52 protein-coding genes, 1 pseudogene, 1 riboswitch and 1 other annotated feature are annotated in these 56,002 nt (G+C 30.1%); of the genes and pseudogenes, 35 read left to right on the top strand and 18 right to left on the bottom strand.

What is annotated here, in order from left to right:
* The 3 genes and pseudogenes from JHL18_RS13550 to guaC form a co-directional block, all read right to left on the bottom strand.
* Nucleotides 1-335, bottom strand: a pseudogene (locus JHL18_RS13550) (hypothetical protein); the annotation flags it as partial.
* Nucleotides 336-584: 249 nt separating this feature from the next.
* A complete protein-coding gene (locus JHL18_RS13545; protein WP_207753022.1) occupies nucleotides 585-1,934 on the bottom strand; it encodes an FAD-binding oxidoreductase in 1,350 nt (449 codons plus the stop codon).
* A 216-nt stretch (nucleotides 1,935-2,150) separates the two neighbouring features.
* A complete protein-coding gene (guaC, locus tag JHL18_RS13540) occupies nucleotides 2,151-3,134 on the bottom strand; it encodes a GMP reductase (RefSeq protein WP_200270039.1) in 984 nt (327 codons plus the stop codon).
* 424 nt (nucleotides 3,135-3,558) lie between these two features.
* On the opposite strand from guaC, the gene JHL18_RS13535 reads away from it, so the two are divergent.
* Nucleotides 3,559-4,110 carry a GNAT family N-acetyltransferase gene (locus JHL18_RS13535; protein ID WP_200270049.1) on the top strand — a complete coding sequence of 184 codons (552 nt, stop codon included), beginning with the start codon at nucleotides 3,559-3,561 and terminating at the stop codon, nucleotides 4,108-4,110.
* A gap of 327 nt (nucleotides 4,111-4,437) precedes the next feature.
* On the opposite strand, the gene hflX is transcribed toward JHL18_RS13535, so the two are convergent.
* From hflX to JHL18_RS13520, 3 genes are all read right to left on the bottom strand, one after another.
* The gene (gene hflX / locus JHL18_RS13530; protein WP_200270037.1) at nucleotides 4,438-6,234 is read right to left on the bottom strand and encodes a GTPase HflX; all 1,797 of its coding nucleotides are present in this window, start codon (nucleotides 6,232-6,234) and stop codon (nucleotides 4,438-4,440) included.
* 733 nt (nucleotides 6,235-6,967) lie between these two features.
* Entirely contained in the window at nucleotides 6,968-7,396 is a 429-nt protein-coding gene (locus JHL18_RS13525) for a hypothetical protein (RefSeq protein WP_200270035.1), read from the bottom strand.
* Nucleotides 7,397-7,579: 183 nt separating this feature from the next.
* Nucleotides 7,580-8,506, bottom strand: a complete 927-nt coding sequence (locus JHL18_RS13520) for an AEC family transporter (protein ID WP_200270034.1) — start codon at nucleotides 8,504-8,506, stop codon at nucleotides 7,580-7,582.
* Between the two features lie 542 nt (nucleotides 8,507-9,048).
* On the opposite strand from JHL18_RS13520, the gene JHL18_RS13515 reads away from it, so the two are divergent.
* From JHL18_RS13515 to JHL18_RS13500, 4 genes are all read left to right on the top strand, one after another.
* The gene (locus tag JHL18_RS13515) at nucleotides 9,049-9,489 is read left to right on the top strand and encodes a YiiD C-terminal domain-containing protein (protein WP_200270032.1); all 441 of its coding nucleotides are present in this window, start codon (nucleotides 9,049-9,051) and stop codon (nucleotides 9,487-9,489) included.
* 337 nt (nucleotides 9,490-9,826) lie between these two features.
* Nucleotides 9,827-10,078, top strand: a binding site (T-box leader).
* Nucleotides 10,079-10,218: 140 nt separating this feature from the next.
* Nucleotides 10,219-11,739, top strand: coding sequence for a lysine--tRNA ligase (gene lysS / locus JHL18_RS13510; protein ID WP_200270030.1), 1,521 nt, complete (start codon nucleotides 10,219-10,221; stop codon nucleotides 11,737-11,739).
* 80 nt (nucleotides 11,740-11,819) lie between these two features.
* Nucleotides 11,820-12,377: a beta-class carbonic anhydrase gene (locus JHL18_RS13505; protein ID WP_200270029.1), complete on the top strand. Its 558-nt coding sequence runs from the start codon at nucleotides 11,820-11,822 to the stop codon at nucleotides 12,375-12,377.
* 174 nt (nucleotides 12,378-12,551) lie between these two features.
* Nucleotides 12,552-13,055: a hypothetical protein gene (locus JHL18_RS13500; RefSeq protein WP_200270027.1), complete on the top strand. Its 504-nt coding sequence runs from the start codon at nucleotides 12,552-12,554 to the stop codon at nucleotides 13,053-13,055.
* A gap of 118 nt (nucleotides 13,056-13,173) precedes the next feature.
* On the opposite strand, the gene JHL18_RS13495 is transcribed toward JHL18_RS13500, so the two are convergent.
* Entirely contained in the window at nucleotides 13,174-13,863 is a 690-nt protein-coding gene (locus JHL18_RS13495; protein WP_200270025.1) for a GntR family transcriptional regulator, read from the bottom strand.
* Nucleotides 13,864-14,107: 244 nt separating this feature from the next.
* Here JHL18_RS13495 and JHL18_RS13490 point away from each other — a divergent pair, with 244 nt between their 5' ends.
* A complete protein-coding gene (locus JHL18_RS13490) occupies nucleotides 14,108-15,508 on the top strand; it encodes a glycoside hydrolase family 1 protein (protein WP_200270023.1) in 1,401 nt (466 codons plus the stop codon).
* Between the two features lie 122 nt (nucleotides 15,509-15,630).
* Here the strand turns inward: JHL18_RS13490 and mtlA are convergent, their stop codons facing one another.
* Nucleotides 15,631-17,772, bottom strand: coding sequence for a mannitol-specific PTS transporter subunit IIC (gene mtlA, locus JHL18_RS13485; protein ID WP_200270021.1), 2,142 nt, complete (start codon nucleotides 17,770-17,772; stop codon nucleotides 15,631-15,633).
* Between the two features lie 326 nt (nucleotides 17,773-18,098).
* Between mtlA and JHL18_RS25955 the strand changes: the two genes are divergently transcribed.
* The 6 genes from JHL18_RS25955 to JHL18_RS13460 all read left to right on the top strand — a co-directional run bounded on the left by JHL18_RS25955 (nucleotide 18,099) and on the right by JHL18_RS13460 (nucleotide 21,655).
* Complete coding sequence (locus JHL18_RS25955) at nucleotides 18,099-18,398, top strand: GNAT family N-acetyltransferase (RefSeq protein ID WP_243277882.1); 300 nt, start codon at nucleotides 18,099-18,101, stop codon at nucleotides 18,396-18,398.
* A 21-nt stretch (nucleotides 18,399-18,419) separates the two neighbouring features.
* Nucleotides 18,420-18,593 (top strand): GNAT family N-acetyltransferase, encoded by a 174-nt coding sequence (locus JHL18_RS25950; protein WP_243277881.1) that lies wholly within the window; start codon nucleotides 18,420-18,422, stop codon nucleotides 18,591-18,593.
* 159 nt (nucleotides 18,594-18,752) lie between these two features.
* Nucleotides 18,753-19,325 (top strand): NUDIX hydrolase, encoded by a 573-nt coding sequence (locus JHL18_RS13475; protein WP_200270019.1) that lies wholly within the window; start codon nucleotides 18,753-18,755, stop codon nucleotides 19,323-19,325.
* 128 nt (nucleotides 19,326-19,453) lie between these two features.
* A complete protein-coding gene (locus JHL18_RS13470) occupies nucleotides 19,454-20,041 on the top strand; it encodes a hypothetical protein (protein WP_200270017.1) in 588 nt (195 codons plus the stop codon).
* Between the two features lie 174 nt (nucleotides 20,042-20,215).
* Nucleotides 20,216-21,157, top strand: a complete 942-nt coding sequence (locus JHL18_RS13465; RefSeq protein ID WP_200270015.1) for a hypothetical protein — start codon at nucleotides 20,216-20,218, stop codon at nucleotides 21,155-21,157.
* Nucleotides 21,158-21,283: 126 nt separating this feature from the next.
* Nucleotides 21,284-21,655, top strand: coding sequence for a four-helix bundle copper-binding protein (locus JHL18_RS13460; RefSeq protein WP_200270013.1), 372 nt, complete (start codon nucleotides 21,284-21,286; stop codon nucleotides 21,653-21,655).
* A gap of 148 nt (nucleotides 21,656-21,803) precedes the next feature.
* Here JHL18_RS13460 and JHL18_RS13455 read toward each other — a convergent pair whose 3' ends face one another.
* Nucleotides 21,804-22,652: a class I SAM-dependent methyltransferase gene (locus JHL18_RS13455; RefSeq protein WP_200270011.1), complete on the bottom strand. Its 849-nt coding sequence runs from the start codon at nucleotides 22,650-22,652 to the stop codon at nucleotides 21,804-21,806.
* Between the two features lie 443 nt (nucleotides 22,653-23,095).
* Between JHL18_RS13455 and JHL18_RS13450 the strand changes: the two genes are divergently transcribed.
* Nucleotides 23,096-24,175 (top strand): acyltransferase family protein, encoded by a 1,080-nt coding sequence (locus JHL18_RS13450; protein WP_200270009.1) that lies wholly within the window; start codon nucleotides 23,096-23,098, stop codon nucleotides 24,173-24,175.
* A 142-nt stretch (nucleotides 24,176-24,317) separates the two neighbouring features.
* On the opposite strand, the gene JHL18_RS13445 is transcribed toward JHL18_RS13450, so the two are convergent.
* A complete protein-coding gene (locus JHL18_RS13445) occupies nucleotides 24,318-24,662 on the bottom strand; it encodes a hypothetical protein (RefSeq protein ID WP_200270007.1) in 345 nt (114 codons plus the stop codon).
* Nucleotides 24,663-24,857: 195 nt separating this feature from the next.
* Between JHL18_RS13445 and JHL18_RS13440 the strand changes: the two genes are divergently transcribed.
* The 3 genes from JHL18_RS13440 (at nucleotide 24,858) to JHL18_RS13430 (ending at nucleotide 26,287) form a co-directional block, all read left to right on the top strand.
* Nucleotides 24,858-25,097, top strand: a complete 240-nt coding sequence (locus JHL18_RS13440) for a GNAT family N-acetyltransferase (RefSeq protein ID WP_200270004.1) — start codon at nucleotides 24,858-24,860, stop codon at nucleotides 25,095-25,097.
* Between the two features lie 59 nt (nucleotides 25,098-25,156).
* On the top strand, nucleotides 25,157-25,675 hold the full coding sequence (locus tag JHL18_RS13435; RefSeq protein WP_200270002.1) for an NUDIX hydrolase: 519 nt from the start codon (nucleotides 25,157-25,159) through the stop codon (nucleotides 25,673-25,675).
* 183 nt (nucleotides 25,676-25,858) lie between these two features.
* Nucleotides 25,859-26,287, top strand: coding sequence for a GNAT family N-acetyltransferase (locus JHL18_RS13430; protein WP_200270047.1), 429 nt, complete (start codon nucleotides 25,859-25,861; stop codon nucleotides 26,285-26,287).
* A gap of 54 nt (nucleotides 26,288-26,341) precedes the next feature.
* Here JHL18_RS13430 and JHL18_RS13425 read toward each other — a convergent pair whose 3' ends face one another.
* Nucleotides 26,342-26,938, bottom strand: a complete 597-nt coding sequence (locus tag JHL18_RS13425) for a sigma-70 family RNA polymerase sigma factor (RefSeq protein WP_200270000.1) — start codon at nucleotides 26,936-26,938, stop codon at nucleotides 26,342-26,344.
* Nucleotides 26,939-27,515: 577 nt separating this feature from the next.
* Here JHL18_RS13425 and JHL18_RS13420 point away from each other — a divergent pair.
* Nucleotides 27,516-28,145: a 4'-phosphopantetheinyl transferase superfamily protein gene (locus tag JHL18_RS13420; protein WP_200269998.1), complete on the top strand. Its 630-nt coding sequence runs from the start codon at nucleotides 27,516-27,518 to the stop codon at nucleotides 28,143-28,145.
* Nucleotides 28,146-28,444: 299 nt separating this feature from the next.
* Complete coding sequence (locus tag JHL18_RS13415) at nucleotides 28,445-28,891, top strand: RlpA-like double-psi beta-barrel domain-containing protein (protein WP_207753021.1); 447 nt, start codon at nucleotides 28,445-28,447, stop codon at nucleotides 28,889-28,891.
* A gap of 72 nt (nucleotides 28,892-28,963) precedes the next feature.
* On the opposite strand, the gene JHL18_RS13410 is transcribed toward JHL18_RS13415, so the two are convergent.
* The gene (locus tag JHL18_RS13410) at nucleotides 28,964-30,631 is read right to left on the bottom strand and encodes an MFS transporter (RefSeq protein ID WP_200269994.1); all 1,668 of its coding nucleotides are present in this window, start codon (nucleotides 30,629-30,631) and stop codon (nucleotides 28,964-28,966) included.
* Nucleotides 30,632-30,774: 143 nt separating this feature from the next.
* Between JHL18_RS13410 and JHL18_RS13405 the strand changes: the two genes are divergently transcribed.
* Both JHL18_RS13405 and JHL18_RS13400 read left to right on the top strand, forming a co-directional pair.
* The gene (locus JHL18_RS13405; protein WP_200269992.1) at nucleotides 30,775-31,416 is read left to right on the top strand and encodes a TetR/AcrR family transcriptional regulator; all 642 of its coding nucleotides are present in this window, start codon (nucleotides 30,775-30,777) and stop codon (nucleotides 31,414-31,416) included.
* A gap of 265 nt (nucleotides 31,417-31,681) precedes the next feature.
* Nucleotides 31,682-31,897: a hypothetical protein gene (locus JHL18_RS13400; RefSeq protein WP_200269990.1), complete on the top strand. Its 216-nt coding sequence runs from the start codon at nucleotides 31,682-31,684 to the stop codon at nucleotides 31,895-31,897.
* A 166-nt stretch (nucleotides 31,898-32,063) separates the two neighbouring features.
* On the opposite strand, the gene JHL18_RS13395 is transcribed toward JHL18_RS13400, so the two are convergent.
* Nucleotides 32,064-33,326 carry a hypothetical protein gene (locus tag JHL18_RS13395; RefSeq protein ID WP_243277879.1) on the bottom strand — a complete coding sequence of 421 codons (1,263 nt, stop codon included), beginning with the start codon at nucleotides 33,324-33,326 and terminating at the stop codon, nucleotides 32,064-32,066.
* Between the two features lie 665 nt (nucleotides 33,327-33,991).
* Between JHL18_RS13395 and rsgA the strand changes: the two genes are divergently transcribed.
* Together rsgA and JHL18_RS13385 are read left to right on the top strand one after the other, a co-directional pair.
* The gene (gene rsgA, locus JHL18_RS13390; RefSeq protein WP_200269988.1) at nucleotides 33,992-35,038 is read left to right on the top strand and encodes a ribosome small subunit-dependent GTPase A; all 1,047 of its coding nucleotides are present in this window, start codon (nucleotides 33,992-33,994) and stop codon (nucleotides 35,036-35,038) included.
* Between the two features lie 337 nt (nucleotides 35,039-35,375).
* Nucleotides 35,376-36,299: an aldo/keto reductase gene (locus JHL18_RS13385; protein ID WP_200269986.1), complete on the top strand. Its 924-nt coding sequence runs from the start codon at nucleotides 35,376-35,378 to the stop codon at nucleotides 36,297-36,299.
* 75 nt (nucleotides 36,300-36,374) lie between these two features.
* On the opposite strand, the gene JHL18_RS13380 is transcribed toward JHL18_RS13385, so the two are convergent.
* The 4 genes from JHL18_RS13380 to JHL18_RS13365 form a co-directional block, all read right to left on the bottom strand.
* Nucleotides 36,375-36,911 (bottom strand): hypothetical protein, encoded by a 537-nt coding sequence (locus tag JHL18_RS13380; RefSeq protein ID WP_200269984.1) that lies wholly within the window; start codon nucleotides 36,909-36,911, stop codon nucleotides 36,375-36,377.
* 225 nt (nucleotides 36,912-37,136) lie between these two features.
* Nucleotides 37,137-37,937, bottom strand: a complete 801-nt coding sequence (locus JHL18_RS13375; protein ID WP_200269982.1) for a hypothetical protein — start codon at nucleotides 37,935-37,937, stop codon at nucleotides 37,137-37,139.
* Nucleotides 37,931-38,626: an ABC transporter ATP-binding protein gene (locus JHL18_RS13370; protein WP_200269980.1), complete on the bottom strand. Its 696-nt coding sequence runs from the start codon at nucleotides 38,624-38,626 to the stop codon at nucleotides 37,931-37,933. The genes JHL18_RS13375 and JHL18_RS13370 overlap by 7 nt, the downstream gene beginning before the upstream one ends.
* Complete coding sequence (locus JHL18_RS13365; protein ID WP_200269978.1) at nucleotides 38,607-38,990, bottom strand: GntR family transcriptional regulator; 384 nt, start codon at nucleotides 38,988-38,990, stop codon at nucleotides 38,607-38,609. The genes JHL18_RS13370 and JHL18_RS13365 overlap by 20 nt, the downstream gene beginning before the upstream one ends.
* A gap of 609 nt (nucleotides 38,991-39,599) precedes the next feature.
* Here JHL18_RS13365 and JHL18_RS13360 point away from each other — a divergent pair.
* On the top strand, nucleotides 39,600-39,836 hold the full coding sequence (locus tag JHL18_RS13360) for a hypothetical protein (RefSeq protein ID WP_200269976.1): 237 nt from the start codon (nucleotides 39,600-39,602) through the stop codon (nucleotides 39,834-39,836).
* A 122-nt stretch (nucleotides 39,837-39,958) separates the two neighbouring features.
* Here JHL18_RS13360 and JHL18_RS13355 read toward each other — a convergent pair whose 3' ends face one another.
* Nucleotides 39,959-40,096 (bottom strand): hypothetical protein, encoded by a 138-nt coding sequence (locus tag JHL18_RS13355; protein ID WP_243277878.1) that lies wholly within the window; start codon nucleotides 40,094-40,096, stop codon nucleotides 39,959-39,961.
* 504 nt (nucleotides 40,097-40,600) lie between these two features.
* Between JHL18_RS13355 and JHL18_RS13350 the strand changes: the two genes are divergently transcribed.
* The 12 genes from JHL18_RS13350 (at nucleotide 40,601) to JHL18_RS13295 (ending at nucleotide 55,843) form a co-directional block, all read left to right on the top strand.
* Nucleotides 40,601-42,331 (top strand): oleate hydratase, encoded by a 1,731-nt coding sequence (locus JHL18_RS13350; RefSeq protein WP_200269974.1) that lies wholly within the window; start codon nucleotides 40,601-40,603, stop codon nucleotides 42,329-42,331.
* 167 nt (nucleotides 42,332-42,498) lie between these two features.
* Nucleotides 42,499-42,615: riboswitch (SAM riboswitch) on the top strand.
* A gap of 243 nt (nucleotides 42,616-42,858) precedes the next feature.
* Nucleotides 42,859-44,013, top strand: a complete 1,155-nt coding sequence (locus JHL18_RS13345) for a trans-sulfuration enzyme family protein (RefSeq protein ID WP_200269972.1) — start codon at nucleotides 42,859-42,861, stop codon at nucleotides 44,011-44,013.
* Nucleotides 44,014-44,015: 2 nt separating this feature from the next.
* On the top strand, nucleotides 44,016-45,149 hold the full coding sequence (locus tag JHL18_RS13340) for a trans-sulfuration enzyme family protein (protein WP_200269970.1): 1,134 nt from the start codon (nucleotides 44,016-44,018) through the stop codon (nucleotides 45,147-45,149).
* 144 nt (nucleotides 45,150-45,293) lie between these two features.
* Nucleotides 45,294-46,700, top strand: coding sequence for an AmmeMemoRadiSam system protein A (gene amrA / locus JHL18_RS13335; RefSeq protein ID WP_200269968.1), 1,407 nt, complete (start codon nucleotides 45,294-45,296; stop codon nucleotides 46,698-46,700).
* 14 nt (nucleotides 46,701-46,714) lie between these two features.
* Entirely contained in the window at nucleotides 46,715-47,569 is an 855-nt protein-coding gene (gene amrS, locus JHL18_RS13330) for an AmmeMemoRadiSam system radical SAM enzyme (protein ID WP_200269965.1), read from the top strand.
* 227 nt (nucleotides 47,570-47,796) lie between these two features.
* Entirely contained in the window at nucleotides 47,797-48,222 is a 426-nt protein-coding gene (locus JHL18_RS13325; RefSeq protein ID WP_200269963.1) for a MerR family transcriptional regulator, read from the top strand.
* A gap of 536 nt (nucleotides 48,223-48,758) precedes the next feature.
* Nucleotides 48,759-49,898 (top strand): aldo/keto reductase, encoded by a 1,140-nt coding sequence (locus JHL18_RS13320; RefSeq protein ID WP_200269961.1) that lies wholly within the window; start codon nucleotides 48,759-48,761, stop codon nucleotides 49,896-49,898.
* Between the two features lie 174 nt (nucleotides 49,899-50,072).
* Nucleotides 50,073-51,431 (top strand): nickel pincer cofactor biosynthesis protein LarC, encoded by a 1,359-nt coding sequence (larC, locus tag JHL18_RS13315; RefSeq protein WP_200269959.1) that lies wholly within the window; start codon nucleotides 50,073-50,075, stop codon nucleotides 51,429-51,431.
* 12 nt (nucleotides 51,432-51,443) lie between these two features.
* A complete protein-coding gene (gene larE, locus JHL18_RS13310; protein WP_200269956.1) occupies nucleotides 51,444-52,295 on the top strand; it encodes an ATP-dependent sacrificial sulfur transferase LarE in 852 nt (283 codons plus the stop codon).
* Between the two features lie 74 nt (nucleotides 52,296-52,369).
* Nucleotides 52,370-53,116 (top strand): nickel pincer cofactor biosynthesis protein LarB, encoded by a 747-nt coding sequence (gene larB, locus JHL18_RS13305; RefSeq protein WP_200269954.1) that lies wholly within the window; start codon nucleotides 52,370-52,372, stop codon nucleotides 53,114-53,116.
* Between the two features lie 226 nt (nucleotides 53,117-53,342).
* Nucleotides 53,343-53,912 (top strand): TetR/AcrR family transcriptional regulator C-terminal domain-containing protein, encoded by a 570-nt coding sequence (locus tag JHL18_RS13300; protein WP_200269952.1) that lies wholly within the window; start codon nucleotides 53,343-53,345, stop codon nucleotides 53,910-53,912.
* A 245-nt stretch (nucleotides 53,913-54,157) separates the two neighbouring features.
* Complete coding sequence (locus JHL18_RS13295; protein ID WP_200269950.1) at nucleotides 54,158-55,843, top strand: oleate hydratase; 1,686 nt, start codon at nucleotides 54,158-54,160, stop codon at nucleotides 55,841-55,843.
* The last annotated feature ends 159 nt before the right edge of the window (nucleotides 55,844-56,002 follow it).

The following is a 56,002-nucleotide window of genomic DNA, read 5'->3' as shown; positions in this document are numbered from 1 at the left end:
TGCACGGTAAATTTGAAATCTATAGGAGTTTTCTTAGTTACAACATATGCAATGTCATCGACTATACTCGGCTCCAGTTTACTAACTGAACCGCCACGGTGATCTACTATAGCTTTCATACCGAATCTATTCCAGTCAACAATATACCTTACAATTGTAGGGTTACTCAATCCAGTATGAGACATGATATCTGGAGTACTTTTATCCAAATATCTCATTATTATTACAGTTAAAAATAGTCTACTATATTTAGACTTGATAGTATTTTTCAGCTCAATTAAGTCTTCAATTTTTTGTTCATGCAAAGATTCTACTTTTAAATGATTTCTACCCATAATTCAACCACCTTTCTCCGTACGTTTAGTATTTGAAGAAAAATTGTGGTTATTCAGTATAACTTAAACTTAGACCTAGGATACCTATAAAGGGTTCCTATGTGGAAATTTAATTTATACCTGTTTGAAAATTACGTACCTATGAATTTTAGCATGTATAAATTAATAAGTCGGGCTAGGAACTTTATAAAGAATAAACACCTTAATTTCAACACGGCACTTGTAAATGGTCTTTATTTAATCTAATGCTTAATAAGGCCTTATTGATTGCTGAAATTTAAAGAAGTTAGTTGGATCATATAATTTTTTTACTTCTTTAAGAACATAATAATTTTTTCCGTAATACTCATGGCCGTAATCTGGTAATTCAGCATAAGGAAAGTTGACATAGGAACCATTAGTAAGAGGCTTAACAAAGCTAAAAACTTTTTCAACCCAATTTTTATATTCATTTTCATTATCATCATCTTCCCAATCTGCAGTGATACCTAATATATATTCAGCTTTTCTATAGTAATATGCTGTATGGTTATTAGGAATGTCATCTATAGCTCCCCCTAGAGAATATAATCTTATGAAACATTCATCTGCACCAGGGCTGTCTTGTATATATTGAACCAGTCTCCTAATATCTTTCCTAGATAAAGGCTTATATACAAATCTGCCGGTTGCTTTAAACTTATTTGGTGGATCGTAGAAGGCACCGATGGCCTTTATAGCATCGATAAAGGCAACATATTCAATCGAAGAATTTTCTAATAACTTAGGCAGTGACAAAAAGTCCTTCAATATCAATTTAGCTTCAGATTTGGAGCCGTAAAAAAAGCCGTTTAAATATATACCTTCTTTATTAAAGCCGGCAAAACAGCTAATTCTTTTATCAGCAGTTTTAAGCCAGTATTGCCATAACTCTACAAAGTCTTCTCTTGATTCATTATCCCATCTTAGTTCTATAACAGTAATTTTATTTACCTTTTGAGCCTTAAAGACATATGAAGTTGCAACACCAAAGTTGCCGCCACCAGCTCCACGACAAGCCCAGAATAACTTTGGGTTTTCTTGGTTGTTAGCTGTGATTTTAGCTCCTTTGGCATTTATCATTTCTAGCTCTAGGAGATTGTCAGCAGTTAAACCAAAGTTTCTGGAAGACAAGCCTATTCCTCCACCAAGAGTTAAGCCGGAAATACCAACAGTTGGGCATGTCCCTCCTGCGAAGGCATAGCCTTTTTTAGCAAGCTCTGAATATACTTTGCCGAGTCTAGCACCAGCTTGTATCTTTACAATATCATTTTTTTCATCAATTTCAACATTATTCATATAAGTTGTATCCAGTACTAAAGCACCATTACTTGTGGAATATCCCTCGTAATTATGTCCACCGGTACGAATACGAAGAGAGATATCATTTTTTCTGCACCATCTTATAGCGTTTGAAACATCAGTATTGTTATAGCAATAAACAATGACAAGAGGAAATTTATTAATGTCACGATTATATTCAAGTCTTAAAACTTGATATTCTTTATCTGAATGGGTTATTACTTTACCTGTTAACCCTTGAAAATCCACATTCTCACCTCGAATTAATAAAGTTTTCATAGAATAGAAGTGTTACATCTTTATATAAAGTATGAAAATGTATAATACTAAGTGTCAAGTTTTTAAGCAAATATAAAAAAGAAGTGAATAATAGGGGATTTAGATGTTGAAAGGTAAGACAGAATAAAATAAAAGAACTTATATATTCTGCAGTGCACAATATATAAGCTCTTAATTTAACAGTTTTTAAATAATAAACTAAAGCACGTAATAATTCTAGTAGACCTTATCACCATTGAATATTGAATTTTTAACTACAACATAATCAACATTTCTGATAGCGTCTAACTTATTTCCGCCTGCATAGGAGATGGAAGATTGAAGATCTTGTTCCATTTCGATTAAAGTATCTTTTAAAGGACCTTTGTAATCAACGAACAGCTTCTTTCCTTCTACATTTTTTCTCTCACCTTTTTGATATTCTGAAGCTGAGCCAAAGTATTCTTTATATAGCTTACCGTCCTTCTCGATAGTTATTCCAGGAGACTCCTCATGTCCTGCAAATAATGAACCAATCATTACCATAGTTGCACCAAATCTAATTGATTTTGCTATATCACCATGAGTACGGATACCTCCATCAGCTATAACTGGTTTGCTTGCTGCTTTAGCACACCAACGAAGTGCTGCTAGCTGCCAGCCACCAGTTCCAAATCCAGTCTTAATTTTAGTAATACAAACCTTACCAGGTCCAATACCAACCTTTGTAGCATCTGCACCAGCATTTTCAAGCTCTCTTACTGCTTCTGGAGTACCAACATTTCCAGCAATAACAAAGCTGTTTGGTAAGTGCTTCTTTATATGTTGAATCATTGAGATAACAGCGTTAGAATGTCCATGTGCTATATCTATAGTTATGTACTCAGGTACAAGATTTTCTGATGCTAATTGTTCGATAAATCTATATTCATCTTCTTTAACACCAACGCTGATTGAAGAGAATAGTCCACGTGAAGTCATATCTTTAATAAAAGCGATTCTCTTTTCAGGTTCAAAACGGTGCATTATATAGAAATAACCATTTTCAGCTAAATATATTGAGATTTTTTCATCTATAATTGTTTGCATGTTTGCAGGAACCACAGGTAACTTAAATGAACGACCACCTAATTCTACAGTTGTATCACATTCTGATCTGCTGTTTACTATGCACTTTGCAGGGATTAATTGAATATCTTCATAATCAAAAACATTTTCCATTAGTCACACCTCTAAATACGAATATTATTATTAAAATAAACAAAAACGTTTGTCTAAATGTAGTTTACAATGTTTTCAGCAATATGTCAAAAAAATTGTATTTATTTAACATAATAGAGAGTTCATTGCCTTTGTAGAGAAATGTTTGTTATAATTTGATAAGTATAGTGCAATTTCTGAATTAAAATTTGAAATTTAATATTACATTGTTAGTATTATCAAAATACTATATATTTATATAAATTCAATATAAATAAAAATAAGTATTCTAAGTAATTAATAATGTAAAATAGTAATATTCGTAGGTTATAGTTTGATTACTAAAACTTGGAATATTATTTCAAAATATAAATATTTAAAAATAATAATTAAATTTTATAAAATGTCAATTTTAATGAATAAAACACGAGAAAGAGGTGAGGACATGCAAAAATGTTATGAAACTGAGAGATTAATTTTAAAGGTTTTAGATGAAGCAAGTGCTGGACAAGTATTAGATTATTATATGAGAAATAGAGATTTCCTTGAAGAATGGGAGGCAACTAAAGATGAAGAGTTTTATAAAGAAGAAACTCAAGAAATTCAATTAAAGAATGATTTTGAAAACATAGTAAAAGAAAATATGTTAAGATTATGGATTTATAAGAAAGAAGATGAAAATAAAGTTATAGGTACATTGGCATTTACAAACATAGTGAGAGGAGCATTTTGGTCTTGTTTTTTAGGGTATAAACTTGATGGATCAGAAATAGATAAAGGATATATGACAGAAGCTCTAAGCAAGGGCATAGATACAATGTTCAAAGAATTTAAGCTTCATAGAATTGAAGCTAATATAATGCCTAAAAATAAGAGGTCATTAAGAGTTGTGGAAAAGTTAGGGTTTTATAACGAGGGGCTCGCGTATCAATATCTAAAGATTAATGGTAGGTGGGAAGATCATATTCATATGGTTTTATTGAATGAAGAAGTTTAATAATTAATTTTTTTATAGTATAACCTTGAGGATCTATCTAGCACTGTTGATAGAAAAATGGTAAAGTGACAACTATAAGTTTTACAAGTAAAGAAGAAAAAAGATTATATCTATTTCTTATGATACCTGCAATTATGATGATAATGGTTGCCTTTCTAACTGCATTAAGTAGCAGATAAACATAAAAAATTCAAATTAGGTTGTTATTTGAAATGAAAAAATATAACCTATAACACTATATGGTCTTATAATTAAAGGGTAACCAACCTACGGTTACCCATTTTGAAATATTTTAATATTACTTCTAATTTAAAGCTTCATTAATTATTAAGACATAGCTAAAACTTCAAAAGCTATACATTTTTTATAAATTTCTTCATGGACTAAAGCTTTTATCTTAGTGCCTTCTTCTAGATGATCTTCAAGAAGAATTTTTGAGTTTTCGTGAAGTAATGAAACAAATTTTTGTTCAGTATATGGAATCATGAACTGTTTTTCCATAAGTTTAACTGGGATTTCATGACCTATATAATCAAGCAGTAGTGATAGATTTATTTCTTTTATAGCACTGACTTCTATTGTTTTCTGATCTTTTAAGAAGTCTCTTACTAGCTTTAAATTTTCTTCTGAAGCTTTATCTACTTTATTTAGTACAACAATGGTATTTTTATCTAATGCATTTAGCTCTTCAAGAACTAAGTTAACAGATTTTATTTGATTTATAACTTCTTCGTTTGAAGCATCAATTGTGTGTAACAGTAGATCAGCATCAATTACCTCTTCTAAGGTTGATTTGAAGGCTTCAACTAAATCATGAGGAAGTTTGCTTATAAAACCAACAGTATCTGATAGAGCTATTCTTCTATTATCGCTTAGGGTAACAGCTCTTACAGTAGTATCTAAGGTAGCAAAAAGCATATCTGCTTCTAAAACTCCGTCTTTATCAATTTTATTGGAAGCTGAAATTTCGCATAACTTATTTCTAAGGGTTGACTTACCAGCATTTGTGTAGCCAACTATAGCTACCTGACTTATACTACTTTTATTTCTTTTAACTTTTTGTATAGATCTTTGCTCTGAAGCTCTATTAAGTTCATTTCTTATTTCTTCAATTCTACGTTCTATATGCCTTCTATCAGTCTCTAGTTTTTTTTCTCCAGGACCTTTTGAACCGACGCCACCTCTAATTCTAGAAAGATTAGCATTTGCATTTCTTAGTCTTGGAATTTTGTGGTTAAGCATTGCCAGCTCAACTTGAAGCATACCTTCTTTGCTTTTTGCTCGTCTAGCAAATATATCAAGTATAAGGGTAGTTCTATCTATGACCTTACATTTTAAAGTTTCTTCAAGGTTTCTAAGCTGTGAACCTGATAGTTCATCATCAAATATTACTACATTTGCATTCTTAATTTGTTTTAAATAGCTTAATTCTTCAATTTTTCCTTGGCCAGCATAATAAGCAGTATTAATTTTATTTTTCTTTTGGAAAACTTTAAATACAGGAACTACATCGCATGCTTCAGCAAGACCGCAAAGTTCCTCAAGACTTTCTTCACTGTCATTTCCAAACAAAATGGCTCTTTCAATATCATCATCTTGTTGTTTTATGTCAGTAATTATTTTTTCAACATAAGATATTTTTTCTCTGAGATTTAAATTTAGAGCAAATGACAAAGTTAAGTTTTTCAATTCTTTAAAAGCCAAGTTGTTATCATAAATATCGCATAAAGCAATGTTTACTTTTACATCTTCTATATTTTCGTTAACGCCAATAGCAACCATGGCATCTAATTTAAGCTCCATTAAAGCAGATGTATCCATAGAAGATAAGGTGCTATCTCCAGAAGGGTGAGTATGGATTACTCTATAACCGCTTAGTCTTTTGGTTGATCCGTCTATATAAGGTATCTCTGCATTATTTAAGCTGCCTATTGATATATCAGTTATTTTTCCTCTTCTATTTATAACAACACATAATTCTTTTTTTATAATTCTACTAATATCGTTCATTTCTGAAACTAATTCATAAGAAAAAATACTGCTATTATCTATATTTAACTCATATAGTGCCTCAAGTCTTTCTAGTATCAATTTTTTTATTCCATCTATATTTCCTGTTATCATATAATCTCCTCCAATCAAAATTATGAATATGTTAGTATTCATTTATAAATTTGTATTTATAGATTTCATAGCTCAACTATTAATGTATAAAAGTTGTAACCACATTTTCTTTTGCCTACTGATTATAAATTTAACTCCGAGTTTTACCGGCAATTTATTTAATTAAGCGCATTTCTAACTCCCCCTAGGAAAACTTTTGGTTATAATTATTTGTATGAACAAAAAGCCGCAAAACAATGGACTCTAACAGGTAGAGCATTGCACTGCGGCTATGATATTAACAAAATAAAAAACCACAGATTTTCTCTGCGGTATCATTAAGCATTTATTACATCTAAGCTTGATACCTTAATTCCTAACATATAGAAGGAAGGTATTTATAGCTTCAGTAATACAGTATAACAAAACCGCAGATATGAAGTCTGCGGTCAAAAGTTTCGTGTTAAATATCAAAAATATTAAAAGTAATAGGTAATATCTTTAACTACTGACAGCAGACTGTATATTTTAATATAAGGTTTTTATTTGATTTTAACTTTAAAATTAACATTTTACAGTCTCCTTTCATACATTTGGTAACTTAATTGTAAAGCATATCTTGCTAATTGTAAATAACTTTTTGGAATAAAAAGTATATAGCGAAAATTTTATTAAATGTAAATGAACTAAATTGGTGAAGTATGTTTCCAAAAAGTCTATGTTCATAATGTAAAGTATAAAGGGTAAAGTTAAATTATAGGATAGTTATTTGAGCCTGTTCATTTGCTCTTTGTATTACACCTATAGTCTTGAATATACTTCCTAAAATAGAAAAAATAAATCCTGTAGTTATATTTAAATTAGGAGTTATTGAAAAGTTACTTTCTCCAGATTGGATATTCTTTTGTAGTTCTCTAAGTCTAGCAAAGGCTATTTCGCCTAAGAATATATTTCCAACCAAGGCTAAACTGCTAGAAAGTACTACAAGTTGCGTTGGTTCTAAATCATTGGAAGTATTTATACCTCTTTGTTTTTTTAGTATGATTTCTCTTTCTTTATTTGCTGAATTAATAAGAATTATATATGCTAATATAATAATAAGTGATGCGGATTTTTCTTTTTGTATCAATGCTAAATCTAATTTATCATCTCCGGCACGACGTACAGAAAAATTGTTTTCCATAAGATCTCCCTAAAAAATACTCTAATATAGTATATTTAAATTTTAGGTTATTGTTCAATTTTATTTAGTTGAATGCTTTTGCATTAATAATACTTATTAAATGAAATAACAGTATTTATAATTAAATTAAGCTTATTCGCAATTCTATATTTAAAGAAGTATCGGATAAGCTTAAACTTTATATTAAGTTAGCAATATAGCTACAATCAGTGGAATTGTAAATACGGAAATTAAAGTAGTGATAAACACAGATTTTGCAGCTAGCTCTACATCGCCATCATATTGATTGGCAAACAAAACAGCACTATTACCTACAGGCATAGCTAAGTTAACTAAAGCAACACCTAAAACTAATGGACTAGTTATAAAATATTTTAAAAGTGGAAATGCAATAAAAGGAATCAAAATTTGTTTGATTATTGTGTAGGGATAAATTCTGAGTTCTGTAAAAACCTCTTTAATATTTAAATTAGCGAGTGTTGAACCAATAAGCATCATTGCCACAGGGGTAGTGATATTACCTACCATATCAAAAGTGGATTTTAACACTGGATGTACAGGTACTTTCAAAAAGTAAATAACTATAGCAAGTAGTGATGATATTATCCCTGGAGATAAAAGGTTTTTGAAGCTTAATTTAACTACATTATTAGTGCCGTAATTTATTAAAACAATACCTAAAGTAAATACCCAAATATTGAAGATCATATTAAAGATAGATGTATAAAATACTGCTTCATTGCCAAAGATTGCTTTCATTACGGGGAATCCCATAAAGCCTATGTTAGAGAAAACTGTCATAAACATGTAGATACCTCGTTGATGTCTAGGGATCCTAATGATTCTAACTAACATATAACTTAATAGTGGTAATAAAGTAAAAATGATTATAGCTACTAAAAATACAAATAGAGCCTCTTTAGTATTAGTGTTTTGTTTAATTGAACTTACAGATGCCAACACCAAAGCCGGTGTAGTAACATTGAGTAATAACTTATTTAGTTTTTGATTTAAAGTGTCATCAAAGATTTTTATCTTATTTAGAAAATAGCCAAGACCTAAAATAATAAACAACTGAAGCATTTGATTAATTACAACATTTATATCCATCTTACCCCTCTTATCCAACAAAATTAATTATTGTTTAATAAATTCATTTTTTATTTATAAATAAATTTACTTCATAAAAGATTTATATAAAATCATTTAATATATATTTTAAGACACATTTTACTGAAACTAAAATTATTTGAATTTTCTTTTTTATTAAACTTCATAATAATTAAATGTCTCAAGGGTTATAGTATCACTTTCTTTAAGATATTTCTAATGGATTTCTATTATTGAAACAATATTGCTAATAAAGTTATGGATTTAATAGTCTGAGGAAATGAAAGAAGCATAAAGTAAAAATGCAGAATTTCATTTAGTGAAGCTGTATTAATGCTATTAGAATATTTGTAAAAAAGTACTTGATTTTAATAATGTTAAAGTGTACCCTCAATATTATTAAGGTCATTATTGAAATTACAGCAAATAGAATTAAGATGTAATATTAGATGCAGATAGAAGTAATGGGATAAATGCAATAAGAAAAAAGAGATGGATAAGATAGATATACACGATTTGAATTAAATCAAATGGAGGAGTTTATGGAAAAACACGAATTTGAACAATTTCTATATGATAATATACCAATCACTGAAAAGATGGGATTTACTATAGTTGAATTCTCGAAGGATAAAGTGAAAGTTGCTGCAAAACTTGAACCAAATATAAATCATAAGCACACAGCTTTTGGTGGAAGTATAAATTCTTTGATGACTGTTTGTGGATGGGTCATGGTTTTTGTTAATATAGAAGAAATGGATCCAGAAGCTCATATTGTTATTAGAAAAAGTAATATTGAATACTTAGCTCCAATAGATTGTGATTTTATTGCTGAGTGTGAAATTTTACTGGAAGAAGACAGAAATAAGTTTTTTGAAATGTATAAAAAGCATAAAAAGGGTAGAATAACTCTTAAGGTTACGTGCCATAAAGATACTAAATTACTAGCTGAATACGAAGGTCAGTATGTTGCATTTAAGTAGGAGTAGCATTTTTGAAGGTAAGAACTTTAGAATAATTTGAATTTATTTTTTGAAAGATCAAATAAGTAAATAGTATGCTTAAGTATTAAGATACACTAAAAAAATGTATTAAATAAATGTTGGTGGTGCTATAAGATATTAACAACATTTATTTAATACATATCTAAAGTTAGTTTAAAACTAATGGTTAGTGATTTCTTGATTACAAAGTAATTATTTAGAAGAGTTCTTAAAGAAGTAATAACCTTAAAATTTAATATTTAAATCTAATCAATAAGTTTTTTATAAAATATAGAAAAAGGTATTTACAATTTTTAAAATTAATGGATATAATATATTAAAGACTATGAAGAGAAGAGTAGATAAATTTAGGACTGTACAGAGAGCTCTATATGGTGAGAATGAGCGAGTAATTGTTTATGGAAGAAGATCTCAGAGTTTCGCACCGATTCGAGTTTTTGAGGTAGGCTGCGACGGGTTAGCCCGTTATAGGTATAGAGTATATTTGACTATGTACTTGAAGAGGTTTATATGGCAACATATAAATAAACTGAGGTGGTACCACGAATTTATAACTTTCGTCCTCAAGATTTATAATCTTGGAGGTGAGAGTTTTTTTATTTGCAAAAAATTATTTAATTAATCGAAAACTAATTAGAAAATATTGATTTTATTACGAAATGGTATATCCATATGTAGCTGTGAAAAAATAAAAAGGTGGTATCTAAAATGTACAAAGAATTTGAGGAAATTCAAAACTTAGAAAAAATAATGACAGATTCTAATGAGTTTGTGGTTGAAAGAATTAAAAAACTAAATAAGTTATATGAAGCTGGTATAAATCCTTATCCATATAATTATAAAGATATAACACATACTCTAGATATACTGGATAGCTTCGAAAGTATTGATGAAGCGAAAGAATTTACATTAGCAGGTAGAGTAATGCTACTTAGAAGAATGGGCAATGCTACTTTTGCTAATATAATAGATGAAAAAGGTAGTATTCAGATATTCTTCAGTAAAAAAATACTTGGAAGTGAAGGATATAATATTTTAAAGCTTATAGATACTGGAGATATTATTGGTGTAGAAGGAACGGTATTTAAGACACAAACTGGCGAAATAACAATTAGAGCTATTAAATTTGACATTCTATCAAAATCGGTAAGAACTCTTCCAGAAAAATATCATGGAATTCAAGATGCAGATTTAAGGCAGCGCCATAGATCTTTAGATATGATAATGAACAATGATGTAAAACAAAGATTTATTAAACGTTCAAGAGCTATAACTGCTATTAGAGAATTTTTAAGTAGTAAGGAGTTTATCGAAGTAGATACTCCTATACTGGATACTAAGTATGGTGGAGGAGAAGCAAAACCTTTTACAACCTTCGTAAATGCTTTAGATTGTGAGGTATTCATGAATGTTTCTCCAGAGTTATATTTAAAGAGACTAATAGTTGGTGGAATTGAAAGAGTTTATACTTTTGCAAGAGCTTTTAGAAATGAAGGTATAGATAGAACGCACTATCCAGAATTTAGTTTGTTCGAGTGTTATATGTCATACGCGGACTATAATGATATGATGGAACTTATGGAAAATATGTATGAGTACGTATTTAATAAAGTTAACGGAACAACTGAGATTACCTATGAAGGTATAAAAATTGACTTTAAAGCTCCCTGGAAAAGAGAAAAAATGTGTGATCTTGTAAAGCAAGATACTGAAATAGATGTTTATAATCTTACAAAAGAAGAAATAGTTGAAAAAATCACTATAAAAGGTCTTCTAGAAGAAAAACAAAAGGAAGGTTTAGATATTAACAATGCTTCAAAGGGAGAACTTATAGTGACATTATTTGAAGAATACTCAGAAAAGAAATTGGTGCAACCAACATTTGTCATAGATTTTCCTAAAGAATCTTCGCCTCTTTGTAAGGTCCATAGAGAAAATCTAGATTTGATAGAGAGATTTGAACCATATGCTTATGGTGTTGAACTTGGTAACGCATATTCGGAACTTAATGATCCTTTAAGGCAACGAATATTATTACATGATCAAGCATCAAAGCTTAGGGCAGGGCTTGAAACTGCCAGTCCTATGGATGAAGAATTCGCTGTTGCAATTGATACTGCAATGCCACCAACTGGAGGTTTAGGAATAGGAATTGATAGAATGATAATGTTCTTAACAGAGACTAGCACCATTAGAGAAGTTATCGCTTTTCCTTTGATTAAAAGATAGGGGATAAGTGATTGCTGGATATGAACATAGTAAATATGTTATAATTGACTAAAATCTTTTTAAGACTTGGGGGTGTGGTTTTGAGTAAACTACAGGAAATACTTGAATTTAATAAAGAATTTGTAGAAAATAAAGAATACAATAAGTATAGAGCAACTAAGAATCCTAATAAGAAGCTAGTAATCTTATCATGTATGGATACTAGACTTACAGAACTTCTTCCTAAGGCACTTAACTTAAAAAATGGTGATGTTAAGCTAATTAAGAATGCTGGTGCTTCGATAATGCATCCATTTGGAAGTATAGTAAGAAGTATTGTTGTTGCAGTATACGAATTTCAAACAGACGAGGTTTTAGTAATTGGACATCATGGCTGTGGGATGAGTAACTTAAATGTGGATAGTACTTTAGAAAAGGCTATGGAAAGAGGAATTTCAGAGGATGTAATAAATACCTTATGCAATGCAGGTATTGATGTAAAGAAGTGGCTTCACGGTTTTAATTCTGTAGAAGAATCAGTAAAAGAAAGTGTTGAGCTTATAAAAAATCATCCATTAATTCCTAAAGATATAAAAGTACATGGGTTAATTATAGATCCGGAAACTGGCAAGCTTGATGTGGTTGTGAATGGATATTAATATAATAGAACTGTAAAAAACTCCCAATCTCTTAGTTTACAAGAGCTTGGGGTTTTTCTTTTATATATGAAATTTGGGAATCATAAATTTATTGCTTGTAAAAATGTAATAAGTTTAATTTTTTTGGGAAATATAACTCTAGGCTATAAGAATTGGATATAATAGGAGGGAAACATGAAGAAGTTTATTAGTAGTTTTCTAATTTTATGTACACTTATAACAAATATAAATTATTTTGGCAATGTAAGGGCAAGACCTATGGAAGAATATCCTAGCGTTCGTTCAAATTCTCAAGAGTATGATCAAAATTCAATTCCAAGGTTATTAAAATCTGAACAAATTTCAGCTAATCAAATCAAGATAACTTTTGATAGAGATGTTGATAAAAATCTAGCAAAACAACCTACAAATTATTGGATAAAAGATCTAAAAAATGAGGAGCCAGAAGGAATAGCTACTGTTGGGCAAAATTGTGATGCAGATAAAAATAATTCACTTACTGGAGATATAGTTAAAATAGAATCTAAAAATGGATTAGGAAATGTATATGTACTTACATTTAAAAATAGCATCCCTAAAGGAGAGCAGTACAAACTTGTAATATGTAATGTTACAGTGGAAGGGGCTCAACCATATAATGGAGATAATGGTGCAAGTATGTTTTCAGGAAAATATTAATTAAAAGAATAAAATCGCAAATGTGAATTGCATTTGCGATTTTTTGCGTATGTGCATTTATGAACGAATAGGAGGAAAAATTATAAGTAATAAAATCTCCATTTTTATTCTAAATAAGCTACCGTCTACAGTAATAAGTCAATCTATTTTCTCTTGTTTTCGTTAAAGAGTATTCATATACTCGCCCATTAGTTAGATAACCAGTGTTGGTAACTTGCATAACTAAAGTGCCTTTTGGGAGATCTAATAGGTTATACTCCTCATTATTCAATTTCACACAACTAATATTTCTTATGCTATGACTTATTCTGAAGTCATACTGAGATTCAATATAAGTCAGTAGACTTGATTCACAATCATTTACAGTAAGATTAGAAAAAATTGAATATGGCATATAGATTTCTTCTAAATGATGTAAATTAGAATTCACATAACGAACCCTTATAATATACCAAGCTTTAGAGCCGCTCTCTATATTAAGATAATCGCAAATCTCATCAGGAGCTGTGACAAGTTCAAATTTGTGTACATCAGATTTTATATTTTTAGCAATATGATGATCAGATAATGAAGTAATAAAAAGATTGTTATTATCATATGCTGTGAAATCCATGACATAAGTGAGTCCACTAGAATTTTTGGTTAGATAATTCCTTTCAATAAGATGATCGATAACCTTCCTTATGGTGTGTCTATTACAGTCATATTTAATGGATAATTGTGTTTCGGAAGGAATTTTAGAAGAAGCAGGTATTTCACCTGATATAATCTTACTAATTAAGTCATCAATAATTTCCTTACTTTTCAAGCTAATCCCCCTAGTCTATGTTTATCTATAGTTTTTATGCTAAATCTTGTTTAACAAAATCAGCATACTGTGTATGATTATGTTCATAATAAAATTATAACACAATTTAAACTTTAAGAAAAAATTCTTGTATAGACAATATATCAACAGAATAATATCAGTTGATAAAATGGACTTAGGACATTTTGAAAAATTCATTAGTAAACATATATATGAATATTGAGGAGAGAGGTGCAGATTTAATATGGCAAATTATAAATTACCAAAAGATTTCTTTTTCGGAGCAGCTATGTCAGGTCCACAAACAGAAGGCGCACATAATAAAGATGGGAAGTTACCATCAGTTTGGGATCATTGGTCAGACTTAGAAATAAATGCATTCCACAATAATGTAGGGTCTTATGTAGGAAATGATTTTTACAATAAATATGAAGAAGACATAAAAATATTAAAGAGTTTAAATTTTAAATCATATAGAACATCTATTCAATGGTCAAGACTTCTTGATAAAGATGGGAATCTAAATCCAAAAGGCGTTGAATTTTATCATAAAGTTATAGATTGTTCTTTAGAAAATGGCATCGATGTATTTATGAACTTACACCATTTCGATTTACCTCAATATCTTGAAGATAGAGGTGGATGGTTAAACAGAGAAGTAGTAGAAGCGTATGCAAATTTTGCAAGACTAGCATTTAAAGAATTTGGTTCAAAGGTTAAGCATTGGTTCACATTTAATGAACCAATAGTTGTTCCAATGCAAATGTACATGAATGGAGCTTGGTATCCATATGAAGTAAATTATAAAAAAGGTATGACTGTACAATATCATATTACTTTAGGTCACTGTTTAGCAGTAAGAGAGTTTAATAAATTAAAAGCAGAAGGAGCTATTCCAGATAGCTGTGATATAGGACTTATTAATAACTTTGCACCACCTTATACTAAGGAAAATCCTTCAAAGGAAGATTTAGAAGCTGTTAGAATGACTGACGGTATACATAACAGATGGTGGCTTGATGTATGCAGCAAAGGAACATTACCTAAGGATATATTAGATACATTAGAGGAATTAGGCCTTCTACCAGATTTAAGAGCAGGAGACGAAGGGATTTTATCCTGTGGTAAAGTGGATTGGCTAGGGTTCAACTACTATCAACCAGCAAGAGTTCAGGCTCCAGCAGAGAAGTTTGATGAGTATGGAAACCCTAAATTCTCAGATCCTTATATATGGCCAGAAAGAAAGATGAATGTTTATAGAGGCTGGGAGATATACCCTAAAGGAATCTATGACTTTGCAATGAAGATAACTAAGGAATGTCCAGGACTTCCATTCTTTATATCCGAAAATGGAATGGGTGTTGAGGGTGAAGAAAAATATAGAAATGCTGATGGATTAATCGAGGATGATTACAGAATAGATTTTGTTAAAGAGCATTTAGAATGGGTAGCAAGAGCAATAGAAGATGGAGCTGATTGTAGAGGATATCACTATTGGGGAGCTATTGATAACTGGTCATGGAATAATGCATTCAAAAACAGATACGGTTTTGTAAGCGTTGATTTAACAAATAAATATACTAGAGTGAAAAAGAAATCAGCAGCGTGGATTTCAGAAGTAGCTGAAAATAATGAAATAATATAATAAATATGAAAAAATTATAAAAAGAGTTAGGATAATTATACATAGACGTAATTATCCTAACTCTAAATTTATGAATATATTCATTTAAACTATTTTCCAGGAAATACCAGATGGTGTTTTAATTATTTATTTTCCTCAATCTTGAATGAACGAACTTCTTCTTCAAGATCATTAGCTAATCCATTTAAATCTTTTGTGAAATTTAAAAGGATATCAATATTTTTAGACTGTCTTTTTGTATTTTCATAAACTTCTTCAACTGAGGATGCTGTTTCTTCCGTCGTTGCAGATATATTTTCGATAGATTTAACAGTAGCGTTATTTTTCACAGTTATAGAGCTCAATGAAGAAGTGGCACTTTCAATTCTACTTGTTATAAGTTCCATCCCTGAATATATCTCGTTAAAAGATTTAGCTGTATCTTGTACAGCATCTGCTTGGTCCTTTACCATTGTACCTGTCTCCAACACTTCATCAGTAATTAATTCAGATCTTTGTGTAACATTATTTATAATTTGAGCTATTGATATTGAAGCTTCTTTTGATTGACTTGCTAGTTTTCTAACTTCTTCAGCTACAACTGAGAAGCCTCTTCCTGCTTCGCCAGCTCTTGCTGCTTCGATAGCTGCATTTAATGCAAGTAGGTTAGTTTGCTCGGCAATGGATTCAATGATCCTTATAGTATCTTTTACTTTTTCCATATCAGACTTAAGCTCGTTAATATTGTCCACTGTTTTTTCAGAAGCTTTTTGAACCTCTGAGGACTTATTTGTCAATAGTTCTACTGACTTAGAAGCGTTGTCGCTTAGTTGTTTTGTACGAACTACTGTATTAGAAATATCGTTCATGTCATTTTGGAAAGTAGAAATACTATTTGACAGCTCTAGCATATTCGTACTTATGGTGCTTGTATCATTGGCTTGTTCAAAAACAGCTGAAGTAACTTGTTCCATTGTTGCAGATATTTGATGGAAAGATGTATTGATCTGCTCAAAATATGTAGACATACTATTTGTATTTTTTATTACATTATCTGCAGTATTACTGACTTTTGAAAGTAAAAAACGTATATTTGATATCATATCATTAAAGCTGTTCATTACTTTACCTAAGGCACCGGTGTGGCTCGTACTACCCAAATTTACAAGGAGGTTTCCTTCTTTAGCTTCTTGCATTAATCCAAGGAGTTCTTCAACATTTTCACCACCATTCTCTGATTCTTCTTCATACTCAAACTTCTTTCTTTTTAAGAAGAAAGCCGCAACTACAAAAGATACTAGTGTAGATACAAGTATTCCTAGAAGTACAGATATAAGCTTATCTGATGGGGCCATCTTAATTAAAGCAAAAATACTTCCTGGGGATGGTGCTCCTTTTAAGCCTGCACCTGTTAGCATGAAAGTGAAAACTCCACTAATTCCACCAATTATTACAGAAAATATTAGCAAAGGATTCATAAGTACATAAGGGAAGTATATTTCATGAATTCCTCCTAAAAAGTGAATAATTATGGAACCTGGTGCTGATTGTTTAACTAGTCCTTTTCCAAAGAATGAGTACGCTAGTAATATTCCAAGTCCAGGACCAGGATTAGTTTCTAATAAGTAAAATATTGATTTACCAAGTTGTGCTACTTGTTGTTCACCCAAAGGTTTTAATATACCCATGTTTAGTGTGTTGTTTAAGAATAATATCTTACCAGGTTCTATAAAAACCGATGTTAGTGGCAATAGCCCTGCATTTAGGAAAAATTGTACGGCTACTTTAAATGAATAAGTAAGTGCAGATACTGCTGGATCAATAGCAAAAAATGATAATATAGTTAATATTACAGCTAAAATCCCAATTGAAAAATTGCTTACTAAAACCTTTAAATTAGTAGGGACTTTTCCTTCTACTGCGGTATCGAACTTTTTAATTAAAAAGCCTCCAATAGGTCCTACAATCATAGCACCAAGAAACATTGGTATATTAGTACCAACAATTACTCCCATTGTTGCAACTGCTCCTATAAGTCCGCCTCTATTTCCGGCAATAATTCTTCCTCCTGAAAACCCAATCAAAAGTGGCAAAAGATATGATATCATTGGACCAACAAGAGTTGCAAGTCGTTCATTTGGAACCCAACCAGTTGCAATAAAAAATGCTGTTATTATCCCCCACGCTATGAATGCGCCGATATTTGGCATAACCATTTGGATTAAAAATCCACTAAACTTATTAAATATAGTTTGTGGAAGATTATTGTTATTTTTAGAATCCATTTATGAACCCCCCTTAAAATTAATAATATGAATGCATGTAGATTTTCTTGTTTATTAGACAAAATTAGACTAAATCATACATGATACAATTCGGAGCTTTTAAAATAAACTTAACAGGTTTATGCGAAATGTTAAATATAAGTATAAAAACTCTAAAAATATATAGTTTAGCGTAAGAATTATATAATTTGTTAAGGGGTAGCAAAGATGAGTATTTAGTACTTATATGGTATATACTGTATTAAGTGTAGCTGTTGAATGAATTATATACAGTTAAAATTAACATAAATTAAATCAATAAGTATTTAGAATGAGGAGATGATTCTATGATTATCAATATTATAAAGGGTGACGAAGTATATTTAGAAGATTGTTATGAAGCACTAATTTATTCAGAAATAGGAGAAGCTTATTTTAAAAGTTTCGATGCTAAAAAAATACTATTAGGTGGGCTTAAGAATAAAGAAATTGATGTAGCAATAGACACTGATGGGAAATGTCTAGGATTTATTTGGTATGAAAGATATGGTGCATTTGGAATACATACATATCTTCATATAATTGCAATTAAACAACAGTTAAGAGGTAAGGGTATAGGGAAAAAGTTAATAGAACAATTTGAATAAAATACATTCAAAAAGGATAGTATGATATTTCTAATGGTAGCGGATTTTAATAAAGATGCTAAGAAGCTTTATGAAAAAATGGGATATGAGCAAGTAGGGATTATACCGAGTTTTTATAGAAAAGGAATAAATGAACATCTGATGATGAAAGTTAAGTCAGAAAAAAATCCTAATAATACTTTAGTAAAGATTTGATTTTATACCAAAAGTCTCGCAAAGGATTTCGTTAAACTAAGTAGTATTATGGATTAAAGAGTTATATATTATTCGTTATTCATAAGTATTTGATAAATGAAGCTTTCATGTATATAATTGGTATATGAAAGTTGAACGTATACGATGGAGGCAGTAGATATGGATTTTATAGAACAAATTAATAGATATATTCCTAAAAATGAACAAGAAGATAAAGATAAGAGTGTTATTCTTGAATATATAAGTCAGTACCCTCACAATATTTTAATTAGAGATAATGAATTTGCTCATATTACAAGTTCTGGTTTTATAATGAATAAAGATTTAGATAAAGCTTTGATGATTCATCATAATATAAGAAATACATGGGCATGGACTGGAGGCCATGCAGATGGAGATGGTGATCTTCTTTATGTAGCAATTAAAGAGGCTAAAGAGGAAACCGGAATTTCTAGTGTAGCTGAATTAAAAGGTGAAATAGCTTCGCTTGATATCTTACCTGTCTATGGCCATTATAAAAATGGTAAGTATGTAAGTGCTCATTTACATCTTTCAATATCTTATATTTTGATTGCTGATGAAACTGAAGCACTTATAGTTAAAAAAGATGAAAATAGTGCAGTTGGCTGGTTTGCTGTAGATAAGTTTACAAGTGAATATTTTGATGCAAATGATGTTTACTTATATAATAAGTTAATAGATACTGCTAAAGAAATGAATAGTAGAAAGTAATTAATTATTAAATATAACAGCAGGAGGACGTGAATAGTCTTCCTGTTTATTTTTTTAAAGCAAACTTTCAAAATTCTTCAGAACTTAAAAAGTAGATTGCTAACTTATTTGAATATATTTTATAAAAGTTGGATATTTTATTCTCAGATAAAAGAATAGTAGTAGGTGATAAAATGAGAAAGCCAAGAAAAAAGCACCTGTTCTTTCTACCCATTGCAGCTATGCTGGTTTTAATATACTATTTTTCCATAACAGTAAATTTTGATAATGATAAATTGGCTAAAAGAGGGGTAAGAAATTTAATAGATAAAAGTGCTATGATTGAAGATGTTTATATACTACAGTCTATAAGTCTTGGAAAAACAAGATATACTTTAGTTGAAGTCAATAATAAGTTGTTTTTATTACAATTAGGAGATAAGCTGTTTAATAGATATAAAATAACAAGTATAAATAGTTTTTTTGGAAGTGCACGAGCACAAGTTTTTCAAGCAAGTGATGGTAAGTATCTTTTATACTATGGAAGAGTTGAAAATCCTTGGATAAAATATGTTGTTATAAATACGGTGGACAAAAAATATAGGATTAACTTTTCAAATACAAGAAACATTCTTGACTATTGCAAAGTTGAAGAGTCACTCCCAACTGGGGATATTGTAGCTACATACGATTATTACGATAAGGATGGTAAGTCAATTTTGAATGGTTCATTTTAAGGTGAGTTAGCCATAGTACTCAAACTGAAAAATTTAATCTGTAAAGCTTAAATAATTTTAGTTGATTTGGTAAATATTAATATCAGTATCGATAATATGGGAAATATCCTATTTTTGTTTTTATGTTTACAAATACTATAATATAGTGAGGTATTAATTTCAGGAGGTGAAAACATGAATAATATGTTTTTTATAGTTATTTTATTTCTTCAAATATTATTTCTCATTTCGATCTTATATTCATTAAAAACAGCACTTAAAGCTGATGATAATGTCATTCTTGGAGTTACTTTGCCTAAGGATAAGTTAAATGATGAGCAAGTAGAAAAAATAGAATTATTATACAACAAAAATATTAATACATTGGCTATAGTATTTGGTTTATTATTTGTGCCAGAACTGCTGCTTAAAATTGATTTTGCAGGGTATCCTTCATTAGAAATTGTATATTTTTTTGCATGGATATCATCACTATTAATATCATCAAGAAGAATTGTCTATCTAGCAAACAAAAAAATGAGAGCGTTGAAAAGTGAAAAAAGGTGGATAATAAGCGAGCTGCAAAAGAATGATACAAGTAATAAAAAATTCACCTATGATGATGAATATTGGCCAAATGGTATTAACTATTCTAATCCTAAAGATAATTCTCTCTTAGTTTCAAAGAGGATAGGGGTGGGCAATACTGTTAATTTAGGTATTAAAAAAGGTAAAGTTCTTACGTTTGGCACATTAGCTGCCGTTATAACAATTACAATATGTTTATCTACCTATCTACTTCTAACTGATTTTTATACTCCGTCAATATACATAGATGGAGATAAAATAAAAGTTAGTGACTTGGATTATAGCACAGCATTTAGTACTTCAGAAATACAAGATGTTAAATTGATAGATGAGGTTCCTATAGTAAGCAAAATTAACGGAGCTTTAACATCTATCTATGCAAGAGGTAAATTTGATGTTAATTCTTATGGAGCTGGAAAAATATTTATATTTAAAAAGAGCTCGCCTTATATAATGATAAAGCTTAGAGACTCATATATAATTTATAATGAGGATAATAAAACCAAAACGAATAATTTATATGAAGAATTAAAAGCACGAGTAAGATAAGCTATATAAAACTATAAAATGGTGGTTTGCCATAATGTTTATAACAGTAAAAAGAATATTTAAAATAGGGAAGGGGAATTTTAAATCCTGTATACAAATATTTTTAATTAACAGGAGGATTTTATTATGGCAACATCATTAGAGGTACCAGTTATTTCACTTATGCAGGGAGGAAATCCAACTCAAAGCTGTATAGATTTATGTGTAAAATGTGCTCAAATATGCCAAGAATGTTTTAGTATGTGTCTTCAAGAGGCTGATGTAGAGGCAAGAGGAACTTGTATAAAAACTCTTCAAGATTGTGCTGAGATATGTTCAACAGCAGCGTGTTTGATGGCAAGAGGAAGCGGATTTTCAAAAGAAATATGTCAATTATGTGCGACAGTATGTCAAGAGTGCCAAAATGAGTGTAGAGAGTTTAAAGATGAACATTGTCAAGTTTGTGCACATGTTTGTAGTGAATGTGCAACGGAATGTACAAGAATGATAAATATGTAATTATATTTTAAAAAATATTATATAAAAAATTGCTACGAAGAAATATATTTGTAGCAATTTTTGTTATGAATAAACTATATTTTAATGTAAGAATTCATAAAGTTTACAAGATAATATTAACCAATACATATTTAAAAGATATCGGAAATTATTCTGCAATTAATGCAAAAGTAGATAATGGCTCAATATTATTATTATCTTTGATATAGTATTTTAATAAGTCTATTTCTGATTTAATCAAATTAGCTAATTTTTTAGAGTTAGCTTTTACATTTTCTAATTCTACAGAATAGTTATGCAAAACTAGATCGATTTCCCACTTACCATCGTGAAGCGAAGGTGAATGAACAATCTGTTCATCAGTAATATTCCAACCTGATGCCATAATAATTTCTTTGATGTCTTTTGGTGTAAATAAAGTACGTACATTAGAAATACTGTTCTCTTTAAAACACTCATATTGTGATTGTATAAGAACTGCTAATAAGTGAGGATATTGATCTTTAAGATGTAGGTTGGTATCCCACTCAGCAAAACAAAGTTTCTTTCCCCATTTTCTTGCTTTTTTTAGTATAGCTAAAAATTCTTCTGATGACTTCAAGTACCAACTACAATGAGAAAGGATAATCATGTCAAAGGATCTGTCTTCAAATTCTACTGATGGAGATAGCACATCAACCTCCAAATCTATTTTAATTTGTTTGCCTAATACGGAGTTCTTTAGATAATCAGCTGAATCACCAACTGTAATTGGAGCGCCATAACTTGGAGAAGCAATATCAATTCCATGGATAAATCCATCTTGCCCAACCATATATGCTAAAACTGCAGTGGTATCTCCTTGGCCACAGCCTATCTCTAATATTCTTGAACCTTTGTTTATGTCCCAAAATTCAGCTAATTTAACTCTATGTTTTGTTTGAATTCGCTGCATATGTGGCATGTTAACACTTGTTGCCATGCAGTCAAGTATAATATCTAAAGCTTCATTATTCATAAAATCACCTTACCTTATATATTAGTGTTTGCCTTTTCTAAATAAATCTATAAAGATACTTTAATAATTAAAATGTTTTTGTAATATTTTTAAATCATAGAAATGATATATAACAAAAATAATTATAAGTTATAAAAGGGTACATAAATTTATGATAAATTAATAATAGCACTAAAATAAAAAACAGCAAACTTTCAAATTATTGAAGCAGAATGATATTTTAATACAATCATTTGGTGGAATTTTATTGGTATTTTGGATATAATGGGATTTAAATATAAAAATAAAAAATAAATATAATAAAATAGTAAATCACTTAAAATTAAACTTTTAAGTTTTAGCTATGTGTAAGTGTAGTGTGAAGTAAAGTTGTAAGTTTGTTAAAACATGGAATAATAGCGTACACTTAACTTTAACAATGTCTAAATTTCAAGGGGGATATGATGAGAAAACATTATATAGATTGGTTAAGAAATATTTGTATACTTTTTTTATTTCCTTTCCATACTGCAAGGATATTTGACGGAAACGAGCCAAATTATGTGCAAGGTACGCCTCATTTGTTTACCACAAATCTAGTATTTCTTTCATTTTGGTTTATGCCGTTAATGTTTTTACTTGCAGGGATGTCTAGTAAATTTTCCTTGTGTAGTAGAACAAATAAACAATACATAAAAGAAAGATTTTTACGACTTTTTGTTCCACTATTTGTTGGAATACTAATTCTAATGCCTCCGCAAGGCTATATTGCTGTGAAGTTTCACTACGGATATAATTATAGCTTTTTTGATTATTTGAAAAAGTTTTTTAGTGACTTTTCTGATTTAAGCGGATACTTTGGGAGTTTTACTCCAGGTCCATTATGGTTCATAATTTTCCTGTTCATAATATCTATAGTTACTTTGCCATTAATGAGAGGTATATCAAAATCTTATAAAGTTAAAAGTCATCTTATTAAGTTATTTAGTAATCCATTAAAAATAACAACTGTTGGACTAGCTATAACAATAATATCCATTCTCCCTAGTATTGGAGGGAAAAACATATTTGTATATGGGCTAATATTTATTGCAGGATTCATTTTGACTTTAGAAGAGAAAATATGTGAGATGATAGAAAAGTATAGATTGTACTACCTCATAATAACTATTATTGGTTCAATAACAATGTTAATTGAGATATATACTATAGGGCATATAGATGAATTTAGTACATTAGGTATTATATTTTCATTAATGTATTATTTTACAATATGGATTTCTTTACTAGCATGGATTGGTTATGGAAAAAGATATCTTAATTTCAATGCAGGCTTTCTTTCTTATTTTTCAAAAGCGGCTTTTCCTATATATATAATGCATCAAACTTACCTTATTATAATAGGTTATTTTATATTAAGAACTGTGAATATATTTTCATTACAATATATTTCAATAATATTACTTACCTTTATAATTTGTTTGATTTCTTATGAGATAATTAGAAGATTTAGATTAACAAGATTTTTATTTGGCATCAAGTAGGAAGAAGTTTACTTTCTGGTTATCATCTAAACAGATAAATTGCTTTGATCCTTATACTTAAAATAAAGATTTCAATATGAAGCAGGTTATCAATATAGGATTCCTTTAAATTAATAGATAATCATATAGCAAAAGGGAGTTTTTAAAAAACTCCCTCAGCAAATTCTAATTTTATTAATGGTTTTCCACCTTTTGTTACACTATTGTAAAATGGGAACCTATGAGTTTCTATTCCTTTCAAAGTTCCATCCTTTTCTATACCATCAATATTTTCTGAGCTAATTCTATTCCATGATATTATTTGGTATCCTAATCCGTAATAAATTGTTGTTCCTCCATCCTTGTAAACTTGTTTCTTAAATATAAAAACAGGATTGTTACCTTTTTTTATTTCGGATTTATCTATTAGAAAAGTTATTTCGTGGATGGAAAGTAAAAAACATATAAAACATAATGTAAATATCAAGATTTTTTTGCTTTTTTTCATAACGCACCTCAAATTTAATATTTCCATTGTATCTTTATGAAAAACTTAGATTATAGATCTCTGTTATATCTTTGATATAATTATAGCTTATTTTGAAATATATAGGATTACAATAATATTAAAAATGCTGTAAAATAAAGTTATTAAAGGGCATTAATGTTTATGTGTTTAAATTTTAATGTTGGAGATATTAGTATGTCGTATTTTATAAAAGATTTAGTAGTTTCTCCAAAATATCAAGAAAGAGGTATAGGAAAATTAATAGTTGAGGATATGCTAGGTTTTATAAAAGATAAAACTCCAAAAGGATGGAAAGTATGCATTGAGCTAATGAGTGCATACGAAAAAGAAGGATTCTATGAAAAGTTGGGATTTGAGAAAAGACCAAACATTAATTGTGGAGCAGGAATGACTTTATTTATACATAATAAATAATAGTTTTATAATTAGTAATAAATACACTAAAATAATAAATTGAAAAGGGATGTAATAAAATGATTTTTGACTACAATATAGGAATCCAGGATTTTGATAGATCAACAATAAAAATAATTAATAGACAAGCAATTAGAGCTGTTATAATATGTGAAGATAGGATTCTATTAGTACGTACTAACAAAGGTGATTACAAGCTTCCAGGTGGAGGGGCTAATGAAGACGAAACTCATGAAGATACTTTAAAGAGGGAAGTCAGAGAAGAAACGGGGTATATAGTGAGAAAGGTAAAAGAAAAAATTGGACAAATCGTAGAAAGAAACTTAGACAAATACGGAGAAGATGCAATTTTTCAGAATGTTTCACATTATTACCTTTGCGAAATTGAAGAAAATAAGGTGAATCAGCAATTAGATGATTATGAGAAAGATTTAGGTTTTGAGCCAATACTAATTGAAGTAGGTAAAGCTATTTCTGTAAATGAAGAAATACTTGAAAAAAATGATAATATAAATCCTTGGGTATACCGAGAAACTAAAGCTTTGAAGGCAATAAAATCATATTATACGCTTACATAGCCTTTATATGATTTTACTTCAAATATTTTTTGATAAGATTAATAAAGATGAGACACTTTAATCCCAAGTCTATTTTCAAAACTCTTATGGGTTCTGAGAGAAGACTTTGAAAATATAAATCTAATTATGAAGTGGGTAATCTATGGATAAATTACACGAAAATAATAGTTGAAAAAAGGAGTAATAACAGTGAAGATAATATACAAAGATAATTGTTGCAATATAGATTGGGATGAAATACCAAAGATATTAAGTGCTGCTGGAATGTCATATTCAGATCCGGAAGTTCATAAAAAAGCTTTTAACAATAGTTATATAACTGTGTTTGCTTTTTACAATGAAAACTTAATTGGGTTTGGGCGAGCAATTTCTGATGGAGTGTATCAAGCAGCAATATATGATCTAGCAATCTTGCCAGAATATCAGGGAAAAGGGGTAGGTAGAGAACTTTTAAAAAAGATAACAGATACTATTCCAAATTGTAATTATATTTTGTATGCAGCCCCAGGAAAAGAAGGTTTTTACGAAAAATCTAACTTTAGGAAGATGAGAACAGCTATGGCACTGTTCAATAATGCTGAAGAAAAAAGAGAAAAAGGATTTATTGAGTAGTCAGAGTATATAATAAAGCTCTGACTACTTAATTATAATATTATCTAAGATTTGTTAATTTAGCAGTTTGTGCTTAACTGAAGAGTTTTTTCTAGTAGAAGCTCTAAGTTTATCAAGTATCCTATCTTTCATTCCTATAACCTTATAGTAAGATATATTTTTAAGGCCAGCGAATTTTCTAAAGGTGTATCCTTTAAAGTATACGTAATCAATTAATTCTTGTTCTTCTAAACTAAGTTTTTTTATTTGACTATGAAGAGAAGTTGCAATTAATTTATTACAAATAAGCTCCTCTACATTCATTTCATCTAGTATAGACAGTTCATCGATGCTTGAGTCAAAACTAATAGTTTGAGTACCATCTTGTGGTCTTTTATTAAGCGAATTTCTTATAAGCAAATTTACAGAATTTCTTAGAGCATTTGTAGCATAAGCTACAAATCTATGCTTACTTGTATCATATAACTTTATACATTTAAAAAGAGTAAAGTAACACTCATTCTTTATATCTTCAAAATCATAGAAACCAATATAACACTTCTTAGATAAATTGATTATATAAGGAGTAAATTCAGCTACGATAGCTTCTTTTGATCGTTCATCTCCAGATTTGCAAAGCAATACTAATTCTTCAATATTATTAAAATCCATAAAATCACCTCTCAATGTGAATATACACTGTGTAAAAAAAGATTTAGCCATTTATAGAAAAGTTAAGAAGTTTTTAAGAATTTTGTTGTTTTAAGGCAATCTATTAAGAATATAGTAATTCCATCAATGTGAGGTAAGAAAATACTAAGAGTAGTGTGATATTACTATAGAAATAATATAAGCTAAAAAAGATTCTAAAATAATCCTGAGTTGAATTCAAACTCAGGATTATTTGTAATTTCTTAATTAGTAACGTTCTGTTATTAAATAATCAAAGTTAACAGTGTTTGCTTTTGTTTATATAATTTAAAGAGTTGTTGAAACTATTTTTGAAAATTAATGTTTGATGTAATAAAACAAGGAAGTTAGAAATGATAAAATGTCGAATATTTTAAGATAAAATTTAATGTAATTATAAAGGATAATGTTGACAATGTTTAAGTAACAAATTATAATTAGATTAGAAACATACATATAATGTATCTTTAACCAACATTATATGAAAAAATTCATTTCTAGCTCTTAAATTTACATTTAATCTGGTTCAAACATATTTTTATGTAGAAAGGGGTGAGCAATGGGTCGCAAGAAAAAAATAATTACTATCCTGACAATTTTTCTATTAGTTTTAACCGTGATTTTCTATAAATCTTTTTTATCTCAAAATACAAAAAAATTAACTACTAACACAATTGCTGAGACTCAAAAGTTATCAACTGAGAAATTTTCATTAAAGGAAGCCTATTCAAAAGCTTTAAAAGAAGCAATGAATTGGAATAAAGATTCTAAGCTTGTGATAATTACAAGTGTTGATGATGATGAAAAAGAATTGGCTGGAATATCGGGAAAGAGAAAAAAGTGGAATCTTATATTTGCAAACCTTTCGACTGAAGAGACCCTCCAAATTTCAATAGACAATGGAGAGGTTAAAAAGTTTCCTGTAAGTAAGGAAAAAACTGTGGCAAATGTAATAATTAATCCTGATTCTATACAGATTGATTCAACTGAAATAATAGAAAAAGCCAAGAAGGATTTTAAATTAAAACCAGGAACTGATTGGGCTAATGGATTTCATTTTTCTCTCATGAATAATGGAAAACAAACCTATATGACAGTTACAGGTCTTAATCAGGATGATAAATTTACTCAAATCTATTATGATTCTAAAACTGGAACTTGTATTGGTTCCAAAGTTCAACCCAACTAGAGCACGTAGCTTTTGTAAAAGTCTTATTTTTTATATTCAAATTCTAAATGACACTCATATATTAAGCATAACTTGATGAATGCCATATCTAATTTTGAGTAAAGTCTTTTCTTGGAAATAAATTGATTGCAATACTATGTGCAAAGTTTAAAGCTATCAGCAAAGAGGATTTACTAAAAATATGTGATTTATTTATATGTAAAATTTTAGGACAAGCTATATATGAAGATTAAAATCTACGTTAACTATATGATATATTGAATTGTAAAATATTAAATTAATAAGAGGATGTGTTAATGATGAGTAGAAGGAAGACCATGAAAAAGGTACTAGCTACTGGAGTTCTGACTTTATTATCTGTTGGAGTATTTCAGCCGGTTTTTGCATCAGCGGCAACTACTTATTCTAATCAAGATTTTACAGCATATACATGCCCTGTAGGTGGACTAACTGCATCAGGTGTAGCGCCTACTCCTTATACAACTTGTGCAGTTCATCCATCCAATAAGAGTAATCCGTACTCAGCACCAATCTTCCCATTTGGAACAGTAATAAAAACAACAAAAGCACTTAATCTTCCTGGTTATGGAAGCAAAAGTTCATTTGTTGTTCAAGATAAGGGAGATTTAGCTTTCCAAAAGTCCCAATATTGGGTAGATATTTTCTTTGATTATGAAAATAATCCTAATGCAATTACTAATGCTATAAATTTTGGTAATCAAAAGATTAGTTACACTGTAAATTAATTTTTAAATAACTTGAAAAACACCACTTAGCCTTAAGAAAACTTAGGTTAAGTGGTGTTTTTTTTTGTCGAATTACACTGCTATATCTGGTTCAATTTCTTTAGATTCAGACTCTCTTTTTTTATTGAATGGCACCGCGATAAGTCCAAAGAATGCAATTATTGCTGTTATTAAGAAGCACTTATTATAAACTTTGTTTGCTTCATCATTTTTTATTATAGCTGCTTCGTCTAAGATGTTATGGATTTCTTCGGTCTGCTTATTGAAGCTTTTATTTATCACTGATTTCATAGTAGCTGGAGCAGTAGATAAAACTACATCTTTCTTAGCTTCAATTAATTTATCAGCCATGTCCTTTGAAAATGTTACATTTTTACTTGCATCAGCTATAGTTATTTTATTAATTATAGTGGATTTTACTTCTTGTTCTAGTATGGTGTTTTTATTAACAATCTCAATAATTCTAGTTTTAGTAGTATCTATAGCTTCAGTGGTGTAGTGACTACTTAAAGTAGAAACTAAAGCGATTGCTAGGCACGCAGTTAATTGTCTGAGACTATTAAGTATTCCTGATGCCATACCGTTTTTATCTTTAGAGATTTCTTCAAAAGCACTTTGATATAGTGGGGAAGTTGCACCTATACCTAGACCTACAAGAATGAAGGAGCTATAGATTATTTTCATGTTATTAGTATTATTCATAAATACAAACATCAGATCTCCAAGGGATACAAATAAAATAGCAAACATTGAAGTTACCCTTGCACCAAACTTTTTAGATATAATACCGAAGATAGGTGACATGAAAAAAGATATGCCACTTACTATACCAAGTATAAGTCCAGCTTTAAGAACAGAGTAACCTAATTGATTTTCTAGATAGAAATTCATAAGGTAGGATATTGGCATGTAGGCAAAGAATATAACGCTAATTACCACTATTGAAGAGGTAAAAGTTTTTGTTCTAAATAATTTGAATTCTATCATTGGATTTTTTGTTTTGGATTCGTACAGTAAGAATGAGATTATTGCAATTGAGGAGGTTATAGCTAGTATAATAATTTTTATGCTACCCCATCCATAATCATTGCCTTTTACTAGTAGAAAAGTCAGTGCACCAATACCATATGCTAATAGTACCGAGCCAACAAAATCTATCTTTCTCTCTATGGTTCTATCAAAACACTCTTTCAAATATCTAATTCCTAATATTAAGGAGATTATGATAAATGGAGTATTTACATAGAAAATTGATTTGAAACCAAATACTTCATTTAAAAGACCACCTGCAACAGGACCTGAAGCCGCTGAAATTGATATTATCATTCCTATGATTATAGCTAATTTTGACATAGCATTTTTGCCGAATATTTCTATTCCTAAAGGGATAGCCAGTGGGGTTAATATTGCAGCACCTACACCTTGCATAACCCTAAAGCTTATTATCATCACAAGAGAAGTTGAGAGTCCGCAGAGTATTGAAGCAGAACCGAAGATCAAAAGACCTATTATAAACAGTTTTTTTCGTCCAAAGATGTCTGATATTTTTGAAAAGTTAATTAAAAGCGCTGAAAAGGGAATTAAATAAGCTGTGCTTACCCAAGAAATTCCTACTATGTCTGTGTTAAAGTAGGTAGCCATAGATGGTAAAGATACATTTACTATGGTTGCGTCTAAAACAGTTAAAAAACATGCTATTGCTAAAGAGATGAATGCTAAAACTTTTTCTTTTTTACTCATAATATCCTCCAAAAATTGAAATATGAAATTAACTTCATATTCATATATTATACTGGTAAAAATTAAAAGTCAATACATGAAATGAATTTCATATTTTGTTGACTTTTATTTTTTTATCTTTTATTATTATGTTAGGTGATGATATGGAAAGAAAAACAAGAATACCAACGCAAAAAAGAGCTTTAGAAAAATATAATAGGATAGTAGATGCTGCATATAAACTTTTTAACGAAAGAGGGTATTATAATACCACTACAGCAGACATATCAAAAGAAGCAAATGTAGCTACTGGTTCTGTATATGCTTACTTTAAAGATAAGAAGGAAATTTATATTAGAGTCATAGTAAGACTAAATGAAAGCTTTAATTATCCCACTAGGGAATATTGGATTGAAAACATGGATAAACCTCTAAATAATCCTGAAACAGGTAAAGAGTTATTTAGGGTATTTATAAAAATGATGATTGAGTATCATAATTTCTCTAAAACTTTTCATGATGAAATGGATGCTTTAGCACTGTTAGATGATGATATAGGAAAGACAATAAATGAACAGCGTGGAAGAAGAACAGATAAAACAAGAGAAGTTTTTAAATTATTATCTATACCATTTAAGAGTAATGAAGAAGAAATAATATTTGTACATTATACTTTTTTACTTATTGAAGATGTATGTCATAAAATTCTTTATGACAAGGATATAAAAGACCTGGATTTATGCATAGATAAGTGTGTAAATATGTTGTTTACATTGTTTATGGATAGTACGAATTATAGTGGTTAATGGATAAAAAAGTGAACGCTGCATTAATATATTACTAAGAATACATAAATTGATAATTATTGTGGGGTGTTTATGAGAAAGAGCGGTTTTAAGTGGCTTTTTTGGGGATTTCTTTTTGTAATGTTAACCTAGAATCTTTAATTCTTCGATACCAATTACAGACTTTACTTTTACAGCTTCAGCTTCAATTATAATGCTTCTTTTTATCATATCTTTAGTATTTAACTTGCTTACAATCTACAATCTCTTTTAGGGGGTACAAGAGATGGCAAGGAAAAAAGAAAACAGATTTTTAGAGCTAGAGGCCGATGAAAAATTGAGTCATTATTTATTTTTGCAGATTGGATTTGCTTTGTCTTTTATTTTTTTATTTATTCCTTTATTAGGAATAGTATATTTTATAGTTATACTTATAGCATCAATTGTAGTAGTAATAAAAATCATGAGATTTATGAGTAGATGTAGCTATGAACTTAATTGAGTATAAAATGTAGAATAAAGAAATAGGTATCTCATAATACTGAATTATATGATATGCCTATTTTTTTCTTTTATGTATATTTATTATAAGTTGATAATTGATCGAAAATACATAGATATTGGCATGATTTTCATATAGTAAAAAGACTGGTGTAGCTATAGGTAGGTCAGTTATTGTTTATGGATAAACTACTAACTCCAAGTGCTTTGTTTGACCAAAGTACTGATTTTATCATATCTATTTGGGTGTCTAAACACTCTATTATCAACACAACTTCTGTTCCTCTTTTATCTTTACTTCTACGTTTAGAGTTTTTCGTAAGAATAAGTTTAATGATTAAACCTAATAGTCCACCAATTAATATACCTATTAATCCCCACAAGAAGGGCCCCCATTTTAATATAAAACCATATACTTCTCCAAAAATTCCGAATATAACTCCTAAAATAGCAGGTAGATCAAAAAGACTCAAGCCATCTGAACTATGAATAGAATCAAATAGTTTTATATCTTCATCTCTTTTATCAATGGGAATAGCTAAAATGTTTTCTTTCTTTATTCCCTTCATTTGTATTTCAGAAATAGCTAATTCTAAATATATTGAATGGTCAAAGGTTGAAACTATATGCATATTCACACCGCTTTCATTATTTTTTAATGTCATATTAAAATTTGAAGATTGATATTCTTTTTTTAAGAATTTAGCTTGATCCCAATCAAATAATTTGTTGGTTTCAACTGTGTTTGTATAAGCATCATACATAGCATATAAATATACTGAAGGTATATTTAGAAACCATTGCATATTTAATAGTTCTTTAGCTTGTTTGAAATCTCCAAGCAATGTGCAGTGTGCTGAAGGAAGAAACTTAGAATTATAACAGATGATAATCCACCAAACAATGAGAAAAAATGCTGTAATAAGTCTATGAAGATAAAGTTGACCAGAGCCAGGTACTAAAAGGGACCATGTAGTAGCAACCCAAGGATTTCTTTTATCTAAATAATTAATTTCTATGAAATTCATCTTAAAAGGAATAATATCCTTATCTTCTCTTCTAGCTAGTAAGCAGACATGGTTTAAGTCTACGGTGCTTCTATAACTATCCCATATAGCAAAAATATATATAGGAAGATATAATGACAGCCATTGAATGTTCACCACTTGTTTAGCTTTTTCAAAGTTACCTATACAGGAATATAAAATTAATAGGTTAACATGTGCTTTATAGTTTATAAGTATTTCCCATAAAAAGAGAACCAAGCCACGTAGGTATTTTGAAAGTAGAAGGTGCCCCATACCTGGAAATGCAACAGACCAAGCTGCAATAACAAGTGGGTTTCTAAGGTGGAGTTGTGTTGTTCCAAATATATTTACGTATATAAGATTTCTTCTTGTAGTTTTTTGTTCGAACTTCATATCAGCCATATTTAAACTCCTAAAAGTACAATTTATCGATTTTATCTTTTATAGTATTAGTAAATATTTAATTAATATAACAACAATAGATTTTAGCTGTTAAAAATATATAATTGAAGGTGTAGAATAAATTAGTTGACAAAAATTACATAATTAAATACAATGGATATATAAAAGTACTAATAATAGTATTTTGCATTGAAAGGAGTGTTGTTTTATGAATGCAAATTTAAAGGTGATTGCAGTCTAAAACTAAATATGGGCAAGGATATAACTGTAGGGTAAACATACCCGTTATTTGTGTTGTATTTTTGCAGTAATATATAACCTTTCATAATATACTGTCTAAAATGGATTAGTAACACGGCAGGAAGGTCGTGTTTTTTTGTACCTTTATATAGTTTAAAAGCTATATAATTCTACATGCTTTAACCGTAGATAGCAGCGCATTAAGGGTTGTTTATCTACGGTATTTTTATGCCCATTTTTAGACTAGCAAAACAGAAGCAAAAATACAAAAAGTAATACCAAAATTATGCTGATATTTATTTAAGTACTTCATTTAGATTTAAAAACCTTAAAAAATATTAGATATTAAAAGGAGTGATTTAATATGGTGATTTTAATCGGTAATTTTAAGATAGAAAACAACTTTATAAATTTGGAGGAATTAGATGAATAATAATACTATAAAACAATATGGATACAATGAATTTTATGAAAGACAAATAGATGAAACTCAGATGGATTGTAGTGAATTAGTGCCTGCAAGGATTCTTGAAGTGCATAGAGAATACTATAAGCTTATTACAAATGACGGAGAAAATAGTGCAAAGCTTAAAGGGTCAATTTTTTATACTGATAGTGGCATTAGTGTGTATCCAGCAATAGGGGATTTTGTGTTGGTAAAAAAGAATCCTATGGGGGATGACATTATATATAAGGTTCTTAACAGAAAAAGCAAGTTTGCTAGGCTGGATTCTTTTAATGAAAAAGAACAGATAGTTGCAACGAATTTTGATTATGTTTTTATCGTGACATCACTAAACTATGATTTTAGTATAAAGAGAATTGAACGATATTTGACTTGTGCTTGGGAGAGTGGAGCAAACCCTGTTATAATTCTTACTAAAGCTGATCTATGTAATGATTACGAAAGCTATATAGCTGAATTAGAAACAGTGGCCATTGGTGTATCTATCATTGCTGTAAGCTCATATACAGGACAGGGATTTGCTGAAATTAAAGAGTTTGTAAAACCAGGGAAAACAATTGTACTTCTCGGATCATCTGGTGTAGGCAAGTCATCACTAGTAAATGCTATAGCTGAAGAAGAAGTAATGCGTGTAAATGGTATTAGGGAAGATGATAGTAAGGGTAGGCATACTACAACTCATAGGCAGCTCATTATGCTAAAGAACGGTACAATGATAATTGATACCCCTGGTATGAGGGAACTTGGTATGTGGGTAGTTGATGATGGACTTAATGTTACTTTCTCAGATGTAGAGCAGTTAGAATTAAGTTGCAAGTTTAGTGATTGTAAGCATAAAACGGAACCGGGATGTGCAGTTAAGGCTGCGCTGGAAAGTGGCGAATTGTCCATTGATAGATGGAAAAACTATGAAAAACTTAAGAAAGAAGCCGCATTTGCAGAGAAAAAGGCTAAGTTATTAAGTCGAGATAAGAGCAATAATAAGAAAAAACAATTTGCTAGATAAGAAGTAATAAAAAAGTTGGATCTCCTGATCCAGCTTTTTGTTTTATTAGGAAGCTAGAAATCTATATGTTGTCTAAACTAGGATATATCATGGTTTTACAGGCTTTTATGGTTTGTAGAAAAAATTAAACTTATATGCTTTTAAGTATCAATATATCAATAGGAAAATAATTTAGATGTTTTCAAAAAAAGAAAATGTTTTCATTTGAATTTCAATAAAAAGTTTTGTACAATAAAATTAGTGAATTTAGAAGGTAAACAATTCTAATAAATTTAAAATCCGCAACAATTGTTGGTTTTCGTAATTTATAGTGGAAGTTATATTAGGAGGCGAAGTAATGAAGAATATAAAAATAGGTAATGGTAAAATTGATGGTTCTGAAATTTCTCTAGGCTGTATGAGAATGGCTGCATTAAGCAAAGAGGAAGCTGAAAAAGTAATTAAGGTTTCTCTAGAAGAAGGTATAAATTTCTTTGATCATGCAGATATATATGGTGGCGGAAAATCAGAAGAAATATTTGCTGATGCAATAGGAATGAATTCAGATATAAGAGAAAAGATGGTAATACAAACTAAATGCGGAATAGTTCCAGGTAAGATGTTCGATTTTTCGAAAGAGCATATTCTAGCATCAGTGGAAGGAAGCCTAAAAAGATTAAAAACAGATTATGTAGATACCTTATTATTGCATCGCCCAGATACTTTAATGGAGCCAGAAGAAGTTGCAGAAGCTTTTACTCAGTTGCATGATAGTGGTAAAGTAAAATACTTTGGAGTAAGTAATCAAAATCCAATGCAGATAGAACTTCTAAACAAATACTTAGGTGAAAATAACATTATAATCAATCAATTACAATTTGGTGTGATGCACACTGGAATGATTGATTCGGGTATAAATGTAAATATGAAAGTTGATGGGTCTATAGATAGAGATGGAAGCATTCTTGAATATTGCAGACTTAAAGATATAACAATACAAGCATGGTCTCCATACCAGTATGGATTCTTTGAAGGGGTATTCTTAGATAATAATAAATTCCCAGAAGTAAATAAAAAAATAGATGAAATTGCAGAGAAAAAAGGTGTAACAAATACAGCAATAGCTACAGCATGGATTTTAAGACATCCAGCAAAGATTCAAACAATAGTTGGTTCGATGAGTCCAAATCGTATAAGAGAAATATGTGCAGCTTCAAAAGTTGAACTAAGCAGAGAAGAATGGTATTCAATATACCTTGCAGCAGGAAATAAATTGCCTTAATAGGTTGAATAATAAATAAAGTGGCTTTTAGAAGTAAATCCCAAAGGTTATGCATTTATAACCTTTGGGATTGTTTCAATTGTGAAGATTTTTTAATTCTAAAATCATTAATGAACAGGAATAAAAGTAAGTGTTATCATATGATGCTTCAACTGGAATACTCTTGGAGTTCTTTTCTACATTAGTGGTATTAACTGAATCAGATAAAATGGCACCTATCCCGAATAAAAGCATATATAAAGAAATTAGCCCCATAACTATAAACTTCACAAAAAAGTTTCGTTTTCTAAATCTTATGCTTTTTTCAGATAGGTAGTACATAATATAAAGACCAGCCAAGATATTAAAAACTCCGAAAATTTTATTATGTTCTAAGAATAAATAAAAGTATAAAATAATCGATACTGGGATGCTTAACCATTTAGGAATTTTAATAAGTGTAATTTTATTTTTTGTAAAATTAACCTTGCTTACGTCAAACTTTGTATTTACAGTATCTATATTTATAATTTGATTAGTTTTTATCTTTCCTCTAGAATCTACATGTCCAACACCAATTAATCCTTCATCAAACTTACGCCTATTTTCTTTATCGGTATCCTCTATGTACATTTTATCCCCCTATACTTAGTAGCTATATTAATATTATACATGTAGTAAAGGAGATATGACATCTATAATATTTTACTTTATTGTCTTAATTTAATTTTTATATAGCAAATCTATGATTGTGACAAAATGTTAAAGTAAAGGACTGATTAGTATTGAAATATAAATATGAATACCGAAGATTAGTACATATATATTTAGGTACTAATCTTCGGTATGAAGCCAATATTAATTTTCTATTTTATGTTCCATTAACCAAACACTACCTGCAAATGTAACAGCAAAAGATAGTATATTTAAAATTAATGAAGCTAAAGAACTTTGGGTATCATATATTTTAAAACTATAAATCGGAAACTTTTCTGTCAAAAATGATAAATATGATAATAATGCTACAGAACCTACAAACACAGCTATACTAATAAGAGTAGATATCTTGTTTTTATTTGAAATAGCTTTGGATATTGCAATACAAAAATAAAATAAAAGATATATAGATGCAAATATGAAGAAAGTAGATAAAATTGTATATATTATTCTAATTGGTGAAGAAATCATTTCTGTTAAAGCTTGTAAAATTGAATCAGTTACAGATTGATCAAAATTAGTTGCTACCAGAGTGAAAACTAAAATTGCAAAAACAATTGATATACCACAAATTATTGTATTTATTACAGTAGATATTAGTTTGGCAGTTACTTTTTTCCATGAATGCGCCGGTATCATAAGTTCTAGTGCTGCTTGTTTTCCTGATAAGTCTTTTTCATATCTTCGAATACCTTCAACAAAAGGGTAAAGAGATAGTAAAATTGATAAAGCAAAAAATAAAATAACTGCAAAAGTTATGAAGCCATTTAAGTGAACATTAGAACCATCTTTAATAGTAAATAGATGAGGTTCATTATTCTTCCAAAAAAATAATCTGCAAGATAGTAAAATAACAATTTCTATAAGAGCATATGCCAAGAGTACATAACGAATGCTTTTCCACTTTTTTAATAATTCAAATTTAAGTAGATTTATTAACATGAAAATACCTCCCTATATATTTCGTCAAGAGTCATATTCTTATCAGATCTAAGTTCTTCTGTATTTCCAGATAGTTTTATCTTGCCGTCCTTTAAGAAATAAACTATATCTAATAAACTTTCGATTTCATTAATAAGATGACTTGATATTATAATTGAACTTTCAAAACTAAAACCTTTTAGTATTGCTTCAAGTATTTGCTCCCTAGCAATTGGATCAACACCGTTAAGGGGTTCGTCTAGAACTATTAGTTTTGCATCTCTAGATAATGTTAGTGAAAGAGCAAGTTTTTCTTTCATGCCTTTTGAAAGACTTTTTACAGTCATTGAATCTTCAAGTTTCATAAAAGAAATTAGTTCACTGAATCTTTTTGTATTGAAGTCTTTAAAAAGTGAGCTGTAAGTTTTTCTTGCATCACTAATTTTCATCCAAGGATACAAAAAGTCACTATCAGGAAGATATGCAACTAATTCCTTTGTTTTATAACCTATATTGTTTTCGCATATCTTTAGATCACCCTTTGATGGATGTATCAAACCGGCAATAAGCTTTAATAAAGTTGTTTTTCCGCTCCCATTTGGTCCTAAAATACCAACTATTTTACCTTCGTCAATAGTAAGGTCTATACCATCTAAAGCCTTTTTAGAGAAATATTTTTTAGTTAATGATTTAGCTTCGAGGATCTTCATTTTTACTTACCTCCAATACTTTTAATAGATATTCGCTTATTTCTTCCTTACTCATGCCTAGATCAGTCATTTCAGATAAAAAACGCTGAATATATTTTTCGGCTTGAGAGGTTTTTAAATTCTTCACTATTTCATCACCTTCCATAATAAATGTTCCTATACCACGTTGAGAGTAGGTTATACCTTCTCTTTCAAGTTCTTGAAAAACTCTTTGTACTGTATTTGGATTTACTTTAAAGGTTTCGGAGAATTCTCTTACAGAAGGAAGCTTATCTCCACCTTTAAGTTTACCAGATACAATATCAGCTTTTACTTTTTCAACTATTTGAATATAAATTGGTGCATTTCCGCTGAAGTTTAGCACATGATGTACCTCCTATTTATAATTTATATTTTTAAAGTTTCTATCAGGATTGGTTGGTTTACTAGTGTACTATAATGATAGTACACTGGTATTTAATTGTCAATATAGTAATGATATTTACCTATATTAGTTTTATATACATAAATTACTTGATATTAAAGGTTATATTTTTAATTATCTCACCAGAACTCATAAGGGATTTGAAAACAGATTTAACTTTGAAGTAGTGTATATCAGTAACGGGGATGTCTATAAATGTACCATGTTAAACATACTTAAAACAAATATTCTAGAAAAGTATATATAATAGATACTAATAAGAGAACTGAAATGATAAACTAATTTGATTGTGATATATTTTGAAACTAAGAAATTAACATTTTGGGATTTTAATATTTTGGTTGTAAGATTCTGATAAAGACTTTTATTTTGGGGAATTTAATTTGAATAGTCCATATATTATTTATATAGTGACAATACGTAGTAAAAGAAAAAATTCTTTTTTAGTATTTAACGACTCCATATAGAACTTTTTTTGCAGTAAAAAAATCTAAAAAAGATAAGTTATTACATGGATTTGCAGGCTTAATCAAATTTATAATTACTTTAATGTATTTAAAAACAATAATTTTAAAGAAGGGCGTACAGGGAATGGAAAATGAGAACATAGCTAGGAAGTATGAGTTGGGTGTAAGTAAAAATAAGCATGAACAAAAAAAACTTAAGAAAATCGTAAAAAAGAAAGCTAAAAAAGCAGCTAAGAAAGGTTATAAAAAGGGATTTAAGGCAGGATTTAAAGCCGGTATTAAAAAGGCATTGGAAGAGAGCAAAGTAGAAAGCTTTTGATAAGTTTCGGAACTAGAAGACTGATTTTTCATGATTGGAATTAAAATAAGATAAGTTTAGAGGTTTAAAATGAGGAGAGTATAATTTGCTCCTCATTTTATTTTAGAATAAAAAAACTTTATTTATTTAACTTTCTCTAATATAAAAGTAGATGTGTTCTGGTCTACAGAGCCACTAAGGTTAGGTACAACATTTATTACCTTCCACCCTCCTGTGCCATGTTCATTTAGTTTCTTTTCTAGTTCTTCTGCAGAGCTCAAATCTCCATTTAAAAACTTTATATTCGTACATATAATTTCCTCCTATTATGATTAATAACTTTTAATCAATACAATATTTAATTTTGATATGTTATATTACATATAGATTTAAACAAGTAAAAAAATGATGTTACGGTGATTAATTTGTATTATAGAGTTCTAGCTCAGATATTAATTTATACAAGCTCTAAAATCCCAAGAAGCCGAGATTTTTGAACAAGTATAAATTAAATTTCGATATAGGAACTCTTTTGTGATTTTCATCTAAAAGTAAAGGTAATCTCATTTAAGAATTAATAATTATGAAACTACTGTTTTTATATTTAAGAGATTTATAAAAATATATTTTTACTAGACAAATGAGTTAAACTGTATAATTACAATGAAAAATTCCTGATTTATAATTGTTAATAGATAAGGCATTAAAATAGATTAGTTGGAATGATCCTAAAGATAGTAGAAAGGATCATATCATCTTATGAATGTAAAATGGAGGAAAAGGGCATGAATAAAAAGTCTAGTAAAGATAATGTAAACATATTGCTTGCATTAGGGGCAATAGCTGGTGCTGCAACTGTGGCAGCCATAGGTGCAAAAAAATTAAAGGACAGAGCAAAAGTGACAGATAAAAGTTTGCAAAAACCTATAAATAGTGAAGATAAGCAGGTTTACTTTGTTGGAGGTGGATTAGCTTCTTTAGCAGGTGCTGCTTATCTTATAAGAGATTGTAATTTTAAAGGTGAAAATATTCATATAATAGAAGGGCTTAAGATACTTGGAGGTAGTAATGATGGTGCTGGAGATGCAGTAAATGGTTTTATCTGCAGAGGCGGTAGAATGCTAAACGAAGAGACTTATGAGAACTTTTGGGAGTTGCTATCAACCGTACCATCTTTAGATATGCCTAATATGAGTGTAACAGAAGAAATATTAAATTTTGACCAGTCACATCCAACTTATGCAAAAGCAAGATTAATTGACAGAAATGGTGTAATTCAAGATGTAACTAGCATGGGGTTCAACAATGCTGATCGTATGGCGCTTGGAAAGCTTATGGCTACATCAGAAGATAAACTTGATGATATGACAATTGAACAATGGTTTAAGCATACACCACACTTCTTTGAAACAAATTTTTGGTATATGTGGCAGACTACTTTTGCTTTTCAAAAATGGTCTAGTTTATTCGAATTCAAGAGATATATGGATCGTATGATTTTTGAGTTCTCTCGTATAGAAACTTTAGAAGGTGTAACAAGAACTCCGTATAACCAATATGATTCAGTTATTCTTCCATTAAAGACTTATTTAGAAGGTTTTAATGTTGATTTTAGTATAAATGCTACTGTTACTGATCTTGATTTTAAACCTGGTGAAGAGATAACAGTAACAGCAATACATGTACAAGATAACGAAGGAGAAAAAGTTATTGAGCTTAAGGATCAAGATATCTGTATTATGATAAATGGATGTATGACAGATAACGCAACTTTAGGAGATATGCATAGAGCGCCAGAATATACTCCAGATAAGCCAATTTCAGGAGAATTATGGGCTAAAGTTGCAAAGAAAAAGTGGGGACTTGGAAATCCGGAACCATTCTTTGGAAATCATGAAGAGACAAATTGGGAGAGTTTTACTGTAACATGCAAAGGCAATAAGCTACTTAAACTTATTGAAAAATTTTCATCAAATGCTCCTGGTAGTGGGGCACTAATGACGTTTAAGGATTCAAATTGGTTAATGAGCATAGTAGTTGCAGCACAACCACATTTTAAAAATCAACCACTTGATACAACTATTTTCTGGGGATATGGGTTATATACTGACAGAATAGGTGACTATGTAAAGAAACCTATGAGAGAATGTACTGGAGAAGAAATACTAATTGAGTTATTACATCACCTGCATATGGAGGATAAGACAGAGGAAATAATGGATACAGTGGTAAATGTAATTCCATGTATGATGCCGTATATAGATTCTCAGTTCCAACCTCGTAAGAAAACTGATAGACCAGAAGTTGTTCCAAAGGGATCAACAAATTTTGCTATGATAAGTCAGTTTGTTGAAATACCTGAGGATATGGTTTTTACTGAAGAATATTCTGTTCGTGCGGCTAGAATTGCAATATATACTTTGTTTGATGTGAAAGATAAGAAGATTTGTCCAGTAACACCATATAAGAAAAATCCTAAGGTTTTAAAGGAGGCTTTAAAGACATCTTTTAGATAAATTTCAAAAGTAAATTAAGTAAGCAAAGAGGGTAATTTATATATAATTAATAGAGTACTAGTTTAACACTATGTAAAACCAATTGTTAAATTGGTAAAATCGCATAAAATGTGTTGACAGAAAACTAATGTAGAGCATATAATATGAAATAATTAAATAATAGTTTTAACTTATCTCGAGAGGTGGAGGGACTGGCCCTGTGAAACCCAGCAACCAGCATGAATTTCATTTAATTTATGTAATGGTGCTAATTCCTGCAGTTTTATATAACTGGAAGATGAGAATAGATTTCTGTAGTAAATACATGCCAGAGTTTATTCTCTGGCATTTTTTTATTGTATAGGGAATCATAAAATTTTAATGCTAGTTATTTCGGGTATTTAGTATTGCTATTTAGGGGTACAATAAAAAACTTGTTCGCCTGATAGATTTTTTCTATATACTGAGAAAAGAAATTGTGAAATGAGATCATAAATAAAAATTGCGTTATGGACTTTTATAAGTAAAATATTAAGGGGGCATTCAATATGTGTGCAGAAAAACTACTAAAATTTGAGACTACAGCAGTACATGGAAGTAAGGGCTTTGATCCATTAACTGGTGCAATAAGCTTTCCGATCTATCAGACAGCTACATTTAAGCATGGGGGCTTGAATGAAAGCACTGGGTATGATTATTCTAGATTACAAAATCCTACTAGAGAAGAGGTAGAAAACACGGTAGCGAGACTCGAGGGAGCCAAATATGGTGCTGGTTTTTCTACAGGGGTAGCAGCTGTAACTGCTGTACTAAGTTTATTCAAACCTGGTGATCATATTTTGGTTTCTGATGATTTATACGGAGGTACTTTTAGGCTATTTAGAGATATTTATGGACCTTATGGAATTGAACATGATTTTATAGATACAACTGAATTAAAAGATATAATAGATAGTATTAAAGAAAATACTAAGGCTATCTTTATTGAAACACCTTCAAATCCTATGATGAAGGTTGTAGATATCAATGAAGTTGTAAAGATTGCAAGAGAGAAAAATATAATTGTAATAGTAGATAATACATTTTTAACACCATATTTTCAAAAGCCTCTTAATTTGGGTGTTCATATAGTAGTTCATAGTGGAACTAAATTTTTAGGTGGACATAACGATACCCTTGCTGGTTTTGTGGTAACTAATGAACAGTGGATAAATGAAAAAATACGATTTTATGAAAAGTCTACAGGTGCAACCTTAGCGCCGTTTGATTCTTGGTTAATACTCAGAGGAATAAAAACACTACATATAAGAATGGAAAAAAGTCAAGAGAATGCAATAGAAATAGCTGGATTTTTAAAAAGACATCCTAAGATAAAAGAAGTGTTTTATGTGGGATTACCTGAACATAAAGGATATGAAATTTCTAAAAACCAGGCATCTGGATTTGGTTCGATGATATCATTTAAAGTGAAAAATCAGGAAGATGTAGCTAAAATATTAAAAAACGTTGAAGTCATAAACTTTGCAGAAAGTTTAGGTGGTGTTGAGACTCTGATTACCTACCCGCAAACTCAAACACACGCAGAAATTCCTTCAGAAATAAAGAAGAGACTTGGAGTAACAGAAGATTTATTAAGGTTGTCAGTTGGAATTGAAAATATAAATGATCTTATTGAGGATTTAGAAAGTGCATTGGGGTGTTAAATATGAAATTTGGTACAAAATTAATTCATAATGGAAATGAGATAGATGAAGAAACGGGAGCACTTAGTATACCGATTTATCAGGCATCTACTTTTCATCAAAGAGATATAGATAACTTTGGTAAGTATGATTATTCTAGAAGTGGAAATCCAACAAGGGAAGCATTAGAAGACACAATAGCACAACTTGAAAATGGACACAGAGGTTTTGCTTTTTCTTCAGGTATGGCAGCAACTTCATCGGTTTTATCTATATTTTCAGCTGGGGATCATGTCGTAATTTGTGAAGATGTTTATGGCGGCACATATAGAATAACTACTAAAGTACTTAGCCGATTTAACATAGAATTCACTTTTGTAGATGCATCTAAACTCGAGAATATAAGAAGTGCAATTAAGGAGAATACAAAAGCAATTTTCTTAGAGACACCTTCCAATCCATTGCTTAAAATAACAGATTTAAAAGGTGTCATATCTATCGCAAGGGAGAAAGATATTATTGTAATAGTTGATAATACTTTTATGTCACCATATTTGCAAAGACCACTGGACTTAGGAGCTGATATTGTAGTTCATAGTGCTACCAAATTTATAGGTGGACATAGTGATGTAGTAGGTGGACTAGCGGTGGCCAAAACTAAAGAATTGGCAGACAGGATATATACCATACAAAATTCCTTTGGAGCTATACTTGGACCACAAGATTGTTGGCTGCTTCTTAGAGGGCTTAAGACTTTAAAAATAAGATTAGATGCTCATCAAGCAACTGCGTTGAAGCTTTCAACATGGCTTCAAGAGAAGGAACAGGTAGAAAAAGTATATTATCCAGGATTAGAAGGTCATATAGGAAAGGATATTCATTTTTCTCAAGCATCTGGTGCCGGAGCTGTGCTTTCTTTTAAGTTTAAGACCATAGAGCAAACTAAATATTTTCTTAACAATATAGAGAATGCCGCTTTTGCTGTTTCTCTAGGTGGTGTTGAGACTATTGTTTCTTATCCAGCAAAAATGTCACATGCAGCTATACCGAGAGAAGAGAGAGAAGCGCTTGGTGTTAGTGATACCTTAATTAGGGTTTCTGTTGGACTGGAAGAATACGAAGATATAATTGAAAGTTTTGAAAAAGCCATTCTTTAAAAAATTCATCTATATATCAGCTGCTTGCATATTTAATGATATATAAGCAGCTGATTTTCTAACTATACACTTAAGTATTTAATATTGTAAGTTGGTAAAACTAATCTTTAGATTAAGTATAACTATAATAAAGAGGTGAGTGTTTTGAGTTTAAATGGTTTTTATTTATTGCCACATCCTCCAATAGCTGTGCCAGAGGTAGGTAAGGGTGAAGAAGAAAAGATAAGTGCAACTGGAAATAGCTTTCATGTAATTGGTGAAGAGATTACGAAAAAAGCTCCGGATACTATTATATTAGTTACTCCTCATGGGGTGATGTTTCAAGATGCTATCGCCATAAGCTATGAGAATGAGATATATGGTGATTTGAAAAACTTTAGAGTTCCCAGTGTACAGATGAAACTTAAAATAAACAAAGAGCTAACAACAAAAATATATGAAATAGCCTATGGAGAGGGAATACCGGTTATAATGGCCACAAACTCTCTTTTAAATAAGTATGATCAATCAGTTATATTGGATCATGGAGCAATGGTTCCTCTTTACTTCATAAATAAACATTATAGTAACTACAAATTTGTACATATAACCTATGCAGCCTTAAGTGATGTTGATTTATATAAGTTTGGAATTGCTATAAGAAGAGCTGTGGAGGAACTAAATGAAAATGCTGTTCTTATAGCAAGTGGAGATTTATCTCATAGACTTAAAGAGGAAGGACCTTATGGATACAATCCTTATGGTGAGAAGTTTGATAGAGAGTTTCTTGATAACTTAGCAAAAGGTGATGTTAAAACAGTACTAAGTATTGATAAAGAGACTGTTTGTGAAGCTGGAGAATGCGGAAGACGGTCAACAGTAACACTACTTGGTGCACTTGAAGGTAAAAAGTTTAATGGTGATCTTTTGAGTTACGAAGGAACCTTCGGAGTTGGATATGGGATAATGAAATTTAATGTTTTGTCTGAAGATGAGCCAAAGCTCAGTGAACTCGAGGAGCTTAGAAAGTCTCAATATGAAAAAAAGAATAAACAAAATGATCCTTATGTAAGACTTGCAAGAGAAAGCCTTACTACCTATTTAACCACAAGGAGAAAATTTAAAGAAATCCCTGAATATGTGCCTAATGAAATGAAAAATATGCAAAGAGGTGTGTTTGTATCACTAAAAAAACATGGTGATTTAAGAGGTTGTATAGGAACAATATTTCCAGCAACTGATAATGTGGCAAAAGAAATTATTAGAAATTCTATAGAAGCAGGAATAAATGATCCGAGATTTTATGAAGTGGAAGAAGAAGAACTTCTTGATATTGATTTCTCTGTAGATGTTTTGACAGAACCTGAGGTAGCAACTAAGGAAGACCTAGATCCAAAGGAATATGGAGTTATTGTAAGGTGTATGGGAAAAACAGGACTTTTACTACCTGACTTAGAAGGAGTAAATACAGCTGACGAGCAGCTTTCTATAGCCTTAGAAAAGGGAAATATAGATCAAGAGGATCAGTACACTATACAAAGATTTCAAGTTATAAGGCATAAAGAAAGCTAGGAGAAGGCTATAAAATGAAAAAAGAAGCTATGTTTTATGAAAATCTTAAAGATAAAGTACACTGTTATTTATGTCCTCATAATTGTGTAATTGAAAATGGTCATATAGGAAAATGCAATGTGCGAACTCATGAGGATGGAAAACTTTATACATTAAATTATGGGGAAATAACCTCAGCTGCACTAGATCCAATAGAAAAAAAACCTCTATACTATTTTAAACCAGAAAGTTTTATTTTGTCAGTGGGTAGTTTTGGTTGTAATTTTGTATGTGGCTTTTGTCAAAATTATAGGATATCTCAACAGATTGCTAAAAGTGAATTTGTTTCAAAAGAAGAGCTAGTAAAAACAGCGTTGACAACAAAAGCTAATATAGGTTTAGCATTTACTTATAATGAACCGAGTATATGGTATGAGTATGTGTATGATTGTGCAAAGCTTCTAAAAGAAACTGATGAAAATGCGTCTGTTGTAATTGTAACCAATGGCTATATAAGTGAAGAACCATTAAAGATGCTGCTTCCTTATGTTGATGCTATGAACATAGATTTAAAAAGTTATAGTAACAGCTACTACAAAGATTTATGTGGCGGAAGCTTAAAGCCTGTGCTAAAAACCATTGAGATAGCTGCACAAAAATGTCATGTTGAAATAACAACTTTATTGGTTAGTGGTGAAAATGATAGTTTAGAAGAAGTTGAAGAAATAGCAAAGTTCTTAAGTAGTATAAATAAGGATATACCATTACACCTTTCAAGATACTTTCCACAATATAAATTAATGAATTCTCCAACAGATTTAACCTTTATGAGAAAAGCAGAAGAAGTTGCAGGAAAGTATTTAAATAGAGTGATATTAGGAAATGTATAGCTAATCAGTACTATTAAAGATAAACATATTTGTCATAGCTATTTTTATCGTACTTCTTACCAGCTAATAAAATCTATTAACCTGTGAATTGATAAAGTATTAACTTGAAATTTATAGTAAAGATAAAAAATCTGAAATTTTCTGTCTATACTACTTGACTTATATACTATAAAAGGAGTTATATTAGACTTATACATAAAGCCAGGTTATAGAAGGGAAGTTTTTTTATGAAGTATACAATAAAGCAAGTAGCTGAAAAATTTGATTTAACTGAGTATGCGATAAGATATTATGAAAAAGAGGGATTACTTCCCAATATAGCACGTGATGAACATGGGATTAGAAACTTCAGTGAAGATGATATTGAGTGGATAAAGCTTATATGCTGTTTACGTAATACTGGAATGGCCATCTCAAAAATCAAAAATTTTGTTGCTCTTTGTATTGAAGGCGACGGAACTTTAGAGTTAAGAAGAGAAATTATATTGGCACAAAAGAAGATAACTGAGCAAAAAATTAAAGAAATGAATAATAATCTTGAATTAATTAATTGGAAGCTTAACCATTATACTGGACTAATTAAAGAGAAGAAAACTGAAAGTAGCTGTTGTAATTCTATAAATAGCTGCGAAAATAGCGGAGCAGCGGTATAGTGGACTTTTATAAGAACATTAAATTAACAAAAAGAGTAAACTATTCTATAGATATATAAATACTATCAAGCGCAAATTTTAATGAATATGTATATATAGTATAGTTTTATTTAGAAAAGAAATTAATCCTAAACTTTTTATTAAGTTTTCTAAGGATTAATTTTTTTTTGCATTATTTAATTATAGAAAAAGGTGCAATTATAAATCAGTTAATGATGAAATTAGTTTTTCATTGTAGTAAAAAATAGTGCAAGACTAAAATCGTTTAAGATGAATTTACTAGTGCAAACAAGAATTTAGTTATTCATTTTACGAAAAAGATTTAGTCACTGTATTGACTTAGAGTATACTATAAGGTGTAATATTTATAATATATGGAAACAAATATAAAATAATAATATTTTAACAGGAAATCATTAAAGATACATATTGTTAAGCTTATATCATAATTGCCCGCGGAGCCTAGCTTATTAGTATGGATACGTAATATGATTTAGGCTGAGGCTTATGTGTCAAAATTATGAGGAGGAGTCGAGATGTTATACAGAAGTTTTGGTAAGACAAATGAAAAGGTTTCAATTTTAGGGTTTGGTTGTATGAGACTACCATTAATACCAGGTGGTGATCCATCACAAATTGATGAAGAAAAAGCATTGGGTTTAGTTCGTTACGCAATAGATAATGGCGTAAACTATATAGATACAGCATATCCATACCATGGAAATGGCATGACTAGAGGTGGAGGTGCCAGTGAACCTTTTGTTGGTAGAGCATTAAAAGATGGATATAGAGAAAAAGTAAAATTAGCTACAAAGCTTCCAAGCTGGCTTATACAATCAAGAAGCGATATGGATAAATATTTGAATGAACAACTTGAACGTTTAGATACAGATCATATTGATTTTTATTTGGTACATGCTTTAAATAAAACTGATTGGGAAAGATTAAAAGCCAATGGAATAGATGAATTTTTAGACTCTGCGATAAAAGATGGTAGAATAAAATATGCTGGTTTCTCATTCCATGATAAATTAGAAGTATTTAAAGAAATAGTTGATTATTATAATTGGTCATTCTGTCAAATACAATATAATTATTTGGATGAAGAATTCCAAGCAGGAACTGAGGGCTTAGAATATGCTGCTGCGAGAGGTTTAGGGGTTACTATAATGGAGCCTATCAGAGGTGGAAAACTTGTAAATATCCCAAACGAGGCAAAAGAAGCCTTTGATAAAGCCGATGTGAAGAGATCTCCAGCAGAGTGGGCTCTAAAGTGGGTATGGAATCATCCAGAAGTAAAGGTTGTACTAAGCGGAATGAACACATTAGAACAATTAGTAGAAAATATTAAAGCGGCAGGTGAAACTCCAGAAAACTCATTGACTGAAAAAGAATTAGCTATAGTTGATGAAGTTAAGAATATAATTAAAGGTAAGATGAAAGTTAACTGTACTGCTTGTGGGTATTGTATGCCTTGTCCAGCAGGAGTTAATATACCAAGATGCTTTAGTGCTTATAATACTTACAATATGTTCCCGGGGGACAAGTCATATGAAAACTTACCTGAGAAAGAAAAGGCTACAAGCTGCGTAAAATGCGGTAAATGTGAACAACATTGTCCACAAAGTCTTCCTATCCGTGAACATTTACAAACAATCAAAGAAGTATTTGCATAAAAGCTAAGAAATTAAGAATTTAAAAAGTTAAGAATATAAGAGTCTAAGAAGTTAAGAGGTAAAAAATAGGATGTATCACTTCAATCTGAAAATATAAAATTTGAAATGAAGTGGTACATCCATATATATAAAATCTAAAGAATGTTAAATAACAAATGTAATGGAGAGAATAAAATGAAAATATTATATTATGATTGCTTTTGTGGAATTAGCGGAGATATGAATTTAGGGGCACTAATTGATTTAGGAGTGGATAAAGACTACTTACTAAACGAAATTGCAAAGTTAAATATATCTTCTGAGTATGAAATAGATATTAGAAAAGATATTAAAAATGGTATAACTGGCACTAAAGTTGATGTAATTATAAAAAAACAAGACAATCATAACCATGTTCATATAGATGAAGCTCATCAAAATGAATCACACATGCATAATCATACACATGCATTAAATCATGAACATAATGAAGAAAGTACTCATGTACACCATGATAATCCTAACCACCAGCATAATCATATTGGTGAACACCACTTACATGAGGGTTTAGGTGATAAGGAACATGGAAATCATCACCATCATGGACAAAGAAATCTTAATGATATTAAGAACATAATAAACTGTAGTAATTTAAGTGATAAGGTTAAGAGTTTAAGTTTAGCTATATTTATGAGAATTGCAGAAGCAGAAGCAGAAGTTCATGGAAAAACCATAGATGAAGTTCATTTTCACGAAGTTGGCGCTATCGATTCAATAATTGATATTGTAGGTGCAGCAATAGCATTGGATTATTTGAAGGTTGATAAGATTATGGCATCAACTATTCAGTTAGGTGGAGGTTTTGTTAGATGCGCTCATGGACTAATACCTGTACCAGCACCAGCAACAATTAAGATATTGAAGAATATACCAGTAAGAACTGGAATAGTTAATTTTGAAACTACAACTCCTACAGGTGCAGCGATTTTAGCTGAAAATGTTGAAGTTTACACTGATAAGATGGAGTTTTTTATAGAGAAGATAGGATATGGTCTTGGAACTCGAGAACTGGAAATACCTAATGTTCTAAGAGTATATTTAGGAGAAGAAATTAAAAATGAAGAAATTGAAGAACAACATTTATTTGAAACCAATATAGATGATATGAATCCTGAAATATATAGTTATGTTGAAGAAAAACTTTTTGAATCAGGAGCATTAGATGTATTTAAGACTCCTATAATTATGAAAAAAGGAAGACCAGCAATAAAGCTAAGTGTGTTAGTTAATAGAAAGGTTGAAAATAAAGTACTTGAAGTTATCTTTAAAGAAACTACCTCCATTGGAGTTAGGAAATTTGATGTACAAAAGATTATGTTAAACAGAGAATTTTCAAAGCTTGAAACTAAGTATGGAGAGGTAACAGTGAAAAAATCATATTATAAAGGTGAACTTATTAAGTCAAAACCTGAATATGAAGATTGTAAAAGACTAGCTGAAGAAAATAATGTAGCAATATCTAAAATATATAATGATGTATATAAGATATTATAGGAGGTACGGGAAATGGAACTTAAAGAGAAATTTAAATTACTTAAAGATATAATTAAAGAAAAGGGAAGTGCTGCTGTAGCGTTTTCAGGTGGTGTGGATAGTACTTTTCTTGTTAAAGTAGCTTACGAAGTATTAGGCGAAAGGCTAATTGCAGTTACAGCAACTTCATCTACTTACCCTGAAAGAGAGCTAAAGGAAGCTATTAAATATGCAAAGGATATGGGAGTAAAACATATTATAATATCTTCAGAAGAACTTGATATAGAAGGGTTTGCAAGTAATCCAAAGAACAGATGTTATTATTGCAAAAAAGAACTTTTTACAAAGATTAAAAATGTAGCTTTAGAAAATGGGGTTGAATATGTATTTGACGGTTCTAATTTAGATGATAACGGAGATTATAGACCAGGTATGCAAGCGGCTAGAGAACTAGAAGTAGTTAGTCCGTTAAAGCAAGCGGAATTAACGAAAAATGATATAAGAGAACTATCTAAGGAACTTGGACTTCCTACTTGGGATAAGCCATCATTTGCATGTCTCTCTTCTAGGTTTCCTTATGGACATAAAATAACTTTACCTAAGTTAAGAATGGTAGATCAAGCTGAACAATTCCTCCTTGATATGGGAATAAAGCAAGTAAGAGTTAGACATCATGGAGAAATTGCTAGAATAGAGGTTGCCCCTGAAGAAAGAGAACAATTTTTTAATATTGAGCTTATGGATAAGATAGGCAATAAGTTTAAGGAAATAGGTTTTACTTATGTTACTTTAGACATGTTAGGCTACAGAACTGGCAGTATGAATGAAGTTTTAAATAAAGAAGAGAAAACACTGTTTACTATACAAAAAAAGAGTCTTAATTAAGACTCTTTTTAGCGATTATAAGTTAATTGTGTTATGATGAAATTAAAAGCCTTAGTATATTTTAGGGGGATATTATGGACAAAGATGATATAAAAAAATTATTAGAAGCTGTGAAAAATGATGAAGTTGAAATAGAAAAGGCAGTAAAAGAAATTGAAGAGTTACCTTTTAAAGATTTAGGTTTTGCTGTTATAGATAACCATAGGCAGATAAGGACTGGTTATCCTGAAGTTATATACTGTGAAGGGAAAACTGTAGAGCAGGTAAAAAGTATAATTCAATTTATGCTCACGAAAGACAATAATATCTTAGCTACAAGAGCTAGCGAGGAAATGTTTGATGCTGTAAAGGCAATTTGTAGTGATGCAAAGTATAATAAACTAGGTAGGACTATAACCATTAGGAAAAGAGAAGAAACTCTTTCAGAAAGTTATATTGCTATTATTTCTGCAGGTACTTCAGATCTACCAGTGGTTGAAGAGGCTTACGAAACGGCTTTGATACTTGGAAATAAGGTTGAGAAGATTGTAGATGTAGGTGTAGCAGGTATACATAGATTATTTGCTAGGCTTGATGTTATAAGAGGCGCCAAAGTAGTGATTGTTATCGCAGGAATGGAAGGTGCTCTTGCAAGTGTCATAGGTGGATTAGTAGATAAGCCTGTAATCGCAGTTCCAACCAGTGTTGGTTATGGAGCTAACTTTGGAGGCTTTGCTGCTCTTTTATCCATGCTAAACAGCTGTGCTAACGGTATAAGTGTTGTTAATATAGATAATGGATTCGGAGCTGCATATAATGCTAGTATGATAAATAAATTATAAAAGAACGTAATTGCTTGTTATAATCTTGGAGTTGTCTTATATAATATGAAAAAGAATAAAGTTAGAAAGTGCCTAGGATGTATTGTGATTTATAAATAATTTAATAATAATTGGGTTTATATAGGAAAAATAGTATATCCTATGATACAATTATTCTAGAAGTATTTAGAAATTGTATCATAGGAATTTTTATCAGTTAATATTAAACCTTTGTTTGGAGGACTTTATGGCAAATTCATATATGACAAAGCAATTAATGGCTGATTCGTTAAAAAAGATTATGGAGAAGACTCCTTTTAGCAAAATATCAATACAAAATATTGTTGATGGCTGCGGAATTACAAGACAAGCTTTTTATTACCATTTTCAAGATGTATATGAATTATTAGGATGGATTTATAGTAACGAGGCTGTTCACTATTTAGAGCAACATAAGTCCTATGAAACCTGGAAAGAAGGCTATTTAGAAGCTTTTAGATATATTGAAAAAAACAAAGCGTTTTGTATGAATACCTTATATTCCATAGGACGAGATCATCTTGAAAGGTTTCTTTTTGCAAATACATCAAATTCACTTAAACAGATTGTAGATGAAGTTTCTGAAGGAACAAAGATTTCGGAGGAATATAAAAAATTTATAGTAGATTTTTATACACCAGCGCTAATTTCACTAGTAGCAAAATGGATGGAAGAGAACATGAAGGAAAAACCTGAACATATAATTGAAAATATAGGTTTTTTAATTGATGGAACCATAATGCAAGCAATAAGAAGATTTGAAGAAAAGCACAGATAGGTAAAAAATCTGTGCTTTTTTGACGATTTGATTTACAATGAGCTCCATTTGTAAAGAAATTTTACAAATACATTTGTTTGTAAATTGTAATCATATATATAAGAAATTATATTGTATTTGTAGGGTGGATGAAACAACGTATTAACTATTAAATCAACACCGCTATATTAATATTTATTGAAGTTAAAAATAAGCTTTTAGAGTTAAAAATATTTTTAAAAGCATTTTTGAAAGGGTGGATGGTTATGAAAAATTATGAGAGAGTAAACACAGTGCCTCAAGCAGATATTAAAAATAAAAAGGCATACTTAGTAGGTGGAGGTATCGGATCACTTGCATCAGCAGCGTTTTTAATTAGAGATGGACATATGCCAGCAAAAAATATTCACATTTTAGAAGAATCAAATGTTTTTGGTGGAAGTATGGATGGAGCAGGAAATGCAGAAGAGGGGTATATTGCTAGAGGTGGAAGAGAGCTAGAATCTAGAATGGAATGCCTTTACGATTTATTTGGATTTATTCCATCACTTACGAGTCCAGATAGAACAGTTTTAGATGAATTTAGAGAACTTAATATTGCAGAGCCAATAAAATCACACTGTAGATTAGTAGAGAATAAAGGACAAAAAGCAGATTTTTCTACTTTAGGACTTGAGTTAGAAGATATAATATCTTTAAACAAGCTAGTGCTTGCTCACGACGATGAGATTGGAGCTGCAACTTGTGAACAATGGTTTAAACCACATTTCTTTGAAACAAATTTCTGGTATTTCTGGCGTTCTATGTTTGCATTTGAAAATTGGCATAGTGTATTAGAAGTTAAAAGATATATGGTAAGATTCATGCATTTAATAGGTGGAATGAATCAGTTAGATGGAATACTTCACACTGAATACAATCAATATGATTCGTTGATACTACCACTAATAACATGGCTTAAGAAGCAAGGTGTGGTAATGGAATTAGGTGTACAAGTTATCGATATGGATATAAAAATTACTGAAGATGAAAAGACTGTTGAACGCATTTATATAAAGAGAAAAGGACATGAAGAGGTTATTGAGACTACTGAGAATGATTTGGTTTTTGTAACTAATGGATCAATGACTGAAAATTCAACTTTAGGTGATACGCATACACCAGCTTTATTAAACAGAAATCAAAAAGAAAGAGGCTGCTGGTCATTATGGGAGAATATAGCTAAACAAAGTCCTGACTTTGGACATCCAGAAGTATTCGCAGGAGATATAGATAAAACAAAGTGGCTTTCTTTTACTGTCACTATAACAGATAACACTTCTGTTTTTGATCATCTTCTAGATCTAACTGGTGATGAACCTGGTATGGGTGGAGTAGTGACAATTAAAGACTCAAGCTGGCTAATGTCTTGGGTTACTCCAAAGCAGCCACATTTTATAAATCAACCTGAAAATGTACAAGTAATGTGGGCATATGGATTATTCCCTGATAAGGTTGGTGATTTTGTAAATAAAAAGATGAGTGATTGTACTGGTGCGGAATTATTTACAGAATTACTTTATCATATGGGCTTAGGAGATAAGGTAGATGAGATACTACCATCATGTAAAGTTATACCATGCATGATGCCATATATAACAAGCCAATTCATGCCACGTAAGAAAGGTGATAGACCTGAAGTTATACCAAATGGATGCACTAACTTAGCATTCCTTGGACAATTCGCAGAAATACCAAATGATTGTGTATTTACAGTAGAGTATTCTGTAAGATCTGCGATTATGGCGGTATATGGATTGCTTAAGTTAGATAAAGAAGTTCCACCAGTTTATGAAGGACAATATGATGTTAGAGTATTGTTAAATGCAGTTAAAACTATGCTTGGAAACAGAGAAATATCCATTGATAGAATGATTGGAAAGCTGCTTTTTAACACAGGGATTATAAAGTAATATAGTAAATGAAAAAGTGACTGAAGAGACATTCTCAATGTCATTAAGTTAAGAGTGATTAAAGAAGCTATTACACAACGTGATAGCTTCTTTTTTAGCAATTAGCTTTGGAAGTGCAATCGGAATAAGGAAAGTAATCGGAAAATATGCATGCAAATA

Source organism: Clostridium yunnanense, assembly GCF_016595795.1.
Taxonomy (GTDB): Bacteria; Bacillota; Clostridia; order Clostridiales; family Clostridiaceae; genus Clostridium_AR; species Clostridium_AR yunnanense.
The sequence above is the reverse complement of the archived record's forward strand: the minus strand, read 5'-3'. Positions and strand labels throughout refer to the sequence as shown.

What these genes read in the sequence shown, in the direction of transcription:
- JHL18_RS13545 (WP_207753022.1), bottom strand. Translation starts at nt 1,934, where the DNA reads ATGAAAACTTTATTAATTCGAGGTGAGAATGTGGATTTTCAAGGGTTA.
- guaC (WP_200270039.1), bottom strand. Translation starts at nt 3,134, where the DNA reads ATGGAAAATGTTTTTGATTATGAAGATATTCAATTAATCCCTGCAAAG.
- JHL18_RS13535 (WP_200270049.1), top strand. Translation starts at nt 3,559, where the DNA reads ATGCAAAAATGTTATGAAACTGAGAGATTAATTTTAAAGGTTTTAGAT.
- hflX (WP_200270037.1), bottom strand. Translation starts at nt 6,234, where the DNA reads ATGATAACAGGAAATATAGATGGAATAAAAAAATTGATACTAGAAAGA.
- JHL18_RS13525 (WP_200270035.1), bottom strand. Translation starts at nt 7,396, where the DNA reads ATGGAAAACAATTTTTCTGTACGTCGTGCCGGAGATGATAAATTAGAT.
- JHL18_RS13520 (WP_200270034.1), bottom strand. Translation starts at nt 8,506, where the DNA reads ATGGATATAAATGTTGTAATTAATCAAATGCTTCAGTTGTTTATTATT.
- JHL18_RS13515 (WP_200270032.1), top strand. Translation starts at nt 9,049, where the DNA reads ATGGAAAAACACGAATTTGAACAATTTCTATATGATAATATACCAATC.
- lysS (WP_200270030.1), top strand. Translation starts at nt 10,219, where the DNA reads ATGTACAAAGAATTTGAGGAAATTCAAAACTTAGAAAAAATAATGACA.
- JHL18_RS13500 (WP_200270027.1), top strand. Translation starts at nt 12,552, where the DNA reads ATGAAGAAGTTTATTAGTAGTTTTCTAATTTTATGTACACTTATAACA.
- JHL18_RS13490 (WP_200270023.1), top strand. Translation starts at nt 14,108, where the DNA reads ATGGCAAATTATAAATTACCAAAAGATTTCTTTTTCGGAGCAGCTATG.
- mtlA (WP_200270021.1), bottom strand. Translation starts at nt 17,772, where the DNA reads ATGGATTCTAAAAATAACAATAATCTTCCACAAACTATATTTAATAAG.
- JHL18_RS25955 (WP_243277882.1), top strand. Translation starts at nt 18,099, where the DNA reads ATGATTATCAATATTATAAAGGGTGACGAAGTATATTTAGAAGATTGT.
- JHL18_RS25950 (WP_243277881.1), top strand. Translation starts at nt 18,420, where the DNA reads ATGATATTTCTAATGGTAGCGGATTTTAATAAAGATGCTAAGAAGCTT.
- JHL18_RS13475 (WP_200270019.1), top strand. Translation starts at nt 18,753, where the DNA reads ATGGATTTTATAGAACAAATTAATAGATATATTCCTAAAAATGAACAA.
- JHL18_RS13465 (WP_200270015.1), top strand. Translation starts at nt 20,216, where the DNA reads ATGAATAATATGTTTTTTATAGTTATTTTATTTCTTCAAATATTATTT.
- JHL18_RS13460 (WP_200270013.1), top strand. Translation starts at nt 21,284, where the DNA reads ATGGCAACATCATTAGAGGTACCAGTTATTTCACTTATGCAGGGAGGA.
- JHL18_RS13455 (WP_200270011.1), bottom strand. Translation starts at nt 22,652, where the DNA reads ATGAATAATGAAGCTTTAGATATTATACTTGACTGCATGGCAACAAGT.
- JHL18_RS13450 (WP_200270009.1), top strand. Translation starts at nt 23,096, where the DNA reads ATGAGAAAACATTATATAGATTGGTTAAGAAATATTTGTATACTTTTT.
- JHL18_RS13445 (WP_200270007.1), bottom strand. Translation starts at nt 24,662, where the DNA reads ATGAAAAAAAGCAAAAAAATCTTGATATTTACATTATGTTTTATATGT.
- JHL18_RS13440 (WP_200270004.1), top strand. Translation starts at nt 24,858, where the DNA reads ATGTCGTATTTTATAAAAGATTTAGTAGTTTCTCCAAAATATCAAGAA.
- JHL18_RS13435 (WP_200270002.1), top strand. Translation starts at nt 25,157, where the DNA reads ATGATTTTTGACTACAATATAGGAATCCAGGATTTTGATAGATCAACA.
- JHL18_RS13425 (WP_200270000.1), bottom strand. Translation starts at nt 26,938, where the DNA reads ATGGATTTTAATAATATTGAAGAATTAGTATTGCTTTGCAAATCTGGA.
- JHL18_RS13420 (WP_200269998.1), top strand. Translation starts at nt 27,516, where the DNA reads ATGGGTCGCAAGAAAAAAATAATTACTATCCTGACAATTTTTCTATTA.
- JHL18_RS13415 (WP_207753021.1), top strand. Translation starts at nt 28,445, where the DNA reads ATGAGTAGAAGGAAGACCATGAAAAAGGTACTAGCTACTGGAGTTCTG.
- JHL18_RS13410 (WP_200269994.1), bottom strand. Translation starts at nt 30,631, where the DNA reads ATGAGTAAAAAAGAAAAAGTTTTAGCATTCATCTCTTTAGCAATAGCA.
- JHL18_RS13405 (WP_200269992.1), top strand. Translation starts at nt 30,775, where the DNA reads ATGGAAAGAAAAACAAGAATACCAACGCAAAAAAGAGCTTTAGAAAAA.
- JHL18_RS13400 (WP_200269990.1), top strand. Translation starts at nt 31,682, where the DNA reads ATGGCAAGGAAAAAAGAAAACAGATTTTTAGAGCTAGAGGCCGATGAA.
- JHL18_RS13395 (WP_243277879.1), bottom strand. Translation starts at nt 33,326, where the DNA reads ATGGCTGATATGAAGTTCGAACAAAAAACTACAAGAAGAAATCTTATA.
- rsgA (WP_200269988.1), top strand. Translation starts at nt 33,992, where the DNA reads ATGAATAATAATACTATAAAACAATATGGATACAATGAATTTTATGAA.
- JHL18_RS13385 (WP_200269986.1), top strand. Translation starts at nt 35,376, where the DNA reads ATGAAGAATATAAAAATAGGTAATGGTAAAATTGATGGTTCTGAAATT.
- JHL18_RS13380 (WP_200269984.1), bottom strand. Translation starts at nt 36,911, where the DNA reads ATGTACATAGAGGATACCGATAAAGAAAATAGGCGTAAGTTTGATGAA.
- JHL18_RS13375 (WP_200269982.1), bottom strand. Translation starts at nt 37,937, where the DNA reads ATGTTAATAAATCTACTTAAATTTGAATTATTAAAAAAGTGGAAAAGC.
- JHL18_RS13370 (WP_200269980.1), bottom strand. Translation starts at nt 38,626, where the DNA reads ATGAAGATCCTCGAAGCTAAATCATTAACTAAAAAATATTTCTCTAAA.
- JHL18_RS13360 (WP_200269976.1), top strand. Translation starts at nt 39,600, where the DNA reads ATGTATTTAAAAACAATAATTTTAAAGAAGGGCGTACAGGGAATGGAA.
- JHL18_RS13350 (WP_200269974.1), top strand. Translation starts at nt 40,601, where the DNA reads ATGAATAAAAAGTCTAGTAAAGATAATGTAAACATATTGCTTGCATTA.
- JHL18_RS13345 (WP_200269972.1), top strand. Translation starts at nt 42,859, where the DNA reads ATGTGTGCAGAAAAACTACTAAAATTTGAGACTACAGCAGTACATGGA.
- JHL18_RS13340 (WP_200269970.1), top strand. Translation starts at nt 44,016, where the DNA reads ATGAAATTTGGTACAAAATTAATTCATAATGGAAATGAGATAGATGAA.
- amrS (WP_200269965.1), top strand. Translation starts at nt 46,715, where the DNA reads ATGAAAAAAGAAGCTATGTTTTATGAAAATCTTAAAGATAAAGTACAC.
- JHL18_RS13325 (WP_200269963.1), top strand. Translation starts at nt 47,797, where the DNA reads ATGAAGTATACAATAAAGCAAGTAGCTGAAAAATTTGATTTAACTGAG.
- JHL18_RS13320 (WP_200269961.1), top strand. Translation starts at nt 48,759, where the DNA reads ATGTTATACAGAAGTTTTGGTAAGACAAATGAAAAGGTTTCAATTTTA.
- larC (WP_200269959.1), top strand. Translation starts at nt 50,073, where the DNA reads ATGAAAATATTATATTATGATTGCTTTTGTGGAATTAGCGGAGATATG.
- larE (WP_200269956.1), top strand. Translation starts at nt 51,444, where the DNA reads ATGGAACTTAAAGAGAAATTTAAATTACTTAAAGATATAATTAAAGAA.
- larB (WP_200269954.1), top strand. Translation starts at nt 52,370, where the DNA reads ATGGACAAAGATGATATAAAAAAATTATTAGAAGCTGTGAAAAATGAT.
- JHL18_RS13300 (WP_200269952.1), top strand. Translation starts at nt 53,343, where the DNA reads ATGGCAAATTCATATATGACAAAGCAATTAATGGCTGATTCGTTAAAA.
- JHL18_RS13295 (WP_200269950.1), top strand. Translation starts at nt 54,158, where the DNA reads ATGAAAAATTATGAGAGAGTAAACACAGTGCCTCAAGCAGATATTAAA.